Genomic DNA, 47,325 nt, shown 5'->3' with positions numbered 1-47,325 from the left:
CAGGAAGGTGTTAAATTACTTGAGCCCACTGGAATTTTTGGTGGGTAAACGTGTGTCACTTATGTTGGCAATCTAGGTTGTGTTTATGCTATTACAGTTTGCAATGAAAAATAATTTTCGGATCATGAAATAAAAAATGTGAACTCTTTGTAAATATCTATTTTCCATATTTTTACAACTCGCTGGGATTGAGGGTTGAATGAAAATACTAACGGTTTGCTATGTCTATGCTTTTTGCAAGGTATAGAATTAAAGAAAGTGACATAAACTGAGATAAGAGAGGCAGTAATAAGGCTAAGCTCCCGGTTAAAAGAAGGGTTAGTATACAAAACACCAAATCAGTTAATAAACGATCATAGGATTGTGTTTGCTGATTAGGGCATGATGTGCTTTAAAGCTGAGACCAAGATTGTATTCATGTACTTTTGAGGAAAACTTTGACCTCTCTAGAAACTTAATACCAGTTGTCATTTCGACTCCGTACTCCCAATATTGAACTCTACCGTACCATGCATTCACTCGTCATCTGTGGAGCTGATATACATTATTTCCAATTAGGTGGTGTATCGTTTTTTATACGCTCAGTATCCTTCGCTCATTTATTAAGGAATCAGTAAATACATGGTAGATATCGGTAATCAAGTGAAAGTGAGACCTCCAGCCCGCCTAAATCCATAGGGCTTATCCCGATAACCTTGAGGCGTTAAAACCATCTGGTGGTAAGGGGCTGAAGGTACAGCTTACTGATATTGATCAAGGCAACCGCTTAATTTATTGTTATATTAATGTGGACTAAATGGTCAAATATCGAATAAATTTCCAATAAGGAGTCTATGCTATGGCCGTTCAATTAGGGGGTGGTTACGCAGCTTATCGTTTCAGACCTGAGTGTACTTGGGTGACAGACAACAACGCGGGAGAGTTACGATCTGATGGGTACGGTTCCTGTGTAGGACTAGTGCTCTACAGCGGTGCACCGAGAAGGATAGGTGTAGTCGCTCACTTCTCGGGCTCAATGCAAGCTCCTCAAGTAAGAGCTGATGCCCTTGAGATAATGGCAGCGGTCTGTCCTCTTGCGCCCGGAAGAAAATGGAGAGGTTGGGTATTTGGTGGCGTGTCCCTGAATGGTAATTCTTCTTTTCAAACCATGAGCGGTAACGGCTCAAGCCTGCGACATACTCAAGCCTTGATTGATGAAGTGCGTAGCGTATTAAATTTTAATCGAATGTTTGATGTCAATTTTAATATCTCCAATCTTGAAAAGTTTACATTCACCAGTCAGGGGGTTTTTAACGAGATGAGCCTACGCCAAGGCGATAATTATATTGGGCATCAAGGCGTTAAGCTTGATCTGGCTAGTGGGAAAGTCACCTGGGATGATCTCAGTCACGGCACAGGAAAGTCTAAAACAAAAGAAATGGTTAATTCCATGTTCTAAAATCGAGAATATGACCTGACCGTGACTACTCCTACAAGTCAGGTCTGATCTTATCTTCTGTCATTCAGGGGCAAACTAAAAAGCACCATATAATTTTATGGAGATGAAAGGAGATGGGTCATAATCATTTGGAGTATTTAAAATTTGTGTCGGCTCTAGTGTTGCCTATTTGATCGCTTTTATGGCTATCTAGCTCAAGCTAAGCCCGAAATAATTCGAAATAATTCGAAATAATTCGAAATAATTCGAAATAATTCGAAATTTAAGAGGATATTCTCCGAATTTTTACCTCACGTCTCTGGGTAGAGTTACGAATGCCTATTTCGCGCCAGAATCCGGTCGAGCTGGGTAGATTAATCGTGTACTGAAGTGTGATTTGGCGTTTTCTTGCACCATTCTTTTTTCCATGAATAAACCCTTTAGATGTTGAAAAAAATAATTGAATCATCCTTCATAACTGAGTGGTCTTTCGATGCCCATATATACGATAAACTCTCGCAGGACTCAATTGGTTGCGATGAATTGACTTTAATTATTCGAAGGCCTTTTGGAGACTATTCTTCGTCATTATGATACCTGAGTGAACATAACCAAGAACCATTGCTTCATAAGGGCATACGACAATACTAATGACTTAGAAATAAACAACGATCCTCTGTCAAGATTTTGATTTCTGAGAGCCGTCGCTGCTTATTCGATAGTTCACAAGAGTTTAATAACCGGCTGTCAATACGATAGCCTGTTCTATTTTTTTTTATAGGATAAAGGGGGATCATTTGAAGATGGAGTTATAATCAATAGCAACTATTTAATGTTTCCGATATTAATAACAGCTTAGGTTGTTATAGTAAGATGGTAGTCAAAAATACTAACCTCATTATGATCTTTGATGTGATTGCTGCCTAATGTTTGCGTTTAGATAATGCAGATGCGCATAGGTGGGTAGTCGATTTTTTATATCTTGAATCGGACCTGTATTGCTCTTCCCGCTTAAAGATTTCTTTGGGTTATTAGGGTTGCTGGTGAAAAATAATTTGCGAACCATGAAAATAATAGTGCAGTGCTTTCTCGGAACATCTAAGTTTCTCATCCTTATAGCCCCTGGGGGGTGAGGGCTAAAAGAAAATATTAATGGTTTTCTATGCCAGCTTTATAGCTGGGGTGAGGATGGCTTATATATTGAGAAAAGAAATATAGATGATTTTTTCTTTTCGATTGATTATAAGAAGTAACGTGTTTGTTTTGGGTGAATCTTGCTATATTTGGCGACGCCTAATTATAGGTTTTTTTCATAGAGGTTCGTTGGTTTCATCTTAAATGTTCATTAAGAGAGAAATAAATATGTCACAGGTAAGTGATGACGTAGATTTGGTGGCGAAGAAAAGTACCAGCCCGGTGGTGGTGAAATTTTCTTTGGCAAAAGCTTTTAAGCATAGTGCCCAATCGATTCGCGATACCCAGAATACTTACAAGCAAAATGTAGTTGCGATAAATACTCTGGTTACCAATGTTTTGTCCTCGAGCTTGCCGACTTTAAATCAAAATCCGCCGGATTGGAGTGATTTTGTTGCGGCCTATACACAGGCCAATACGGATGCACTTGATTGGGTGAATAACGTACTGGCCAGGCTCCTAGATGTACCGGGAGAAGTGCAAGGTTACAACGGTATTATCAGCCAGCTGCTGCAGGATGCCTTAACTCAAGCAAATACGCTTAAAGTTGATCCGAGTAATGCTTCGGCTCTTAATATTTTAAAAAATGATCTTAACTCGATAACGACTCAGTTGGGTCTTGTTTCTACTTTTATCAATGGTGCACTCCAGGCAATTCAAGGCTTTCAAGATAAGCTGCCGGATATGGCGACTCAACTGCAATCGATCGCTGACAAATCTGTACAGGATGCGCAGGCTGATGAGACAAAGATTAATGATCTAAAGAAAGATATTAAAAACTTACAGGCGGATATTAAATCGCTGACAGCGAGCATAGTGGCGCTTGGTATTGCAGATGCCACTGCGATCTCCCTCGGAACAGTAGCTTCTATCGTCGCTTTCCCTGAGGGCTTACTCACTTGGTTTGTAATGGGTCCTGTGGCTGCGGTGGCAACCACTTTTATAGCTTTGGATGCAGCCAAAATTGTTGCTGATCAAAAGAGTATCCAGGCCAAACAAGCAGAAATGGATCTGGTCACTGCTGATGTTTCTACTCTTCAGATGTTGTCGCAGAGCTTTGGACAGTTAGCAGAAGAGTCTCAACAGGTTGAAGAAAACTTGCAGGCTGTTTTGCAGGAGTGGCAAACGCTCGAAAATGATGTGTCTTCAGCGATTAGCGATATTCACACTGCGATCTCTGATGAGGAAGGGGCAAACTATACGGCCGTTATAAATGATCTCAATGATGCGGTGACTGAGTGGAATGATGCCTATTCTCAGGCGGGAAGCTTGTATCTTGATCTCAATGTGAATAACGCCGAATTGAAAATTGGAATGAGCTCTGATGACGTCCAATCCGCCTTTGCCAGCGGAGAAACTGTTGGTGTGATTGAGTATTATAATAGCCTCTAAGTGTTTTTTTAGGCTTAGCTTTTAAAGCTTATTTTTAAGGTTTAGTTTTAAGGCTTATTTCAAGGGAAATAAGCCTTTTTTAATCAGGCTGGATTGTTAAATGGGGTTATCAATTCCAGTCTTTGAAGCTGTGCGGATGGATACCTATCTCTACTCTTCGTAGCGGATATCAGTAATATAATAAGTCTGCCATGTCTCTCCCCGGCGGATATCCACCTCGTCATCGAGTTTGCGCCCCAATAGATTGCGGGCAACAGGGGAGTCCATTGAGATTAGGCCCGCTTTCACATCAAATTCATCGGGTCCAACGATGCGATAGCAAATGCAATCCCCGTTATCGTCCTCCAGGGTCACCCAGGCACCAAAGAAGACCTTTTCCTTATCCTCCGGTATCCGATCTACTACGGTTATTTCTTCCAGGCGCTTGGTAAGAAAGCGCACGCGGCTGTCGATTTCCCGCAGACGTTTCTTGCCGTAGATATAATCGGCATTTTCAGAGCGGTCCCCCAGTTTGGCGGCATCACTGACCGCTTGGGTAACTCTAGGGCGGACCTCTTCCCAGAGATGTTTTACTTCAGCACGCATGCGTTGCACACCTTCCGCAGTGATATAGCGGGAGCCGCGCGGGCGCGGCGGTCTCCATCTTCCCATGGTGCTACTGGATTCCTCTCTGGGTTGTGAGTAACTGGTTACAGGTTTTCAATGGTAATACCGGGGCCGGCTTCAGCCAGGGGGAAAGCAAAAATACGGCTATAGAATTCCAATTCTCCCTCCAGAGCCATTTTGATACTGTCGCCGCTACGGAAGCCGTGGCCTTCATTGGCAAAAGTAATATGCGCAACAGGGATGCCGCGTTCCTGCAGCGCTTTTACCATTGTTTCCGCCTGGTTTGGTGGAACGACCTTGTCTTCCAGGCCCTGGAAAAAAATCACTGGGCAGTTCATTTGTTCTACGTGGTTGATCGGGGAACGCTTTTGGTAGATCGCTTCGGCAGAGGGCCAGGGACCCACCAGCTTGTCCAGGTAACGGGACTCAAACTTATGGGTGTCTTTAGCAAGGCTGCTCAGCTCACCGATACCGTAATGGCTAGCGCCGGCCTTGAAAGTATTGTGGAATGTCAGCGCGGCCAGTACGGTGTAACCACCAGCGCTGCCCCCCTTGATTAGCAGGCGTTCGGGGTCTGCCAAGCCCTGGTCTACCAGGTATTCCGCACCGGCACAGACATCCTCCACGTCATAGATACCCCATTTATCGGTAAGTCGGTCGCGGTATTCTCGCCCATAACCCGTACTACCGGAGTAATTTACGTCCAGAATGGCGAAGCCCCGACTGGTCCAGTATTGCACTTTCAAATTCAGCCCGGCAGAGGTGGCTCCGGTTGGGCCGCCATGGCTCAGGACAATCAGCGGGGGCTTTTCTCCCTCGGGTGCGCTGAAGTGTGGGTTATGTGGCGGATAGTAAAATCCGTGTACTTCGCGCCCGTCGACGGTAAAAGTGATTGCCTGGGCCTTGGAGAAAAGCTCGGCCGGCAGCGCCTGGCTATTGCTGCTGGCGATGGGGTCAAGAATCTCTGTTGGCTGATTCAAGGAGACGACAGCGGGAAAGCTATCGGCACCGGCGGCAATCAAAACGGCTTTGCCATTTTCACAACGGAGGCTTTCGATATCGCAATAAGGCTGCTGGATTAACTGATGCGCCCCCGTTTGTGAATTTAACCTGGCCAGGTACCAGAGGCCTTTTTCTGTATAAGTGCAGAGTATTTCTTCTGCATTGAGAAAACCAAAAGTCGACATGCCAAACACCCACTGTGGTGTGGCGAATTCTGCGTGCTTTTTCCATAAAGGGTCATTCATACCCAGCTTGTATAGGTTCCACCAATTGTTGCGGTCGGAGACATAATAAAGCTCCCCCTGCGGTGACCACTGTGGTTGGAAGATGGATTCCTGCCCTCCGCCGGCCACTTGCGTGGTGTCGATAACCTCACCCGGTTCATCCAGGTTTGCCAGGCACAATTCAGTGGCATCCCAGGGAAGGTTGGGGTGGTACCAGCGCAGGAAGCTCAATTGATCGCCGTTGGGGTTCAGTGTGGGGTTTGAGTAGAAATCCGCGCCTTCGGCTAATACTCTGGGGGCTGTGGACAGCGGTGCGGTTAAGTCGATAGCGATAATTCGTGCGCGTGCTTCTTGGCCCTGGCCGTGCCTGCTATCGTCTTCCTCGATACAGATCAGCCGATTTCTACGCCGATCCAGGCATAGATCGGCGTAGCGGGAGTCGCTTTCAGAGGTAATGGCCTCAGGCAGCGCACTGTCGAGCTTCATTCGGTAAATACGCTGGTCATCCGCCAGGACAAAATACACGGTGTCCCCATGCACTAGATAGCTGCCACCTCCGTATTCATGGGCCTTGGAGCGAATACTCAGAGGGGCAGGGGTGAGGTCTCTGCGTCCATTTTTGGGACAATACTGAACTAGAACACTGCGCCCCTTTTCAGCTGGACGGGATTCCAGCCAGTAGTAACGTCCGTCCACCAGGCTGGCTTCCGCTAGGCGAACGCTGCCCTCTACCAATAGTTCGGCATTAATTGCAGATTTCCAGCTGCCATAGGGGGTGGAGTTTGTCATGGAGGCCTCACTCATCGGATACCGGTTTCCTGAATTCAGTTTTTTGCATTCTGCCGGGCCTGATTGGGTGACACAAGGCACCTTTTTACAGGGTGAGGCCTGTGGTAGTCTTTTGTGAACCAAGCAAGCGCTTGGTATTGAAGGGTAAAATACTCGTTACTCGATAAAACTATGGATATGCTTGGGGAGCTTGGTTCGCAATAGCCGTGTACAAGCTGAGGGCCTGAGATTTGTGGCGCTGCAAGGCTCACTGAGCCGTATTCATAGAGGCCAAATAAAGATAATTCAGGAGAGCCTACGATGTCCGATGAAGTGGTAATTACCTGCGCCCTTACCGGGGTGCTCACCAACCCTCAACAACATCCGGTTCCGGTAACCCCGGAGCAAATGGCAAATTCTGCGCGCGAGGCCTTTGATGCCGGTGCTTCAGTTATGCACGTACATTTTCGGGCTCAGGAGATGGGCAAAGGGCACCTGCCCAGCTGGGAACCTCAGGTAGCCCTGGAAATTGCCGCGGCGATTCGCGATAAGTGCCCCGGTGTGATTTTAAATTTCTCCACCGGTACCATCGGCCGGGATCAACGCGGCCCACTTGAGTGTGTGCGCGCCGGTAAACCTGAAATTGCTGCCTGTAATGCGGGTAGCCTCAACTATTTAAAAGCCCGCTCTAATGGCACTTGGGCCTGGCCGCCAATGGTGTTCGATAACCCGGTAGATAAGGTGGAGGAATTGCTAGCGGTTTGCCGTGAGACGGGTACACGACCTGAATTTGAATGCTTCGACGTAGGTATTGTCCGCTCTGTTGGTATGTACGCCGATGTGGGGTTGGTGGATAAGCCGAACTATAACCTGGTGATGGGGGTGGCCTCGGGGATGCCGGCAGATCCCGAGCTGTTGTCATTGTTGCCCAAATACATGCATGCGGATAGCTTGTGGCAGAGTACAGTAATCGGCCGGGAAGAAATTTGGCCTGTGCACCGCAGGACCGCCGAATTGGGCGGGCATTTGCGCAGCGGGGTAGAGGATACTTTTTATCTGCCCGGCGGAGAGCGCACCACGGGTAATGGTCAGCTGATTGAGGCTTTGGCGGTGGTGGCTGAGGAGTGCGGCCGCAAAGTGGTTTCTCCCGAACGGGCGCGTGAGATTTTCTGCTAGTTATTAACCCATAGTCTCACTAGCGAGAGTACAGATAAGTACGAGGCAAAAGGTGGCTGCTCGGTCATAAATGAACAGTTAACCGGACCCTAGTCGTGGCATCAGATCTCGGTGCTGCGACCCCTCCTCACACCACTTCGATTTTTTGGGTCAACTGTCGTTTAAATCTCATCTGTCCGTGCTGCTAATCTTAGGGCATAGCAGTTTTCCCCTATGGGTTAGTTGATAAAAAGCGATCTGCAACAGGGAGAGGTGGATGCAAGCATTGTTGGACCAAATTATCAGAGTGATTGATTGGGCCAACCGGCTTTTATGGGGAGGGATTGGCGGGGAGTGGTGGCTGGGTATCCTGATAATAGCTCTTCTACCCATTGGCCTCTATTTTTCTATTCGCAGCCGCTTTATCCAGTTCCGTCACTTTGGTCATATGGTGATGGTGATGGTACGCGGAATTCACAAAGATCATCCCGGTTCTATTTCTGCTTTCCAAGCATTTGCAACTAGCGCGGCAGCGCGAATTGGCACAGGTAGCCTTGCTGGTGTCGCTGTGGCAATAACTGCAGGGGGGCCTGGGTCGGTTTTCTGGATGTGGATGGTCGCCTGGATGGGTATGGCGACCAGTATGGTCGAGAACACCCTTGCCCAGGTTTATAAAGAGAAGGGCGAGCAGCCGGGAACATTTCGGGGCGGGCCGGCGTACTACATCAATAAAGGGCTTGGCTCCAATTGGAAATGGCTGTCGGTAACTTTCTCTCTTTTTCTTTTAATGTGTTATGGCTTTATCTTCAATTCGATCCAATCGAATGCCATGGCCACGGCACTAAACGATGCCTGGGAAATTAATCCGTTGCTGGTGGGGGTTGTGGTGGCTGTGGCTGCAGGCATCATAGTTTTTGGTGGTATTCGCTCTATTGCGCGATTTGCGGGTGTGGTAGTGCCACTTATGGCTATAGCCTATTTGACCGTGGCGGCGGCAGTAATACTTATGAACCTGGATGAGCTTCCTAAAATTTTGGGCTTAATCCTAAAAAATGCCTTCGGCCTGGAGCAGGCTGGGGCAGGTGCTCTGGGAGCCGTTGTTTCCAATGGCATTAAGCGGGGCCTGTTTGCCAATGAGGCTGGACTTGGCTCCTCTCCGAATGTTGGCGCTGCCGCTGACGTAAAGCACCCCTTAGTGCAAGGCTACGTGCAGATGGCGTCGGTTTTTCTGGACACCATCGTGATTTGTACCTGCACGGCGGCGATTATTCTGGTTGCCGATGTATATATGGTGGGGAATGTAGAAGGGGTGAAGTTGGCTCAAGACTCTCTCGCCAGTCAGGTGGGCTCCTGGGGGAGTGGCTTTATTGCTTTTGCGTTACTTTTCTTTGCTTTTACTTCGATTATTGGTAATTACTATTACGGTGAAACCAATATCTTTTACTTATATCACACGCGCATGTCCATTCTCTGCTATCGAATAATTTTTTTGATGTTCATCCTGTTTGGGGCCTGGGTTTCTTACAGTGGAAGTACGGAAAATTTTACCCTGCTTTGGAGGATGGCTGACGTTGCTATGGGTTTTATGGCTTCCACTAATATACTGGCAATTACTCTGCTGTCAGGTGTTGCTTTTAAAGTACTAGGGGACTACGAAGCACAGCTGAATAGAGGGGTGAGAGAGCCTGTATTTGATGCCAGAAAATATGACATTAAAGGTATTGATCACGAAGTATGGGATCAAAAATAAGGCCACGGCCCGGTAAACGGTTAATCCGGGCCGTTCAGTTAAGTTGAGCCTTGTCTAAAGTGCAGGCTTTTGAATCGCCAGATAAAAGATAAAACCTATCTGCACCATTGCTAACAGAGCGGCAATTATACGAGTGCGCTGGGGCGTAGATTGACGCAGGGCAAAGAAGCCGGCAATAACATAGCCAAAAACCAGCGCGATTTTTACCGCTAGCCAGGGGAAAATGGCTGGATTCCAACTACCAATAATGACTAATGTAACTGCTGCAGATAATAGTAGGGTGTCATTGGCATGGGGCATCCAGCGCAGGGCAGTTTTTCGCCACTGAGACTTTCCGGACAGCTCAAGCCCCATTCGCAGAAGAAAAAGCGAAAGGCTGAGAGCGGCAGCGGTTACATGGGTATGCTTAATCAGTGTGTAGGTAAACATCAGTATACTTGACGGGCCTTTTCTAACGGCTGGTGTTAAAGGGCTTTAACAGAGGAGGCCTCTGGCTAATTGGGTTGTGACTGGCAGCCTTGAAGATCCGCCCTGTAGGGCTTTTAGAGGTTTTCTAAGTAACGCTGCATCTTCTTTGGGGCGTGATGATAGCGGTTCCTCATTATTCTGTACAATAATCTGGGAATCGAATCTCGCCATAGTTGTAGCAGGTGGTCCAGGAGCGCTCCTCTGGATTCGCAGAAAGGTTCGTTCAAGGGGTATCTTCTGGTTATGAGGTAGGCGAGGGATTGGTCTGGGGTGCGTCATCCCTCTAGGTTTGTCCGTCAGGGCTTAAATAGTCTTCACTTTCTAACGCATGGGACTCCGTACAGAATTTAGGTCTTTATATGATTGGGTTGTCATTAAATGCGGTTTGCAGGCGCTATCGATGAAATGTCCTGAGTAATTCGAAATTTACCCTAAAGGCTTTTAATCATATCCCGATATCCTCATAAAATTACACTCTGATTGTGATTTACGCAAAAGTTAGAGGTACCAGAAAAGTATTAGGAGACATCTTAAATTACATTTACATGAGTATCGTCAACGGTGGGGAAAAATTGTGAGTATCAAATTTGTCGGGTGATGATCCCGAGGCCTTATAAGGTTTCCTGCTTCTTCTATTAATTTTCTCGTGATGTGGGACCGTATCCCATTGGTATTCTTGAACTATTCCCTATGACGAGTAGACTGGGATACCGCATCTGGTTCCGGCCCTACTTGGGTCAGTGGTTGTGAACTTGGCAGCGCACAGACTCATGAGCGATGGGATCATGAAAAACGAACAGATTCGTATATCTGCACACTGTTTTGCGAGTGGCGATGTAACAGATGTATTTCATTACTCAGTGAATAACAGGCTTATTGAAAGGAAATAGTGACATGCTAAAGGCTGAATATCGTGAGCGCGGCCCGGTGCCGCAAGATGTGATCGAGGCGGTTTCATTTAACGAGCCGGAGCTGGAAGAGGGGCAGGTGTTGTTGGAAATGCTGGCTACACCCATTAATCCCTCGGACGTGCTTACCCTGACGGGTGAATATGGCATGTTGCCGCCACTACCCGCGATAGGCGGAAACGAGGGGATCGCCAAGGTGGTTGCGCATGGACCAAATGTTACTGGGCCAGAGATAGGCCAAACTGTGCTTTTACCAATTGGCAGTGGCACTTGGGCTACGCATATGGTGGCGGATGCTCAAGGGCTAATACCACTGCCAAACGAAGTAGACCCCATGCAACTCTCTATGATTTCGATTAACCCTCCCACGGCTTACCTGTTGCTCAGTGAGTTTGTCGATCTGAAAGAGGGGGATTGGGTGATCCAAAACGCTGCGAATTCTGCGGTGGGAACCTATCTGACGAGCTTGGCTAAAATTCGCGGGCTCAAGGTAGTGAATGTTGTGCGCAGGGCTTCTCTAATTGAACCCATGCTGGAAGCGGGTGCAGACGTAGTACTTGTGGATGGTGAGCAGGAAGGGGAAAGTCTCGCTAAAAGAGTAAGCGCTGCAACCGATGGCGCTGAGATTCGACTGGGCATCGATGCCGTTGGGGGGATGGCTACCGCTCGATTGGGAGAAGCCCTTTGTGAAGGGGCCACGCTGGTGAACTATGGTGCCCTGAGTGGAGAGCCCTGTCTTCTCGCGCCTGGAGTCATCATTTTTAAAGATATTACCGTGCGTGGATTCTGGTTGGCGAAATGGTTTGGCGCGGCTTCTCCTGAACGACAAATGGAAGTGTTTGGAACTATTACCAAGCTAGTTGCAGAGGGGAAGTTATCCGCACCTATCCACGCGACATACGCTCTGAAGGATATAAAGGATGCTGTCAAAGCGGCCGCCGCGGGGGAGCGAAATGGTAAAGTTCTTTTACTCGGTGAATCGCTAAGTGCTTAAACCATTTAAAGGTTGGTAATCCGCTGACCTGATTATCAAAGCTCTACCGTATCGTGTGTGGTGTCCTTCAATAGCACCACGCACGATACTAGGGGAGTGTAATTACCACTGCGCAACTTTCGTTGATAGGCAGTGGGGGATGCTAGAAATTTTGCTTTCCCTATTTCATATCATGGCAATATGGGAGCTATCTTGACGAGGCCCGCCAACTACAATGGTTCACCAGCCTTCCAGACCCTCTGTGTCTTCCACCCAGGAACTAGTCGTTTCTCGTTCTATGGTGCCGGTTACAACCTGGCTGCCTTCTTCCATTTTTGAAAGCTCTAAATTATCCATAAAGTCCCACAAAGGAGATTTGCTTATACTTAAAGCTTTTTCGCTGGGAATATGATATGGAGGCCAGAACTGGCTGGGTTCATAGGCAATATGTAGAAGGTGTCTATCTGATAAATGGGTATAAAAGTTGAAACACCAATTTACGCCTAAATTTCCGTCAATTATTTCGTACCAGTTCCGCCCCTTGATTTTGTATTCTTGGATTTCGTCGAGACTCCAGGCACTGAAGTAATCCTTGCGCCCCAATTTCTGAAAATAATCTAAGTCACTTTTATGCTTGTTAAATATAAAATGTTTTATCTGATTGTGGTCAGATAAATCAAATACTCCAGATTTGGATGGTTCTCGCACTTGGATCACCCGAAGTTCAAACACGGCAGACCCAACAACCCAGGCATCATCAGGCCCGACCTCAACACTACAAGCGTTCCTAATGGGCTGGAGTGTAAGCCAAATGTAAGGACTTTTGCTGTCCCATAGGGGTTGCCCACCAGAAAATCTTGGGTAGCTTTCTTCATTGTCAATTGGTGTACTATACGGCGCATAATTACAGTCGACGTAGATTTGCAGTTCCGGTCTCCCTGTAAATGACAAATGCCAGTCACCTAAGTTGTAGTGGTGTACAGGTAGTGCATTAAATGGCAGCCAGTAGATAGCATCAAGCTGTTCGATAATAGGGCGATCTAAGTCCAGTGAATCCACTTGAGCCATTGTTAACCCCATCCACTTTTAATTGTGCTGGTAATATGCCTAACTGCCTGCGAAAAAGTACGATTACTATCACCTCTGCCTATATAATCATTTTGGTAATACTGATCAAGAGCTTGAGTGTCCTTGTAGAACTTAGTCCACGAAGCTTTCATTTGTTCCATGCCGCTTACTGCACTATTAGTATCTTTTAATTGATGTACCGTGCTGACTATATCTTTCTGGTTATATTTGTAACTGGTCTCTTTAGTCTGTGCTCCTACAGCCTGCAATTCCTGCATCAGCAGGCCTAGATTTTCTTTTGGGCTGACAAAATAAAAGCAGTGCTGTTGTAGTTTTTTCCCCCGGCTATCTGTTTAAACTCCTTCAAGGTGCGGTGAAGCATTTTGGCACCCTCTCCGAAAACATACCAATGATGCTTTAAGGTTTCATCTCTCTCGTCCCAAGGTAGTGATTTATATAGCAGGCGGGCCAGCTCACGGGGTCCGGCATTGGGGCCTGCGAGTTTCTGGGCTCCTGTTTGCCATACCCCTAATTCATCGATGAGATAGCTGGGGGCATAGTAGAGTGAAAAACTATTATTGAGGAGTTTCTGATTTGTGCTCTTCGAATTCTGAAGGTACTGGCCACATTTATTTGCGGTAAGCTTTGCATCGTAGGCAGCACCATTAAATACAGCCCCAATAGCCCCTATTACCGTAGGGATAATGTCATCTTGATTTGATTAAAAATATATTTTATGTCGGTGTTAATTTCACACTTTTTTCAGGTGCGGCTTCTGGTTTTAATTATATGTTTCGTTGTTTTATAGCCTAGCAAGTCAGTTTCCCGTTACCGACTTGTATATTTGTCGTATAATTATAAATTATAAGCTAGGTAGTGCAGAGAAATCTTTACCTCGCAGGATTAATCAGTGAAGTCAGTTTGGCGTAGATAGGTCAGGGCAGTTTATCAAATGTATATTATGAGCCAACGCCGGCTTTTGACCGGCGTTGGTGGAACTTGCTATTAGACCTGGGTGGTGAGGTATTTTAGGATGTCGACTATTTGCCCAGGGTTCTGTGCCCAGGCTTGGGCTGAACCATCTACTTCTTTCAGGGCATGTACTAGGGATTCATCGTGCAAAGTGATGTACGGTTTTCCCAAGGCCGCACAGTAGCCTGCATCGAAGGCGGCATTCCACTGCTTGTATTTCTCACCAAAGCGAATGATGGCCAGGTCACAACTCTCAATGGCGTGCTTGATTCGAATAGCATTGACTTTGGCCGACTTATGATCCCGCCAAAAAGAGGTGGATTCTTCACCAAGGCCGTCACCGGCGGCATCACTGGCATCGTGCTCGGTAACGGCGGATGAAAAGGTGATATTCAGTTCCTGGCGCTTACAACCCTCGATGATTTGGGTTCTCCAGTCAGAATGGATTTCACCGGAAAGGTACACTTTGAGCTTCATGGGGCGGTCTCCTGGGGTATTCAACGCAATGTGTCGTATTGTGGTCGCATATTTTACATGATGCCCTGGGAGAGAGGGAAAAGTTGTAAAACGGTGGTATCCGCAATGGTCTTAAAAGCGGACACCAGAGTGAACGACAAGACCGCCCTTTTAATTTACAGGTGGGTTATAACCTTTGCTCAATAAAGTTGACTTTATCGGGTGTTTTACCTGCGGGAAGCCGGGTGGAATGCATTTGGGCGAGTAGCCAATCCCCCTCGACCTTGGCAAGTACCGCACTCTCCAGCCATATAACTTCCTCGCTGGCGCCTTTCTGGGTGAAGTTAGCTTTATTCCAGTAGTTAATGGTGAGCAGATCACCCTGCTGTTCGTAGTTGATGATGCTGAAGTAATTGGTTCTGGTATAGCCTGAAGGTTTTACGACTTTAACAAGGTCATCGATTGTCCAGATTTCGCCATGCTCCAAAAGAATGAAAGAATCGGTAACGGTGCTTCGCATTTTCTGGTGGTCAAACTTGGACATAGCGGCAAAAAGCTTGTCGATCGTTCTAAAAGCCTCGGGTCTTTTTTCGGCGTAGCTGCTGGTTGTCGCCAGAAGGAGCAGAAGTGTAATGAGGGCTCTGGCCATGATGCGTATATCCTTATATTCGTTGGAGTGAATAATCAATCGATTTGGTCCGCAGTGATTATATGATTGCAGGGTCTTGGCTGGTCAATACCATTCTGGGGCGTTTGAATGGAAAATACTTACTGAAGGGGGTATAGGCGTAGTAGGTTTAGCGTACACGCTTTCTTTGCGTTGACAGAAATTTACTGTAATGCGGCAACATAGGTTTGTTAATGGCTAAGTGGAATCAACTGTAACAATGTTTGGCATTGAGTGTTAATTGCCCCTGGGTCTGTGCGATCCTTTTTTGTGCTCCACTGCACCGCATGCCAAAGCACACAAAGATATTTGTAGATCAGGCGCCAATGAAGCAATCGCCGCCAGTCATCCCTGTTGAGCGGGCGCTGGAGATAGCTAGAGAGCAACTGTTGTTGTTGCACAGGAGATAATTGATGTTCTTCGACCAATGCGGCAAGGTCATAATAGTGATCCCCCATAGAAGCATATTCCCAGTCGATAGCGATAAGCTTCTCGTCAGTGCTTTCTATTAGGTTTTCTTTGGTTAGGTCATTATGGCAGAGGCAAGAGCCTTCTCTATAATCTTCGACAGTACGAATACTGCTGGATAGCGCGCTGCGCAAGCGCGCAAGAAGCGAATAAAAATCGGCTTGAGTACTAATGGATGGCCAATAGTTTTCAGCCTTTTGTTCGATGCCGAGTTGGCTGTTGACCGGGGGTAGAGCGTGTATTCTGTTGAGTAGCCTGGCGAGCCGTTCTATAGCGCCAGGTCTCTGTTTATGCCAGGGCTGGCCCTGAATAAATCGTGTTACCAGGTATTCGTGTTGAGGGTCGCAGTAGACAAGGGGGGCGCACAGTCCGGCATGGGTGGCTCTATCGAGGACCTGGGCTTCGGTTGCCCGGTCGAGGTCGAGAGATTGGCTAAGCGGGGAGTTATGGCGAAGTACTAACAGCGCTTCCCCTGATGAGATCAGATAGGTTCGATTAGTCAGTCCACCGGTCATCGGTCGGACAAAAAGTGGCCTGGACTCGCTCCACAGGCGCCAGTCACTGGGAATAACGGTACTTGGGCTAAGCGCGCCATCAGTAGGGTCCCAGCTGCTAGGCATCGGAAGCTAGGCCGCTATTTTCAGGGGTTAATCCTACTGGTGCAGTAAGGCTTTGTTTGTTATAGATCGCTTTCCATTGGAAGAAGCCAATGATCACCAGTACCACATAGAGTAAAAATAGCAGCGCCGTAAGGTAGAGTCCTCTATCCAGGTAGAGATAAATGGAGGCTCCATCCACTACAATCCAGTAGATCCAGTTTTCCAACACCTTGCGCGTAACCATAAAGGTGGTAACCACCGCTCCAAGCGTGGTGAAGGAATCGAGATAGGGTAGCGCGGCGCTGGTAAAGTTATCTAGCAGATAACCGAATACCAGGGTTAGTATGGCAATACCACTGAACACTATTAAGTGGGTTTGCAGTCTCCACCGGTGAATCTTAAGATCTTTCTTTTTATCCTTGTGGTGGCGCCATTGCCACCAGCCATAAACAGCCATGACCAGATAGAAAATCTGAAGTGCGGACTCCATCAGCAGGCTGACATCCCAGAATAAAACCAAATAGATTGCGGTACTGGCGAATGCGGCATACCAGCAGCTGATTTTCTCGCGCATCGCCAGTAACAGGTAGGTGAGGGCCAGAATAACTGCTGCAACTTCCCACAGGGACATGGCTGTAATTGAGGTGCGAATAATTTCAAGAAGCTCGGGGTCATGCATGGGATTCTGCCGGGGCTAGGTCGCCATCGATAAATTTACAAACAAAAATGGCGCGTCCAAACTGCTCGTAGGATTTACGCATTTCTATTTTTAGGATATCCATTAGTAAATCATACTCACCAAATACCTGAGTGCTCATGGTGTTGGTGATCACTCTCAGGTCTGAATGACTATTCAGGCGCGCAATAAAAGCCTGAATACTGGGGATGTATTCATCTTTTAGTGGGTACATGCTGATTTCTACTGAGAGTTGCATAGTTTTTCCCATTATTCGCTGAGAGCCTAGTGGTAACGATTCTTAATTCTTCGTTAGCTAATCAGATTAAGCCCGTGAATAGCAGGTACGCTATGTATCTAATATTTCACGGGCAGTTATCGGAGTTTGTCGGCTAGGTTAGTTACCGAGTGATCTGTTAGAACGTATAAGTACCGGTTACCCCGGCAATACGAGGCTCACCCTGTTGATAGTAAGGTTCAGGAGCATAGAAATTGGCTGGATTGTTGCCATATTCATTGCTGAAATAGAAACCTCTTGTGTAATAGTCCTCATTAGTCAGATTTCTACCCCACAGGGAGACTTCCCAGCTGTCAGCCCGGTAGGTGAGGCGGGCGTTGAGCAATTCGTAGGCAGTGGATTTTTCATTGTGGCTATTGGAGAAGAAAAACTCATCCTTGCCCTCCAATTCCAGGCGCAGTACCCAGTGAGCACTGAGATCAATCTCGGTGCCAGTGAAGAACTGATAGCTTGGTGCATGAGCAACATCACGCCCATCCAGATTTACCGGCAGCACTGTGCCGGTTTCTTCGTCCTTCTTCGTATCTACGTGGGTGCTACTAATAAAGTTTTCAAACTCGGCGTTCAGCCATCCTGCGGAGGCGAAAAGGCGTACAGTTTCCGTAGCCTGGAAATTTATTTCCGCCTCAAAGCCGAAAGTTTTACCGCCCGCTGCGTTGCCCAGATACTCTCTAAACTTTTTACTCTCTGGGTTGAAAAGTGACTGTTTGGCTTGAACATCGTTGCGATCCTGGTAGAAGGCTGCTAGCTGGGCCTGTAAACGGTTATCCAGCCAATTGCCTTTGGCTCCAAGTTCGTAGTTAAGCAAATGCTCTGTATCGAACTCGAACATCTCACGGTAAGCTTCTACATTATCCGCGAACTCTGCGATGATTGCCCCGTTTACCCCCCCTGTCTTGTAGCCTCGTGAAACGGTGGCGTATAGTAAAGTGTCTTCGGAATAATGATATTCCAGGGTTATATTTCCACCCCACAAGTCCTCACGGCTATCTGCCTTGGTCGTATAGGAATCAGAGTAATCTGCACTGCGCTTTTCCAGGCGGAGCCCGCTAATCAGGTTAAGGGTGTCGGTCAGTGTGGTGTTCAGCTGTCCGTAAACTGCGCTATTTTTGGTATCAAATTCACTGCTAAAAAAGCTGTATTCAGTGATTGTGCCTTCAGTTGCTCCTGAGGCCTGTAAGAGGTCTTCTTGTTCATGGCGATGATAAACCCCCAGTACCCAGCTAGTGCGTCCTGCAAAGAGTTTGGAGGCCTCGGTGGAGAGCAGGCGTAAATCCATGCTGGTATTGTCTTTGTCCCGCTGGTAATTATCGGTTTGACTGTAACCCCAGGGGTGAAAGCCGATATAACTCCAGTCCTCATCGTATCCGTACTCGGTATCGGAGTTGGCAAAGCTTAGGGTGGCTTCAAGAGTGAAATTTTCGTTACCCGACCACTGCCCAGTTAAAGCGCCTGCCCAGGTTTCCTGCTTGTCCCGACCGGGCTTGTCGGAGAGGGTTTCGCGGGTATTGTATAAAGAGAAGGCATCGTAGCCGTTATCGGCATCAAGGTAGAAGAGTGTCAGGCCGAGTTGTAAGTCATCACTGGGTGAGTAAGCCAGTTTGCCACGCAGCACGGACTCATCAATATTGTTAGTGTCATCGCGGCCCAGGTACTGGTTTTCCATATAGCCATCGGACTTTCGTTCGCTGGCGGCAATACGGAAGCCAAGCTGGTCAGTCAGGCTGCCGCTGCCAATGGCTGAGAGGCTGTGGCCACCATATTCACTCAGTTCGGCAGAGACCTTGCCTGTAGTTTCTGAAGTGGGTGCGGCGCTGCGCATATTGACCAGGCCGGCTAGGGCATTGGCACCATACAGGGTGCCCTGAGGGCCGCGGAGGATCTCTATCTGTTCGATATCCAGGGTGCTGGCAGCCAGGCCAAGACCAGTGAAGTCTATCCCATCAATGACCAAACCTACGGAAGGATTTACTGGGTCGATAAACTGGCTGCGCTCACCAATACCGCGAATCTGAATAAAGCGTCCCCGTGAAGCGCCAGTAGAGAAGTTGACATTTGGTGCCATGTTCAATAGCTGGTCCAGGTTGCCAGCTCCTCGCGCCTCAATACTGCTAGCGTCCATCACACTGACGCTGCCTGGCAGATCGAGCAGGTTGGTATCGCGCAGTTGAGCCGTCACTACCACCTCTTCAAGCCCCCTGTTCATGGGCTCTGCAGCTAAAGCCAACCCACTAGGCGAGCCCACAATAAGGCCGATGGATAAAGCAATCGGGTGGATTGTGAACAGTTTCTTCATGGTTCTCTCTCGGATCAACACTAATGAAAGAGACCCGGAGCGCGACGAGGGGAGGGCTTTGGCATGCCTACCTATTCCTACGCCGGTATTAACCGGATCAGGTTCAAGGGTTTGCTTCAAAAGATCTTCTTGATCTCGCAGCATCTCAGGCCTTGGCCACCCCTTAGGTTTTGCGGGCGCGATGATAGCAGATGTTTCGATCTTTATGGGGAAGGAGGCAGCTTTGTACCCCTCTAGGTCCTTGTTCATAGGCGTTTGAAGCGGCAGGGACCAGCAAGACTAGGCCGTGAATTGCTTTTTTCGGTGGCCCATTACTTGTTTGTGTCGGGAAAGTGGATGGATTAAAAGGGAGAGGTGAAAATGTTTTCTGACGAATTTAGTGTGAGGTACAAGTTTCTGCACAGGAGAATATTGAATATAATTGCATCCTGCAGTGTCTCGGCTGTGGCTGAATTTTTTGAGGTTGGATTAGAAGTGAAAAATTGTCCTGGTTGTAATGAAAAGCCAATATCCTTGGTCGGATGGTGTAGTGGTATTAACTCGATAAAATGTATCTGTAAAAGTTGTGGTACTGCTTTATCGGCAAATGTAACAACCTGGGTGGTGCTGCTTGCCATTGTTGTTGCGATGTATGCGGTTGCTTATACCTCAGTGGTTCACTTCGATGTGCAGTTTAAGCAAGACCGCTTGTTAATAATCGGTTTGACCTCCATCCCTGTTCTAGCTGGATCATTGCTGGGATATATGATTGGTGGTTACAAGATAAAAAAAGTCGCTAGAAAATAGAGGCAGAGCATAGGCTGGACTCGGGTTGGTATTCATTCGCTATACGTATGCAAACCTGTAAGCTGGGTGTCCCGAGTACGGTGTATGCCTTATTTTGCTCAAGCCGTATATTGGTGTATGCATATGGAATTGGTGATACAAGATAGATTGAAAGCACTGGAATCTGAGAAGGGCATAGAAATTTTGTATGCCTGTGAATCTGGCAGCCGGGCATGGGGCTTTGAGTCACCAGATAGTGACTGGGATGTGCGTTTTATTTACAAGCGAGATCTTAACCACTATCTGACTCTTGGAAACCCAAGAGATGTTGTGGAGGTGCCCTTTGATAAAGCGCTGGGTGATGAGCTTGATCTGGTTGGCTGGGATATCAGCAAGGCATTGGGTTTGTTGCGGGGAAGTAACCCGACATTGATTGAATGGTTGTTCTCTCCAAAAATTTATCTCTATCAGCAAGAGGTTTTGGATGAGCTTCGCAGCCTTGCCAAAAAATGCTGGCAACCAAGAGCCTTGGCGCACCATTATATAAGTATGGGGTTTAATCATCATTTAAGATTTGTGCAAGAAGATGATGAAGGTCTTAAAGAGATTCAAGTCAAAAAACTGCTTTATGTAATGCGTTCGATCTTAAACGCACTTTACATAAAAAGATTTATGACTATTCCCCCGGTCGATTTTTTGCAGATGTGCAAAGAGTTGCTGGCGAACGCACAAGAGGAATGGTTGCTGCAGTTGATATCCAGTTTGATTGAGAAGAAGAAAGGGTTGGATGAAGGTAATCTAATCATTCTGGACGCTCGCCTTGATCGCTGGATTCATGAAAATTTGGACCGTGGGGTGGCCAACTCCATTGAGGAGCGACCTAAGCTGGATATAGCGGATTTTGATAGGTTTTTTCACCAGGTGCTAGGCGTTTAATGTTGGGTGACGTATCTAACATTGAGTATTGATCCATAGTTTGTGCTCGGTGAAAGTGTCTAAAATATTGGATTTTTCGTCGAGCGCTCATTGCATATCTCTGTTCAGAGCTTAGCCTAGCCAGAGAAAAACCCTTACGAGGCATTTTTTAGCTCATATTATTCATAAGCTGTTCATGCTGCTTTCAATATTCTTTTGAGTGATGTTTGGGGCTAGGGTGCCCTATTAATCTTAATCACTTCATGGAAGGAAGCATCTGATGACTGAGGCAGAAAAAAAAGAGAGGGCAAGAGGGCGCTGGAGACGTCTGCGTTCCACATTGACAACCCTGGGGCTTTTGGGGCGTTCAAAGGGAGCCAAGATGGTGGCTGTTCCTTATTGGCCGGAAGTTCATCACCCCAACCATCAGGCCACTCATGGTCGCAATGGTAATGTTCGCTACCTAACCGATCGAGAGAGGCAGAAACACCTGGTAACTTTTACAGGAAGAGCGCTTGTTGTTCCTCGGAGTAAAAGATTTGAGTTGGGTATAGTGCAAAATACGGTAGGAAACATAATCTTTGTTGTCGATTCTCAGAGAAATTTCTATGTCGGAAGAAAAAATATCGGGCACTTTCATCATTCATCTTTTTTGGCTGGTGGCCCGGTATTGGGTGCGGGAACGATTGTTTTGGGTGCCGGATACCAAGTTCTCGAAGTAAATAACCATAGTGGCCACTACCAGCCAGGGCCGTTGGAAATGAAGCGGGTCGCTCTCGCTATAAGCTCCCTGGGTGGTGATTTAACACAAATACCGTTCCGTATATCTGGAACGGGAAACGATGTGGTTTATGGTAATGGAATAGCCCTTTTGGATGCGGCGATTTAAATAGTCGCGGGTGCTGGTTTGGGGGGGCATTTGGGGAAGAGAGTTTGGTGAAGGGGTTATGTTCTTTCGCGGTTACCCCTATTAGAACGGTATCTTCGTCAGAAAGGGGTAAAAATTGTTGGACATAGTGCGCCACTGCCCATGGTGGCTAGGGCGCACTTAGCTGAGAGCTTGTTTTAGAAACGTCTGCGGAACATCGGTAGGGGTTGATCCACTCCCGACTGGTAGCTGTCCCCAAAGTCGTGCAGGGATTCTTTTAGGCTGGTTAGCGACTGATCACCTTCAAATGCGTAAGCGTTAAAACCGCAGCGCTGCAGATAGGTGAGCTGGTCACGCATAAAGCCACCCACCGCTCGCAATTCACCCTTGAAGCCGAAACGTTCGCGTAGCATACGGCCGGCGGTAAAGCCGCGGCCATCGGCAAAAGCGGGGAAGTTAATCGCGATCAATGGCAAATTTGCCGCTTCTCTGCCGATTAATTCCGCACCCTCGTCGCTATCGAGCCATACACCCACTTCTGCACTGCGTTCGGCCAGGGCCTCTCGATGGGCTTGCCACTGGCGCAGGGGCAAAATAATCTTGCCGGAGGGCAGGGCGTTTGCCTCAATATTTTCCCCCTCCTCCTGCTGCGGTAGAAGCTGCCACTCATTGGGGCACACTTCACTATTCAGAATCAGCTCGCGGGGGTTGCCCGGCTGTGGGCCCAGTTTAACTGGCTTTGGCATAGACTCTCTCCTTGAAGGGTTGCAGGCCGATGCGATTGTAGGTGTCGATAAAGGGCTCTTCGGCCCGGCGCTGTTCAACGTAAAGATCGAGGATCTTGCTAATTACGTCTGGCACCTCAGCCCGAGAGAAGCTGGGGCCGAGCACCTTGGCCAGACTGGCCTCGTTGGAGGCGCTGCCGCCGAGCTGAATCTGGTAGAACTCCTCCCCCTTTTTGTCTACGCCGAGAATGCCGATATGGCCCACGTGATGGTGGCCGCAGGCGTTCATACAGCCGGAGATATTCAGGTTCAGGTCACCCAGGTCGTAGAGATAATCCACATCGTCAAAACGGCGCTGGATGGCCTCGGCCACAGGGATAGACTTGGCATTGGCGAGGGAGCAGTAGTCGCCACCGGGACAGCAGATCATGTCGGTGAGGGTGCCGATATTCGGTGTGGCAAAGCCGTGTTTGCGCGCCTGTTGCCACAACTCGTACAGCTGCCCTTGTTCCACATCGGCCAGCACCACATTTTGGTCGTGTGTTGCGCGGGCTTCGCCGAAACTAAAGGTGTCAGCGAGGTCGGCGATGGCCTCCAGCTGGCGGTCGGTAACATCGCCGGGGGGAACACCTGTGGGCTTGGTGGAGAGCTTGATGGCCCGGTAACCTGGTACCCGGTGGGGGTAGGTGTTGCGCTCTAGCCAGCGGGCAAAGGCTTTGTCGCTGTCCGCCTGCTGTTGCAGGGCGGCCGTGCTTGCGGCGTCATCGAAGGTTTTGTAGTCGGGCGCGGTAAAGAAGGACTTAGCCCACTGTAGGGCCTCTGGAGTCAGTTTTTCCACCCCATCCTTTATTTGTTGCCACTCCTCTTCTACGCGGCGACCGAATTCCTCGGGGCCTAGGGCTTTTACCAGAATCTTAATGCGCGCCTTGTATTTGTTGTCCCGGCGGCCCAGCTGGTTGTACACGCGCACAATCGCTTCCAGGTAAGAGAGCAGGTCTTCTTCCGGCAGGAAGTCGCGGATTGTTTCGGCGATAACGGGAGTGCGGCCCTGACCGCCGCCAACGAGCACCTGGAATCCGATGGCCTCACCCCGCTTGATGATTTGTACGCCAATATCGTGTACACGAATCGCGGCGCGATCCTGCTCAGAACCGCTGACCGCGATTTTGAATTTGCGCGGCAGGAAGGCGAATTCGGGGTGAAAGGTGGACCACTGGCGAATCAATTCGCAGTAGGGGCGCGGATCGGCGATCTCATCGAGGGCAATGCCCGCGTAGGGGTCTGATGTCGTATTGCGGATACAGTTGCCACTGGTTTGTACCGCATGCATTTCCACTTCGGCCAGCTCGGCCAGAATAGCGGGCACGTCTTCCAGCTGGGGCCAGTTGTACTGTAGGTTTTGGCGCGTGGTGAAGTGTGCGTAGCCTTTGTCATAGTCGCGGCTTACACGGGCGAGACGGCGCAACTGGTCGCTGTTGAGCAGGCCGTAAGGCACGGCGATGCGCAACATGGGGGCCAGTCGCTGAATATAGAGGCCATTTTGCAGGCGCAGTGGCAGGAATTGTTCCTCACTTAACTCGCCGGCGAGGTAACGTTCCGTCTGGCCGCGGAACTGGGCGACGCGATCGTTGATGATGGCGCGATCCCGGTCGTCGTATCGATACATAACAGCTTGATTCCATTGCCTTTGTGCGCGGATGGTGGAGAGAGGGGCAGGCCCCGGACAGTTCTCCGCTGGCGCCTAACATACCAGTCAGCTTATGCGATAAATAACAATATTTTCCGCTATGTCTGTAACCAACAGTTATAAGCGAAGGAGAATGCCTGTAGCGGTTGCCTTGCGCCGCTTTCAGGGATTTGCTCTACTGGTGGAACCGTTGCAAACGGCTCACTACTTTGAATAACAATAATGCGTAATCGGAGAGATTCGATGAATGAAGAAGTAGTTGTTACCCCGGAAGAAGACAATTTCGTAGATGCCATTGCCGCTGTGGCTCTTGTTGCTACCTTTGTCGCCACCTGTGTTTTCTGGGTTGCCACCCGCTAAGCACCCAGGCCCGGAGCTGAGTAGTACCGGGCAAATCCCTTATGGATTCAATCGTGAGGCCTTGTGCGTAGCCTTGCTGTAGTGCTGTACACGCACTAATGGCGGGGGATGCGAGACGGCGGGCCAGATTCCACTCAGGTTGAGGTTTACAGGCATCCGCCCATTCAACCCATATTGCCGAGTACCGTCTTTACAATCAGGATCAGTGTTAAGACAAACAAAATGGTGAAGATAATTCCGGCGACTACAAAGTGGGCCATACTGCCACTTTGAAAATCTTTCTCACGATTTTTGTTGCTCTGCACACCGATTGCCGCAGCCAAGGTACTGAGTATTACCTGGAAAAAACCGGGCTTATCCGCTTGTTTCTTATTATTTTCTTGCATGGACTCAATCCTCAAGATTGGGGCGCAGCCAGCGCTCCAGTTCCAGTTCACTCATACCTTTACGACCGGCCAGGCTTTGCAATTGGTCCCGGCCGATCTTACCTACATTGAAGTACTTGGCCTGCGGATGGGCGAAATACCAGCCGCTTACCGCGGCTGCAGGCATCATAGCGAAATGCTCGGTCAGGCTGACCCCAGCATTTTGCTCTGCTTGCAATAGTTTGAAGAGGGTAGCCTTTTCCGAGTGATCCGGACAGGCGGGGTAGCCGGGCGCCGGGCGGATACCTTGGTAAGCCTCTTTAATTAGTTGCTCATTGCTGAGCACCTCATCCTCTGCATAGCCCCAGTACTCCTTGCGGACTAAACGGTGCAGCGTTTCGGCGAAAGACTCGGCGAGGCGGTCTGCCAGGGCTTTGACCATAATCGCGTTGTAGTCATCGTGTCGGGCTTCGTAGCTTTGTGCCAGCTCGTCGGCGCCAATACCGGTGGTAACAGCAAAGCCGCCAACATAATCGATGTACCCGGCATCCAGAGGTGCGACATAGTCTGCCAGAGAACGGCACAGGCCATCGCCGCCACGCTTTTGTACTTGTTGCCGCATATGGTGGAGGCGCGCCAGCTCGTCACTGCGCTCTTCATCTCGATAGACGATGATATCGTCGCCGACACTGTTCGCCGGCCAGAGGCCGAATACGGCGCGGGCGCGCAGCTGCTTCTTGGCAATCATTTCTTTCAGCAGGCGCTGGGCATTACGGTAGAGATCCGTAGCGGCTTCGCCGACTACTTTGTCTTTAAGGATCGCCGGGTACTTGCCCGCCAGATCCCAGGAAATAAAGAAAGGTGTCCAGTCGAGGGTGTCGAGCAGCTTTTCCAGGGGGAAGTCATCGATGACCGTTATTCCCAGCTTGTTGGGTCTAGCGGGACGGTAAGTCTGCCAGTCGAATGCCGGTGCGGTATCGCGGGCCTCCGCGTAGGTAAGGCGGGTATCGTTACGCTTGCGGTTGGCGGTGCGGGTGCGCACCTTTTCGTATTCGGCGCAGATTTTTTCCACAAAAGCGGGGCGAAGCTCCTCGGAGATCAGATTGCTGGCGACGCCTACAGCGCGGGAGGCGTCGGCCACATAAACCACTTGATTGCGGTTGAATTGGGGATCAATTTTGACTGCGGTGTGCGCTTTAGAGGTGGTGGCGCCGCCAATCAATAGGGGAATATCGAACTCCTGGCGTTCCATTTCTGCAGCGACATGGACCATCTCATCGAGGGAGGGCGTGATCAAACCGGACAGGCCGATAATATCGCAGTCCTTTTCCCGTGCGGTTTGCAGGATGGTCTCGGCGGGCACCATTACCCCCAAGTCAATGACCTCGTAATTATTACAGGCTAGTACCACCCCCACGATATTCTTGCCGATATCGTGTACGTCCCCTTTCACCGTAGCCATAAGAATGCGCCCATTGGGCCGGCTGTCTTCGTTTTTTTCCGCTTCGATATAAGGCTGCAGGTAGGCGACCGCTTGTTTCATGACACGGGCAGATTTCACCACCTGTGGCAGGAACATCTTACCTTCGCCAAACAGGTCGCCGACGATGTTCATTCCGTCCATCAACGGACCTTCGATCACATCCAGGGGGCGGGAGGATTGTGCGCGGGCTTCTTCGGTATCTTCCACGATATAGTTGTTGATCCCTTTTACCAGGGAGTGCGCCAAACGTTCTTTGACCGGCAGCTCGCGCCAACTCAGGTCTTCTTTGCGTGCGGTGCCGCCGCCTTCGCCCATATATTTGGGGGCGATATCCAGCAGGGCCTCGGTGGACTCGTCGTTGCGGTTGAGGATCACATCCTCCACTTTTTCCCGCAGCTCTTGTGGTAGCTCGTCGTAAACCGCCAACTGGCCGGCATTGACGATGCCCATATTCAGACCCGCCTTGATGGCGTGGAACAGGAAGACCGAATGAATGGCCTCGCGCACTGGGTTGTTGCCGCGGAAAGAAAAGGACACATTGGAGACGCCGCCACTAATCTGAGCACTCGGTAAATTCTTTCGAATCCAGCGGCAGGCCTGGATAAAGTCCACGGCGTAATTGTTGTGCTCTTCAATACCGGTCGCGACGGCAAATATATTGGGGTCGAAAATAATATCGGATGGGTTGAAGCCGACTTCATGAACGAGCACATCGTAGCTGCGTTTACAGATTTCGATCTTGCGTTCGAAGGTGTCCGCCTGGCCCTGTTCGTCAAAGGCCATTACCACCACGGCGGCACCGTAGCGCAGGCACAATTGCGCCTTTTCGATAAACTCCTCCTTGCCCTCTTTCAGGCTGATAGAGTTCACGATGGGTTTGCCCTGGATACATTGCAGGCCCGCCTCGATGACCTCCCACTTGGAGGAGTCCACCATAAACGGCACCTTGGCGATATCTGGTTCGGTGGCAGCGAGGTTGAGGAAGCGGCGCATGGCGGCGTGTGCATCGAGCATCGCCTCATCCATATTGAAGTCGATGACCTGGGCGCCGTCCTCCACCTGGGCGGCGGCGACCTGAAGGGCTGTATCGTAATCCTCTTCCAGAATCAGGCGCTTGAAGCGGGCGGAGCCAGTGACGTTGCAACGTTCGCCCACATTGACGAACAGGGCGGTCTCATCGGCGACAAAGGGCTCCAATCCTGACAGACGCAGGGCGGGTTTGATTTGCGGCACTTGGCGCGGCGCGATATCGGCCACTGCTTCGGCAATTGCGCGGATATGTTCCGGTGTGGTGCCGCAGCAGCCGCCGAGAATATTGAGAAAACCGCTGCGGGCGAATTCGGCCACGATCGCTGCGGTCTGCTCCGGGGTTTCATCATACTCACCAAATTCGTTGGGGAGCCCGGCATTGGGATGCGCGGAGACATAAGTGCTACAAGCGCCGGACAGGGCTTCTACATAGGGGCGCAATTCGGTGGCACCGAGCGCGCAGTTGAGGCCCACAGAAATCGGCTTGGCATGGGCAATGGAATAGTAAAACGCTTCGGTGGTCTGGCCGGAGAGGGTGCGACCCGAGGCATCGGTAATGGTGCCGGAGATCATGATAGGCAATTCGAATCCCAGTTCCTCAAACAGCTGCTGCATGGCGTAAATAGCCGCCTTGGCATTGAGCGTATCGAAGATGGTTTCGATCAGGATCAGGTCGCTGCCGCCCTCGACCAGAGCGCGGCCGGCTTCCACATAGTTGTGTACCAGCTCATTGAAGGTGACATTGCGCGCGCCGGGGTCGTTGACATCGGGGGATATACTTGCGGTGCGTGAGGTGGGACCAATCACCCCGGCTACCCAACGGGGTTTCTCCGCCGTTGAGAGGGCATCCGCCGCACGGCGGGCTATTTGCGCCGAGGAGCGGTTCAGCTCTACCACCAGATGTTCCATATCGTAGTCAGACTGGGACAGCTCGGTCGCGTTAAATGTATTGGTCTCGATAATGTCGGCACCGGCCTCCAGGTACTCCCGGTGGATCTGTTCGATCAACTGCGGCCGGGTAAGACTTAGCAGGTCGTTATTACCTTTGAGGTCCTGGTGGAAGTCGGCAAAACGGGCGCCGCGGTAATCCTCTTCCTGCAGTTTTTCCCTCTGGATCATCGTTCCCATGGCGCCGTCCAGAATCAGGATGCGTTGAGCGAGTGCGGCTTTGAGTTGCTCTAGGCGTTGATTGCGGGACTGCGGGGACATTGACCAATCCTTATTTGTCGATGGCGGGAAAGGCGTCAATCTTAGCACAGGGATACTTGTCAACAGGGGCTAAATTGGTTGATAAAAATTAACACGACACAATAACCGGTATTTTTTTGCTAAGGGCGTGCAATTTATATCTATAGTTTGGCCTTCATTGGACATAAAAGCTCGGTAACGGTGTTTGGCCTGATACAGGAAGCGTGGTCTGTACCAGGGGCAGGAAGGCTTGTTAAGACCCATTAAAGGAGAGGGAGCATGCAATCAAAAGATAAGAATCGCCGTGTGATATTGGCATCCAGGCCAGAGGGCGCACCGGGGGCGGACAACTTCAGCATTGAAGAGCTGGGGGTGCCTGAGCCGGAACAGGGCGAGCTTTTACTGCGCACCGTCTACCTATCCCTGGACCCCTACATGCGCGGACGTATGAGCGATGCCAAATCCTATGCGGAGCCTGTGCCCCTGGGGAGCGTGATGGTAGGCGGTACTGTAAGTCGGGTGGTTAAGTCACACCTCGACGGGTTTGAGGCCGGGGATTGGGTGTTGGGTTACTGCGGCTGGCAAGACTACGCAGTTTCCGATGGTGAGGGTCTGGTCAATCTGGGGAAAAGCCCCAGTCAACCCTCCTATGCTCTGGGGGTTATGGGTATGCCGGGTATTACGGCCTACTATGGCCTGTTGGAGATCGGTGAGCCACAACCGGGGGATACCCTGGTTGTGGCTGCGGCCACGGGGCCGGTGGGCTCCACTGTCGGACAGATTGGAAAAATCCAGGATTGCCGGGTAGTTGGCATCGCCGGCAGTGCGGAGAAGTGTCGCCATGCCGTGGAGGAGCTGGGCTTTGATATTTGCCTTAATCACCGGGCGGAAGAATTTCCCGAGCAATTGGTGGAAGCCTGCCCGAATGGCGTGGATATCTATTTCGAGAGCGTTGGCGGCGACGTATTCGATGCGGTCTTGCCCCTACTCAACGATTTCGCCCGCATTCCTGTGTGCGGGCTTATAGCTCACTACAATGCAACTTCGCTACCCGAGGGCCCGGATCGCCTGAGTTTACTGATGCGTGAAATACTGGCCAAGCGGCTGAAAGTTCAGGGGTTCATTATCTACGATCAATACGACCGCTTTGCTGAATTTGTTACCGGCTTGAGCCAGTGGGTTCGAGAGGGGAGGATCAAGTACCGTGAGGATTTGATCGAGGGCCTGGAGCGGGCGCCCCAGGCCCTGATGGGGCTTCTGCAGGGGGAGAATTTTGGCAAGGTTGTGGTGCGCGTAGGCACCGACGATTGAATTCTGACTTTTTATATTCCATTGCGCACCAAGGAGGTTGCCGATGAAAATTTTGATGGTACTGACTTCGCACGATGAGCTGGGTAATACTGGGAAGAAAACCGGCTTTTGGCTGGAGGAGTTTGCCGCGCCTTACTACATCTTTAAGGATGCCGGCGCAGAAGTGACCCTTGCGTCTCCTCAAGGGGGGCAGCCGCCTCTGGACCCCAAAAGCGATGAGCCCGACGCCCAAACTGACGCCACCCGCCGTTTCTATCAGGACTCTGAAACTCAGCAGTTACTCGCCAATACCAGTGTGCTGGCGCAAATGAAGGAATCGGATTTCGATGCGGTTTTCTACCCTGGGGGGCATGGTCCTCTGTGGGATCTTGCGGAGGACCCGAAGTCCATTTCCTTGATTGAGGCGTTTTACGCGGCGGATAAACCGGTCAGCGCGGTATGCCATGCCCCGGGTGTCTTTCGCCACACTAAGCGCACGGATGGTAAGCCGCTGGTATCCGGCAAGAATGTCACGGGCTTTACCAACACCGAGGAAGAGGCGGTGGGACTCGTGGATGTAGTACCTTTCCTGGTTGAGGATATGCTCAAAGATCGGGGCGGGCACTATTCCAAAGAGGCGGATTGGGCGCCCTATGTGGTGGTGGATGGCAAGCTGGTCACGGGTCAGAACCCCGCCTCATCGGAGGATGTCGCTAAAACCCTGATGGGAATGATCCCGGTTTGACCCATCTGGGGCGCGGATTATCGGGGTGGTATCCGCCCTCGATAAGACACCGGTTTCACTCGGGCGCTTCTGAGAGTAAAATACCCGACAAAGAAGCTCGGTTATTTGAGAAGGCTTATGTCAGAATTGAATGTCACCATTACCGAATCCGCGCAGGAATACCTGAAAGAGCTGTTGGCCAAGCAGGACTGCGAGGGGATTGCGATTCGTATGTTTGTCTCCAACCCAGGTACCCCCAGTGCCGAAACCTGCATTGCCTACTGCCGCCCCGGGGAGGAGGACGCTGAGGATGTGGTTATCGAGATGAATGGCCTCAAGGCCTATTTCGAAGGCCGCAGTGTGCCCTACCTGGATGATGCCCGTGTCGACTACTCTACGGACAAAATGGGGGGGCAGCTTACCATTCGCGCGCCTAACTCACGGATGCCGAAGATTACCGATGACAGCCCCATCGAAGACCGCATCAACTATGTCCTCTTCAACGAGGTGAACCCCAGCCTGGCCTCGCATGGTGGTCAGGTAAGCCTGGTGGAGGTGACCGAGGACAAGTTCGCTGTACTGAAATTCGGTGGTGGTTGTCAGGGCTGTGGAATGGTGGATATGACCCTGAAAGAGGGGGTAGAGAAAACGTTGAAAGAGAAAATCCCGGAACTTGCCGGGGTGAAAGACATTACCGACCACACGGATAAGTCCAAGGCTTATTACTGATATCGAGTTCTCTCATTCCCAGGAATGGAAAAAAGGCGGGGATTCTCTCCGCCTTTTTAGTACCCGTTTGCACTCCTCACCTTGTCGTCATCCTCTTTGCCCGCTTCGCTAGAAGCCGCGTCTGTTGCCCCAGGTTTTGTTCTACCCGTATATATTTTAAAGGCCCCCTACGCTTTTTCTGAAGGGGTAGGGTAATCACACTCTGCTGTAGCGGATGGCGCCCTGCGGCTGCTTTGCTCCGTAAGTTGCAGCAAATTGGCCGGGGATAGAGCTCTATGTTCGATCAAGTGGTATTCGCCGGCGGAGGAGTGCGCTGTACCTGGCAGATTGGATTTTGGGAGTCTATCGCCAACAGGGTTCGACTCAGGCCTAAAGTGGTCAGTGCCGTTTCTGCCGGTGCCTTGGTTTCCAGTTTGATTTTGATGGGGAGATCCCTGGACGCAGTAGAGCACTTTGCCGAGGCTTTCGAGGAAAATGGGAGAAATATTCATTGGGGCAACCTGTTTAACAAGGATCCGCTCTTTCCTCACCATCAAATTTATCGCGACGGCATGTGCAGGTTATTTGAGGGTGGCTTTGAGCGTTTGTGCGCCACTACGGAACTGCGTATTGCCGTCAGCCATTCCCCGAGTTGGCTGAATGGCCCCCTGGCCCTGATTGTCGGTGCGGGAATTGATTACTCCGATACCTACCTTACCCGCTCATTGCACCCGAATACGGCGAGACGCCTGGGCTATCGCCAGTTGTTTCATTCAGTGCGGGACTGTGCCGATCATGAGGCGCTACAACGATTAATTCTTTCATCATCCTGCACACCGCCGCTTACGCCACGACAACAACATGGCGGGTTGGAAGTCTTGGATGGGGGCATTGTCGACAGTGTGCCGGTGGGTGGGTTGGATCCAGATCCTGGGCGGGTGCTGATACTACTGACCCGAAATTACCCTCAGTATCCGAGCTGTTTTACCAGCCAAAAAGATGAACAGTTATGGATCTATGTACAGCCCAGCCGCCCCCTGCCAATTAGTGTCTGGGATTTTGCCAACCCGCAGGGACTGTGGCAGGCCTTCGATGCGGGCTACGCCGACGGAGAGGCATTTCTGGCGGTTCGTTTTCCGGAGGGGAGTGCCAAGTGAGCCACTCGTGTCTCGTTTGGTGGAGAGTTTAACGGATGTTCGATCAAGTGGTATTCGCTGGGGGTGGTGGCCGTTGTACTTGGCAGATCGGGTTTTGGGAGGTGGTCGCCAATCAGATAAACCTTAAACCGAGAGTGGTCACGGGAGTGTCTGCGGGCGCGATGATCGCGGGGTTGATACTCACTGGTAAGGCCTCTGATGCGGTGGATTATTTTTCCTCGGTCTTTAGGGGCAATCGAAGAAACGTGTATTGGAAAAACCTGCTGGGCAAGAAGCCGGTATTTCCTCATTACGGAATTTATCAGAAGGGGATAATAGCCCTATATAGCGACTGCTTTGACAGCTTGAAATCTGCGGCAGAATTGAGGGTTGCCGTGTCACGCGCGCCAAACTGTTTACCGGTATCACTGGCACTGGCAGTTGGAGGGGTAATTTATTATTCCAACAAATATTTACTGCACAAATTGCACCCCAAAATGGCACGACGCCTTGGGTATCGACAGGACTTTTTTCGTGCCCAAGATTGTGCCGGTGTCAGTGAATTTGGAAAGTTGATCCTGAGTTCATCCTGTACTCCGCCTTTTACACCAAGATTAAGCTTGGCGGGAAGGGAAGCCCTGGATGGAGGCGTAGTAGACAATGTGCCGGTTGGTGGCCTCGATGCTGAAGAGGGTCGGGTGCTTATTCTGCTCACCCGCCGCTACCCTAGATTTCCCGACTGGTTTACCCGGCGCAACGGCAAGCAGCTCTGGACGTATATACAGCCTTCGCGATCGCCGCCTATCAGTGTTTGGGATTTTACGAATCCCGAGGGGTTGGTCACAGCTTATGAAATGGGCCGCCAAGATGGTCGCCAATTTTTGCAGAATATGCTCGCGGAGCGGGGCTATTACGCCGCTCATCCAGGAAAGTAATTTCTAACGAAAAGATGTTATGGCTGGCGGAGGTTACCGATAGCGTTCTATCTGAAAGGCAGTTTGGTCGCTCAGTGTCGGCTCTAGCTCGCAGGTGCTGCATTTGGATATTGATTGGGGGAGTACGGGATGCGCCTGCTCAGGAAGAGTGGTGTGGTGGTATAAAAGGGGTATATCAATGTTCGATCAGGTTGTCTTTGCTGGCGGTGGCGGTCGCTGTATTTGGCAGATTGGCTTTTGGGAATCGGTGGCTGATGAGGTCGACTTATCGCCCAGGGTGATCAGTGCGGTTTCTGCCGGTGGCCTAGTGGCGGGGTTGCTCTTGATTGGCCGGGGGCGAGAGGCGGTAAAATATGTACGTTCGGTATTTGATACTAACCGAAAAAATATCTACTGGGGCAACTTGTTCACTCAGGAGGCGGTGTTTCCCCAGTACGCCATCTGTCGGGACGGTATTCGGCAGTTATTCGATAAGGGGCCGCAGGCCCTGCAGGGCGTAGCGGAACTGCGTCTCGCGGTCAGTCACCCACCGAGCTGGATGTACGGTCCTTTGGCGTTAACTTTTGGAGCCGTTGTTTACTATGCAGACAAGGGGTTTACCCGTAATCTCCACTCCACGGCGGCGACTAAGCTCGGGTTTCGCCAGAATTTCTACCGCGCTCAAGACTGTAAAAATATGGACGAACTGGAGCACTTGATTCTGAGCTCCTCTTGTACCCCCCCATTTACCCCAAGGCTCCATTTGAATGGCAGGGAAATTTTGGATGGAGGGATTGTGGACAATGTTCCGGTTGGTGGCTTGGACAGCAATGAGGGTAGGGTGTTAATTCTGCTTACCAGTCGTTTCCGCGACTTCCCCGATTGTTTCACCCAGCGCCAAGGTTCTCAGCTTTGGACCTATGTGCAACCCTCACAGTCATTGCCGATTAAAGTGTGGGATTTCACTAACCCCGATGCGGTTATAGAGACCCTGGAAATTGGTCGAGCCGACGGTAGGGCAACACTGAGAAAACTTAAGTCGGGCACTTACAACGGCTCAGCCCTTCAGACACTTTAGCCTCTATGTATCAGGAAGCTTCACAAGAAATAGCCGTATTTAAACAGTCCATAAAGTTAATTCAGGAGGGGAAATAAGTATGAAAAATTTCCCGATGAGGTTTATAGGGTTTGGCTACATACCCAAAGTCATAAGCTGATAAGAATGCAATTTGTTTGATGCCACTAGTTAATTTATGGAGTGGTTGTATCACTCTTAACGTTGGGGTTTTAACTTTGTCACTACCTTTGTAATGCTTATTTTTTCATCTTTATTTCATGATTTTTTATTAATAGAAAATAAATCCATAAAGTCGATATCGCAGCAAAAAAACACCAAGTTGACACCCGTGTGTCGCGCTGAGTAAAACAGGTGGTAACGCCGGGTAGAATGAAAGGTGCCCAGAGCTTCCTTAGATGTTTTGTAAAGAGGGACTTTGATGGTGGGCGGCTGTGTAAGCCAAAGGCACGATGAAATTATCCCGAAGTTTTAGGGTGTCCTAGCAGATTGTCGCCACTTCGCCACTCTTAATTTCCCTCAATCTCTCGGCGTTTTCTTATAGCCATCTGCAAAGAAGGTATACATTGATGATTGCTTACCGGGGGGCAGCGGGTGTTTGCTTGTTCTGTTAATACCAGGCTGGGTGCGGTGGCTAAATCCTCTGCTTGCACTAACTTGCTGATTCCATTAGCTTATGCAACAAGTTGCATATTGTATATATTGGTTCACTGTATCGCTGTGCGTATGGGCTGCCAGAATGGGATGTTGGGGCGCTTTTGTGGACAGGGAGGGCGACAGGCCCATTGAGGGAGGGAAGGGACACATGTTTGATCAGGTTGTTTTTGCCGGTGGCGGCGGCCGCTGTACCTGGCAGATAGGTTTTTGGGAGTCTATTGCTGATGAAATCGGGCTTTCTCCCAGGCGGGTAACTGCGGTTTCCGCGGGTGGACTGATGGCGAGCCTGATCCTGATGGGGCGTATTGAGGCCGGCAGGGAGCACTTTTGGTCTGCTTTTGCGGCCAATCGCAAAAATGCCTACTGGAGCAATCTGTTAAAGAAAGAGCGGGTATTTCCCCAGTATGGGATTTTTCGTAATGCCATGCTGGAGTTATTTCGCGATGGCCTGGAACCGTTGAGCAATGCCGCTGATCTGCAGATTGCCATTACTCATCCCCCGCGCTTTTTGACAGCCGGGGTGGCGTTTGGTGTGGGGGCGCTCGCCTACTATACCGACAAACATGTAATGCGCCGCCTACACCCGAAGGTGGCTCTTGGCCTGGGGTTTAAGCAGAATTTTTATCGCGCGCAGGACTGTGCAACTGTGGAAGAGCTGGTAGAGCTGATTCTATGTTCGTCCTGTACGCCGCCTTTTACGCCGCGACTGCGTCGCTTTGGTGCTCCGGTGCTCGATGGTGGGGTGGTGGATAATATTCCGGTGGCGGGCTTGGATAGTGGGGAGGGTCGGGTCTTGATATTGCTCAGTCGTCGTTACCCACGCTACCCAAACTGCTTTACGCGACGTAACGGCGAGCAGTTATGGACCTACGTGCAACCCTCAAAGCCGCCCTTTATCAGTGTCTGGGACTACACCAACCCGGAACTGGCGCAGATGACCTATGAACTCGGCTGTGCCGATGGCCGGGAGTTTCTACACAAGCCTATGTTCGAACAGGAGATATCCGATGAACAATTCCAATAATGCAATAGCGGAGTCCATTGCCCTCTGGCACGAGATGGTTGCGGCGCGGGACTTCAGCCGGCTACCGGCGATTGTCGCGGAGGATGCGGTATTCCGCTCTCCGGCGTTTTTCAAGCCCTACCACAGCTCTGCGGCAGTTTGCCTGATCCTCAATACCGTAATGCAGGTCTTCGAGAGCTTTGAATACGACCGCAGTTTTACCACGGAATCCGGTCGTGATCTGGCTCTGGAGTTTAAGGCCACTATTGGCGATAAGAGCCTGAAGGGCCTGGATATTATTCGATTTGATGAGAGCGGTAAGATAGTGGAGTTTGAAGTGATGGTGCGGCCTCTCAACGCCCTGCAGAAGCTGGCGGAAGAGATGTCTGGCCGACTTTCCCAGTACGTAACCCAGTACAAGGACGCGCAGCCGATCTGATGACGCATTCCCGCCCACCCAGCAAAATGAAGTGGTGGGCGGAAATTTTGCACGTTATAGCGCGAGGCTTATTCCTCTTCCTCTGTTTCCAGAGAGTCGAAGTATTCGAAAACGTCGATGCCATCCATATAGGCGCCATCGAAACCGGCATCCGCGATCATGAAGATATAGGAATCGTTGTTGCCATAGATAATGTCCTGCCATCCGGCCTTCCAGTACTCCACGTAATAGTTGCCCGGTTCATTGGGGACTTCGTCCAGTAACCAGGCCGGGGGGTTGGTCGGCCAGGAGGGGTCCCAGTAGTAGCGGTCGCTCTGGGCCATGCCAATATCGACATAGGCCATCAACAGGCGGCGGCTGCCGTTGCTCTTTACCTTGAGCTGCTTGATCTGCTCTTCGGTATAGGGTTCGCCATCAGTAAAGAAGAAGTCGATAATCAGTAGGTCATAGTCGGTTTCGGATAATTTATCGACAAAGTCCTGGCGCGTGTTAGAAAGACTTGGATTGGTGATGTTAAGGAAATTTTTGACATCTTCCAGCTTATCAATGTTGTTGCTGTTTACATTGACGGGCTCCTTGGGGTGGGGTGGAATATCGTTCAGGTTTAACGAGTCGGCGGCGAAGGAGAGGTAGCCGGCTTTTGCGTTCTCTTTGTAGGACTCGTCAATATTGGGCTCAGTATTGGCGAAATCGGTCACCAGGATTTCACGGCCTTCTTCCTTGGCCAAGTCGAGATAGTCTTGCAGGCGATCGCTTTCAGTTTCACTGGTTGGCTGGTCTACCTTACCGTCCTGTCCAAAGAAGACCGCCTCCTGGGCGATACCATCGGTGGAATTCACATAGGTGTTGTCTACCGGGCCGTTGGTTTGGGTATTGGTGGTGATTAACTCGATGCCATTTTGCGGGACAACAATGAAATCTCGGTCGATGCCCTTGGCATAGACGCTGATGTCCTCCACTAGTAGGCGCATCTCCTGATCGTAGTCTACATTGGCGGGAATGATGAAGTCGGGTAAATCGTCAAAACTACAGCCGAGAAAAAGCAGCGGGCTGAGAAGTACTAAGAGCTTCCTGTGCAAGGGGTTTCTCCAAATGGGGGTAATGGTTGGGCATTCCTGAATAATTTCGCGACATCTCTAAAACTTTCAAGGCCCGTCCGATGGGGCATTCAGAGCGATTCATGGAATTATTCGGAGATTCTCCAAGTTTAGAGGTTATGTCTGTTAATAACTTATTGGCAGAAAAGTACGGATTTCGTTCCCCTTTGGCAAGCCCGAGATGAAATTGAAGTAATTTAATGGGGATCTACAGTATCCGGGCTTAACTGGAGTCGAAAAACCATAGATCTGTCCTGGGGCTCCCTTAAGGGCCACTGGGATTGCCCATCTTCCTTTTGGTCTTGTTGGTGGCGACAGCGGTGCGCGGATCATCGGGCCAGTAGTGTTTCTGGTATTTAATACGCAACTCCTTTTTAACCTCCTCGTAAGTGTTTGCCCAAAAATTCGCCAGGTCGCGGGTGATTTGAACCGGGCGCCGGGCTGGGGAGAGCAGGTGAATCATCAAGGGAAAGCGTCCGCGTACAATTGCTGGGGTTTCTGTCAGGCCAAAGAGCTCCTGTAGGCGTACGGCGAGTACTGGCGGAGATACCGCGTAATCAATGGCGATGCGTGAGCCGCTGGGCACGGTGTAGTGGCTGGGTGCGAGTTCATCGACCGCTTGTACCTTGGGCCAATCGAGTTGGGCGCGCAGAATATTGAGCAGGTCCAGCTGTTTGAGTTGTTCCAGTTTGTGGAGCCCGTGTAGATGGGGCAGTAACCAGTTTTCCAGGTTTTGCAGTAGTGCGCTTTCACTCCAGTCGGGCAGTAGCCCCCCTTCTGGCTGAGCTTTGCTGTGCTCCTCTTCGCGGAGGAACATCAGTCGGTGGCGTAATTGTTGTGCTTCGTGACGCCAAGGCAGTAGGGAAAGCCCCTTTTGGCGGATGGCGTCCAGTAGGGCGCGGCTCAATAATTCTGCTGGGATATCTTTGGCTGCTTGTTGTTGCAGCACCAGTTTATCCAGCGTGACCTCTTTCAGCGCCTCGGCTCGCCCAGCGATGTCATCCCAGCGAATGGTGGTTTTTTCCTCGATCCTGTCGGCAAAACAGTGGCGTAAGGCATTTTCAGAAATTGGTGCGGCCAACTGGATGCGCGCATCGCGGCCCTGGCCATCCAATTCCGCAACTGCAATAAAGTGATTGAGCGCCAAGGCGTCGTCGTGGGAGAAATGCGCTCCCCGGCCACTGGAGAGGAGAAAGCGGCGACCGCGATCACGGCGGCTTTTGCCAATTCTGTCCGGATAAGCCAGCCCAACGAGTGCCCCCACCCCGTCAGTTTGGTCGAGGTCTTCTGCATTTTGCAGCTGTGATGAGACAACATTCTGTAGTTGGGCGTGCCAGGTTTTACTCTGCTGACGGATGCGCTGGACAGCTCCGCGATCAATGCTCTGACCTTTCATTTGCCCCTGTAGTACTTCAATACGCTTGCGGATATCCCGATCCCAGCGGGCTTCACCGCAGAAGATATCCCGCTCCGACAATAGCGCCGCCAGTAGGCATGCCTGCTGTGATAAATCCCAATCAAGACTGCGGAGCATCATATGCGCGAGGCGGGGATGGCAGCCGAGAGTGAGCATGGCGCTGCCGTGCTGGGTAATGCGCAAGTCCCGGTCGAGCGCTCCCAACTGTTGAAGAAGTTCCTGGGCTTGCGCCAGGGGTCCCGGTGGGGGTAGATCCAGCCAGCGGAGTTCGCTGGGTTCACTCACGCCCCACTGGGCCAGTTCCAGGGCCAGGGGGGCCAGGTCACTGCGCAGAATCTCGGGTGTGTTTTTACTGCTTAGGTTGGGTTGGCGCCCTTCGCTCCACAGGCGCAGGCAGCGCCCTGCACTGAGGCGTCCCGCACGGCCGCTACGCTGTGTGGCGGAGGCCTGGGAAATACGGCAGGTCTCCAGCCGATTCATACCGCTGTTGGGGTCGAAGCGTGATTCCCGCATCAGGCCGGAGTCAACAACCAGGTGAATGCCCTCGATTGTCAGGCTGGTCTCCGCCACATTGGTAGCCAGTACTACCTTGCGCTGACCAGGTCCCGCAGGGGAAATAGCTTGGTCTTGCTGTTCCCGGGTCAAGTCGCCGTAGAGGGGGGTAATGGCGATAGTGTCTGCGTTTGCCTGGTTACCATAAGTGAGCTGTTCGCGAAGCAATGTCTCCACTTGGCGAATTTCTCCCACGCCAGGCAGGAAAGCGAGGAGGCTGCCTTCATCCTCTCGCAGCGCTTCTACAATTTTGCGCACCATCAGTGTGGGCACGGAGCGATGGTCTTCTGGTGTCTCCCGCTGGGTAAGGTAATCGACCTGCACGGGAAAGCTACGTCCTTCACTATTCACTACTGGCGCATCGCCGAGTACTTTGGCTACCGCTTCCGTTTCCAGGGTTGCGGACATCACCAGCAGTTTGAGGTCCTCGCGCAGGTACTCCTGGGATTGTAAGCACAGCGCCAGGGATAGGTCGGCTTGCAGGCTGCGCTCATGAAACTCATCGAAGATAACTAGCGAGGCCTCAGCCAATTCTGGGTCAGACTGCAACAGACGGGTAAGGATGCCCTCAGTCACCACCAGAATACGGGTCCGTTGGCTCACACGGCGTTCACCGCGCACCTGGTAGCCAACGGTATCGCCCAGCTTTTCCCCCAACAGTGCAGCCATACGTGCCGCTGCGGTGCGTGCTGCCAGGCGGCGCGGCTCCAACAGGATGATTTTTTGCTGGCCCAGCCAGTCGGCATCAAGTAGGGCCAAGGGCACAGCAGTGGTTTTACCCGCACCGGGCGGAGCCTGCAATACCACATTGCTGTGCATATCCAGACAGCGTTGCAACTCGGGTAGGGCGGAATAAATAGGTAACTCTGACATGGGGAGCGATTATAGCCGTAGGGCAGTAGAAGTTATAAGGGGCGGCAGTAGTTACCTGGGCGGTTTTGGCTGGCGTGATAACGGTTAAACTGAATTATCTATAGAGCAATCTGTATTGATGCTGTGTCCAGCATATTTCCCATTGGCGTGCGTAGAGAACTCAGCAGCAGTTATGGACGACCACTGATTTACCTGTTGATCTATGAGGACGGTGAAGATAAGGGGGCGCGCCAGGTTGGTACCGTGATACCTGGGGGTTCTATGTTCAAGGTGGTAGAGTTTGGTCCAGGTGTGTCACCCCGCATATATCGCACAAATAGTATTAATCATGTAATTGTGCTCTCTGGTGAGATCGACATGCAGCTGGGTAAGGGGGCGATTGTGCATTTGTCGGAATGTGACGCATAAGTTCAACCCGCTACGATGCATAACTGGATTAATCATGGCGATGCGTCATGTCGAATTGTATTTGTTTTGATTGGCGCCTCGGACGAGTCCGCATTGGCAGACCGTTTTTATTCTGAATTAAATTTGAGGTTAGAGTGCTGTTCCGGAGATTTTTTAAATCTGGAACCTGGATAAAATTGGTTCATCGATATCTTGACTATATGCCAGCGCGGCCTCAATTCCGGCATGTACGCCGAGAGCGGCTGTTTCCCTAGACATACTGGGAGTACCAATATTTTCCGCAAGAGCGGCCACTTGTGGTAATTGTGGAAGATGTATCCAGCCTGCGCGTATATTCAATTGATTGGTAATAATGTAGTGAAGCACCCCATACATCAGGTGATTGCAGCAAAAGGTTGCGGCGGTGTCGGATATATCCGCCGGCACCCCTGTATTGCGCATGGCCTTAACCATGGCGCGAAGGGGCAGGTTGCTGCGATAAGCGACAGGGCCATTGGGAATGGTAGGCTCACCCTGCATTTCCACCCCGCGATTGTCCTTGAGGTGATAGCGGCTTGAGTCATTAAAGTTTTGCGCGATTCTTTCTATGGTGATTACTGCGCGACCCGCATACTCACCCAGCATAATTACAAGTTGGGGGCGCAACTCGGCAATGGCTGCGGTGACGGTGTCAATACTCTCGAAGAAGTTGTTTGGCACAAGAAGGCCGCAGATTTCGGCAATGCCAATACGGGTACCATCGAGCACCCGCATCACCGATTCAGCAGGGTTAACCGGCGTATGGCCAAAGGCTTCGAATCCGCTCACAAGAACTTTTGTCATGCACTCTATACGGTAATCAGATGAGGTGGATATCTGGATATTATTCATTCCAGAAACTAATAAGAAAGCCAGAGACATCCTAGTGTGTAGAAATCTAGCCTATGAGGCCCAGGTCCTCCAGAAAGGAATACTTATCCCAATCCACCCAGCTTTCAGCCATTTTCCCGCCTTCATATCGATCAGTATGAATGCCAGTCCAGCTGGTGGTCTTATGGGTTGGCTCATACTGCATGAACTTCCCTGTGTGAGTGGCTGTAATTCTCCAGCGTGTACAGACATAGTCGCCTTCTTCAACTTGAAGCAGAATCTCCATTTTTACATCGGAGAAGCCCCGATGGAATTCGGTCACCAAATCCTGCCATTCGGCGAGGGATTTAGCGGAGGTGCCACTTGAGGCATCGGGCATTTGGTGATTTTTGTAATTGGCAGACAAATAATTTGAGGCTTCATGTGGGGTGTTGTCCCCCCATAATTCGAGTAATTTTCTTGATGTGGCTTTATGATTGGCGGACATGGCGCTCTCCAGGCTTATAGATGGCAGGGTTGGCGAAAGAAGCAGAGCAAGCATAGTGTAAGAGAGAGTGAACATTTGAATCAGACGGAAAGAAGTCGGTCTCAAGGCAGAATATCCAGCGCCTGTGGTTTTTTTCGCCGGATGATTATCAGAGAAAACGGTTTAATGGGCTAAGTGGTTAGGATGTTGGAAAGTCTGTGATTGAATAAATGAGAAAGGGGCCTTGCAGCCCCTTCCAGGTTCAATTATCTAACTCTGAAATTGCGTCATCAGTTGCCTAATGTTAGCGATAGTTACTGAGACACTGGTTATATTCGCGAATATAGACCTTACCACCGATCGCTGGGTTGGCATTGGCCTTGTCTGCCGCGGCATTCATACAACCCTCAACCTGGTCTCGGGTCAGACCCTGAATTCCTGGGCGTCCTCTCTGAGCATGAGTTCCTGGGCGTGCTCCACGAATATACATGTCTCTCGGACGTTCATATTGACGTATTCTGGTGGGCGGTTGTACTTGGTAGAAATAACGGCCCTGCTCACTGAAGGCATAGAATGTATTACCACTTTGATAGTAAGTCTTACCAAGTATTTGCACCGGTGAAGCACCAGCAGGTAGTTGCGAGAGACGTTCTTGTGCAACCCCGTATCCGGCAATAGAGAACAATAAAATTAATGAAAATAAATAACGCATAACATTTTCTCCTTCTCCCAACTTGCGAACTAGTCTACTCAAACGCATGTGTTGTCCCAATGCGCTCTATTGGACGTTTCGGAAACTGTAGGCGTGGGCTTAATGCGATTAAGAGATAAAGGGCCAAACCTTCAATAGTAAAATTTTCTGATATTTTTCGTTTAGACTGATAGGGTTCTAATTTATCTTTCCCCTGTAGTAATCCGCGTGCTTTTCTTGCAGTGGTGCCGGTTAATTGTTTTGGATGTAATTTTCCTAAACGTTTCTCAGGGTGACTTTAAGGTGGCAATGTTGGCGGTGAGGAAACTGGTTTAATAGCTGGTGAGATTGATCTTCATAAATAGAGGGTGAGATGATTTTCGGTAGTTGAGGCTTTCAGACAGGCTTCTCTCAACCGTTGAGGCGTTAATTTATGAAAGCAGGATAAATACGAGGGTTGGCCGATTAGATTCTAGGCTATGAAATAATCCTGGAAGCTTGTTTGTCTGTGATCTTATAAGTAAGGGGATTTTTTTACATGTGATAATGAAAAGTTTATTCGTTATTTGCGTAAAAAGGAGAATGTTAACCCCCCTTTGGGATTTTTGGGGTTTTTTTAATCTAGTGTGTCTTTCTACTCAAATTCGATCGCTTTATTGTTGATGAAGAGGGCGGTAGTAACTGGTGTGGCCTGCGCCACTGTTTGTAGAGACATGCACGCTTGCCTGCAGCAGTGAGCAAAATTCAGGAGCTTTTCTTCCGTTTCATCACTTTCAATCATTAAATGGATCTCTACCTTATCCCCCTTGCCAAAAATATCCTCTGGTTTAATACCACCAAAGTTGAGGGTGGTGGAAAACTCGGTTTTCTGCTCTAGACTAATTTTGGTTAGGTGCATGTCTGCTAACTGGGCAAGCATTTCGACGTGAGACATCATACAAAGTGCGAGTCCTGCAGAAAAATACATAATTGGCGATGGGGCGCTACCCCTACCACCGACGGCAGTGCCCTCATCACTAATAAGCTCCCACGTTCCACCATTGGGTACATTGGAGAATATGGTTGCTTTCTTGAGGTGGTGGCCTTGGGGCATAGGCTCCACATTGATGTGTGCGTGGAATTTTAATTGCTCTCCTTGTTTTACCTTGTCCAGGTGTGGCGGCGCAAAGGTTGCCTGTTCAGCCTCTCCATTGATTTTGCGCACGATCGTTGAGGGCGACATCTCCCAATGAACTGACTCCATAGCGAAGCTCCTCTCCTAATATAGATTTTGTGACTAATTGGTCGATAGGTGGAGTTCCCTCGATATCGTGTTGATTGTAGGCAGGGCAGAGGGAAGCTGAGAAGTTTTGGGAATAAAATCCTACTTTAGGAACCCCAATGGAGTTCTGGCGTTCTCGCTGAAGTGAGGGGCTCAATAAAGGTTTGGGAGCCTGACAATAGCGAGTGGTTATTTTGTGGTGAAAAATGGAACCGCTTGTGGCGCGGCTGGGAGAGAGTGCTTGTTGTAGGTGGGTAGGATCAGATTAATGCTTAATTTACCAAGGGTAAATCAGTCATTTTTTGTAGTTTATTGATATGCCTTTGTGCATCTTCTTTGCGGTAAAAAGAGCCTGCATTGATACCCTCTGTGGAACTTGCATACTTAAAAACTAGAACCACCTGCCAATTGACATGATTTTTCTTGCTGTCTTTAACGTGGTGTGGCGAAGAGACTATTTTTAACCCCTTAAAAATTGAAAGGGGCTTTTTTTCTATCCAGTTGTGCCAAAGAATTTGATTTCTGGATATATATTGCTTGCTCTCAATATCTATAAAGTGGTTTTTTTTAAAGGAAAAGGTCATCACGGCGAGGATAGACAGTAGGGTTGTTGCAATCCAAGAGAAAATAGAACCGTTATCCAAGGCAAAACTCAAGCTCACCAATAGCCAAATAAATACAAAACCACCCAGTATATAGGTTGTTACCTTATTGGACTGCAGTTCCATCTTGCTTTTTCCTTCCGGGACACCTGAGTTGGAGGACGTGCTAGTGACAGCCTCAAACCTAGGCGTTAATAATCTACGGGGGAATCCATCCCCATTGGGCTGTCTGCTGCAGGAGAATACTCGCACAAGCCGATATTGTCAGCTAATAGCGTGCATCTAGTAGAGAAGCTGTATGCTAAATGCGGTTTTGTTTCAGAGGCATATTGTAGGCAAGAGATAGGATAGGGCGTCAGGGAGGAAAGTTGCGAAAGGTAAGGGGCCTTGAGGCCCCTCAAATAAATAGTGTTTAGCTATTTAGGTACTGTATTTCTGCACTTCAGCGGCTCACGTAATTGCTCCGCCATGCCCAGTAACAAGGACTCGGTGGTGACCCAGTCGATACATTTATCGGTGACGGAAACACCATATTCCATATCATCCAGATTGGAGCTTATCTTTTGGTTACCGGCTTTTAAATTGCTCTCTACCATGATTCCGATGATGGATTGATTGCCATCGAGAATCTGGTGGGTCACGTTATCCACCACTAGAGGTTGTAACTCGTGGTTTTTATTGGAGTTGGCGTGACTGCAGTCGACCATGATATTTGGGGTGATGCCGGCGTTGCGGAGTTCCTGTTCACACATAGCAACACTGACAGAGTCGTAATTGGGCTTGTCGTTACCGCCACGTAGCACCACATGGCCGTAAGGGTTGCCAGAGGTATGGATAATGGCGACCTGGCCACGTTTGTTGATGCCGAGGAAGCGGTGTGGATTGGCGACAGACTGTAGGGCATTAATAGCTACCTCCAGGCCGCCATCGGTACCATTTTTAAAGCCCACCGCAGATGAAAGGCCGCTGGCCATCTCGCGGTGCGTCTGGGACTCCGTAGTGCGCGCGCCAATGGCGGACCAGGAAATCAGGTCTTGCAGGTACTGGGGGGAAATGGGGTCCAGTGCCTCGGTGGCTGTGGGCAAGCCCAATTCTGCGATATCGAGGAGCAGCTTGCGGCCGATATGGAGCCCCTCCTCAATTTTGAAGGAGTCGTTTAAGTGTGGGTCGTTGATCAGGCCTTTCCAGCCCACGGTGGTGCGCGGCTTTTCAAAATAAACGCGCATTACGACCAACAAGGTGTCGGAGACTTTGTCCGCGACGGTTTTAAGGCGCTGGGCATAATCCATAGCTGCATCCACATCGTGAACGGAGCAGGGCCCGATTACCACCATTAGGCGGTGGTCTTTGCGATCGAGTATATCGCGCACGGCAGCGCGGCCTTTGGCAACACTCTCTTCGGCGGCATCGCTGCTGGGGAGTTCTGCCTTGAGTGTCTCCGGGCTGATCAGAACTTCCTGGGAGACAACATTTAAGTCGTCAAACTGCTGTGTGGTCATGGCGTTTACTGGTTACTCTATTCCTTGTTGCCGCGCTGCTGTTGCAGGCGGATAACTTATCCTACTGCGCTGGGGAGTATAGGGCGAGGGTTTCATTTGCAACCAAATAATCGCCCCTCTTTTGAGGTATTCATTTGCATTTATCCTAGGACAGTTTGGCAGTTCGACAGAAATTGGGGGGCTCTGTGTGGACAGTTTTGGCGTGGAGGGTATGGCGGATGGGAACCCTACCGGCCTGCCTAGTTGGCGAACTTCAGCAAGTCTGACAAGCTCGTGTGCTCAAGGTAGATAAGCTGTCCAGGTTTGGACTGTGCAGCCCATCATCAAGCGTGGGGGTAGCTAGGCCATATAGGCTGGAGAAGTGGAAGGCTGATCTGAGCGCGCGTAACCCTGTGGAGCTTGTGCTTGATACGACTTAGTGAGGGAACTGGTGGTGTGGATGAATCTTGCCGTGCTGGTACGGCCAACTAGATAAGTTGCCGTTGAAGCACACAAAGGCGCGGCCGGTTAAGTGCCACCGTGAGCTGCTCAGGTCAAGCCTCGCAGTGTAGTGGTCAACTTTTTTTGACCACCGAACCTTGAGTATTCCAATATTTTTCTTTCGCCACATTTGGTGGCAATCCATCATTCTTTTGGTGTTCCATCACTTGGCGCACTTGCGGCTTGCTGTTGGGGGCGATCTGCCTTGCGTGATATAGCTGGGGTGATCCCAGCAAGGGATACTCCTGGTTCACAGAATGTTTGCAAATCGTGGTTAGCCTATAGTTTGGAGCCCCTGTATAAGGAAGCCTCTATGTGCGGTGACTTGTTTGGATAGAGGGGGTCGCTAATGGTTGGTGGAGTTGTTCCTAGATTGCCAACATAAGTGACACACGTTTACCCACCAAAAATTCCAGTGGGCTCAAGTAATTTAACACCTTCC

General features: G+C 50.2%; 41 protein-coding genes and 1 riboswitch. Of the genes, 17 read left to right on the top strand and 24 right to left on the bottom strand.

Annotated elements, in window-relative coordinates; all coding sequences use genetic code 11:
- The first annotated feature begins 838 nt into the window (after positions 1-838).
- Together Q1A69_RS15765 and Q1A69_RS15760 are read left to right on the top strand one after the other, a co-directional pair.
- Positions 839-1,438, top strand: coding sequence for a hypothetical protein (locus tag Q1A69_RS15765; RefSeq protein ID WP_299587394.1), 600 nt, complete (start codon positions 839-841; stop codon positions 1,436-1,438).
- 1,341 nt (positions 1,439-2,779) lie between these two features.
- Positions 2,780-4,003, top strand: a complete 1,224-nt coding sequence (locus tag Q1A69_RS15760) for an enterotoxin (HBL) (RefSeq protein ID WP_299587391.1) — start codon at positions 2,780-2,782, stop codon at positions 4,001-4,003.
- Positions 4,004-4,153: 150 nt separating this feature from the next.
- Here the strand turns inward: Q1A69_RS15760 and greB are convergent, their stop codons facing one another.
- Positions 4,154-4,654: a transcription elongation factor GreB gene (gene greB / locus Q1A69_RS15755; protein ID WP_299587388.1), complete on the bottom strand. Its 501-nt coding sequence runs from the start codon at positions 4,652-4,654 to the stop codon at positions 4,154-4,156.
- Positions 4,655-4,692: 38 nt separating this feature from the next.
- Complete coding sequence (locus Q1A69_RS15750; RefSeq protein WP_299587386.1) at positions 4,693-6,624, bottom strand: S9 family peptidase; 1,932 nt, start codon at positions 6,622-6,624, stop codon at positions 4,693-4,695.
- 300 nt (positions 6,625-6,924) lie between these two features.
- Between Q1A69_RS15750 and Q1A69_RS15745 the strand changes: the two genes are divergently transcribed.
- Together Q1A69_RS15745 and Q1A69_RS15740 are read left to right on the top strand one after the other, a co-directional pair.
- Positions 6,925-7,779: a 3-keto-5-aminohexanoate cleavage protein gene (locus tag Q1A69_RS15745; RefSeq protein ID WP_299587383.1), complete on the top strand. Its 855-nt coding sequence runs from the start codon at positions 6,925-6,927 to the stop codon at positions 7,777-7,779.
- A gap of 256 nt (positions 7,780-8,035) precedes the next feature.
- Positions 8,036-9,508 carry an alanine/glycine:cation symporter family protein gene (locus Q1A69_RS15740; protein ID WP_299587381.1) on the top strand — a complete coding sequence of 491 codons (1,473 nt, stop codon included), beginning with the start codon at positions 8,036-8,038 and terminating at the stop codon, positions 9,506-9,508.
- A gap of 54 nt (positions 9,509-9,562) precedes the next feature.
- Here the strand turns inward: Q1A69_RS15740 and Q1A69_RS15735 are convergent, their stop codons facing one another.
- Complete coding sequence (locus Q1A69_RS15735) at positions 9,563-9,937, bottom strand: SirB2 family protein (RefSeq protein WP_299587379.1); 375 nt, start codon at positions 9,935-9,937, stop codon at positions 9,563-9,565.
- 933 nt (positions 9,938-10,870) lie between these two features.
- Here Q1A69_RS15735 and Q1A69_RS15730 point away from each other — a divergent pair.
- Positions 10,871-11,878: a zinc-dependent alcohol dehydrogenase family protein gene (locus tag Q1A69_RS15730; protein WP_299587376.1), complete on the top strand. Its 1,008-nt coding sequence runs from the start codon at positions 10,871-10,873 to the stop codon at positions 11,876-11,878.
- Between the two features lie 219 nt (positions 11,879-12,097).
- On the opposite strand, the gene Q1A69_RS15725 is transcribed toward Q1A69_RS15730, so the two are convergent.
- From Q1A69_RS15725 to Q1A69_RS15690, 8 genes are all read right to left on the bottom strand, one after another.
- On the bottom strand, positions 12,098-12,925 hold the full coding sequence (locus tag Q1A69_RS15725; RefSeq protein WP_299587373.1) for a hypothetical protein: 828 nt from the start codon (positions 12,923-12,925) through the stop codon (positions 12,098-12,100).
- 2 nt (positions 12,926-12,927) lie between these two features.
- On the bottom strand, positions 12,928-13,203 hold the full coding sequence (locus Q1A69_RS15720; protein WP_299587370.1) for a hypothetical protein: 276 nt from the start codon (positions 13,201-13,203) through the stop codon (positions 12,928-12,930).
- Positions 13,204-13,930: 727 nt separating this feature from the next.
- The gene (locus Q1A69_RS15715) at positions 13,931-14,374 is read right to left on the bottom strand and encodes a YtoQ family protein (RefSeq protein WP_299587367.1); all 444 of its coding nucleotides are present in this window, start codon (positions 14,372-14,374) and stop codon (positions 13,931-13,933) included.
- A 166-nt stretch (positions 14,375-14,540) separates the two neighbouring features.
- Positions 14,541-15,002: a nuclear transport factor 2 family protein gene (locus tag Q1A69_RS15710; protein WP_299587364.1), complete on the bottom strand. Its 462-nt coding sequence runs from the start codon at positions 15,000-15,002 to the stop codon at positions 14,541-14,543.
- 209 nt (positions 15,003-15,211) lie between these two features.
- Positions 15,212-16,108 (bottom strand): choline kinase family protein, encoded by an 897-nt coding sequence (locus Q1A69_RS15705; protein ID WP_299587362.1) that lies wholly within the window; start codon positions 16,106-16,108, stop codon positions 15,212-15,214.
- Positions 16,101-16,766, bottom strand: coding sequence for a nicotinamide riboside transporter PnuC (gene pnuC, locus Q1A69_RS15700; RefSeq protein ID WP_299587359.1), 666 nt, complete (start codon positions 16,764-16,766; stop codon positions 16,101-16,103). The genes Q1A69_RS15705 and pnuC overlap by 8 nt, the downstream gene beginning before the upstream one ends.
- Complete coding sequence (locus Q1A69_RS15695; RefSeq protein ID WP_299587357.1) at positions 16,759-17,022, bottom strand: hypothetical protein; 264 nt, start codon at positions 17,020-17,022, stop codon at positions 16,759-16,761. Before Q1A69_RS15695 ends, pnuC begins: the two co-directional genes overlap by 8 nt.
- A 157-nt stretch (positions 17,023-17,179) precedes the next feature.
- Positions 17,180-19,357 carry a TonB-dependent receptor gene (locus Q1A69_RS15690; protein ID WP_299587354.1) on the bottom strand — a complete coding sequence of 726 codons (2,178 nt, stop codon included), beginning with the start codon at positions 19,355-19,357 and terminating at the stop codon, positions 17,180-17,182.
- A 57-nt stretch (positions 19,358-19,414) separates the two neighbouring features.
- Positions 19,415-19,531: riboswitch (TPP riboswitch) on the bottom strand.
- Positions 19,532-19,768: 237 nt separating this feature from the next.
- Here Q1A69_RS15690 and Q1A69_RS15685 point away from each other — a divergent pair.
- From Q1A69_RS15685 to Q1A69_RS15675, 3 genes are all read left to right on the top strand, one after another.
- Entirely contained in the window at positions 19,769-20,143 is a 375-nt protein-coding gene (locus tag Q1A69_RS15685) for a hypothetical protein (protein ID WP_299587351.1), read from the top strand.
- Positions 20,144-20,266: 123 nt separating this feature from the next.
- Positions 20,267-21,058 carry a nucleotidyltransferase domain-containing protein gene (locus tag Q1A69_RS15680; protein ID WP_299587348.1) on the top strand — a complete coding sequence of 264 codons (792 nt, stop codon included), beginning with the start codon at positions 20,267-20,269 and terminating at the stop codon, positions 21,056-21,058.
- 259 nt (positions 21,059-21,317) lie between these two features.
- Positions 21,318-21,926, top strand: coding sequence for a hypothetical protein (locus Q1A69_RS15675; protein ID WP_299587344.1), 609 nt, complete (start codon positions 21,318-21,320; stop codon positions 21,924-21,926).
- A gap of 176 nt (positions 21,927-22,102) precedes the next feature.
- Here Q1A69_RS15675 and Q1A69_RS15670 read toward each other — a convergent pair whose 3' ends face one another.
- The 4 genes from Q1A69_RS15670 to metH form a co-directional block, all read right to left on the bottom strand.
- Positions 22,103-22,651 carry a DUF934 domain-containing protein gene (locus Q1A69_RS15670; RefSeq protein ID WP_299587342.1) on the bottom strand — a complete coding sequence of 183 codons (549 nt, stop codon included), beginning with the start codon at positions 22,649-22,651 and terminating at the stop codon, positions 22,103-22,105.
- Positions 22,635-24,296 (bottom strand): nitrite/sulfite reductase, encoded by a 1,662-nt coding sequence (locus Q1A69_RS15665; protein ID WP_299587339.1) that lies wholly within the window; start codon positions 24,294-24,296, stop codon positions 22,635-22,637. The genes Q1A69_RS15670 and Q1A69_RS15665 overlap by 17 nt, the downstream gene beginning before the upstream one ends.
- A 545-nt stretch (positions 24,297-24,841) precedes the next feature.
- On the bottom strand, positions 24,842-25,063 hold the full coding sequence (locus Q1A69_RS15660; RefSeq protein WP_299587337.1) for a DUF2970 domain-containing protein: 222 nt from the start codon (positions 25,061-25,063) through the stop codon (positions 24,842-24,844).
- A gap of 4 nt (positions 25,064-25,067) precedes the next feature.
- Entirely contained in the window at positions 25,068-28,763 is a 3,696-nt protein-coding gene (gene metH, locus Q1A69_RS15655; protein WP_299587335.1) for a methionine synthase, read from the bottom strand.
- 258 nt (positions 28,764-29,021) lie between these two features.
- On the opposite strand from metH, the gene Q1A69_RS15650 reads away from it, so the two are divergent.
- From Q1A69_RS15650 to Q1A69_RS15615, 8 genes are all read left to right on the top strand, one after another.
- The gene (locus Q1A69_RS15650) at positions 29,022-30,053 is read left to right on the top strand and encodes an NADP-dependent oxidoreductase (RefSeq protein ID WP_299587333.1); all 1,032 of its coding nucleotides are present in this window, start codon (positions 29,022-29,024) and stop codon (positions 30,051-30,053) included.
- A gap of 43 nt (positions 30,054-30,096) precedes the next feature.
- On the top strand, positions 30,097-30,777 hold the full coding sequence (locus Q1A69_RS15645) for a type 1 glutamine amidotransferase domain-containing protein (RefSeq protein WP_299587330.1): 681 nt from the start codon (positions 30,097-30,099) through the stop codon (positions 30,775-30,777).
- A gap of 117 nt (positions 30,778-30,894) precedes the next feature.
- On the top strand, positions 30,895-31,485 hold the full coding sequence (gene nfuA / locus Q1A69_RS15640; protein ID WP_299587328.1) for a Fe-S biogenesis protein NfuA: 591 nt from the start codon (positions 30,895-30,897) through the stop codon (positions 31,483-31,485).
- 275 nt (positions 31,486-31,760) lie between these two features.
- On the top strand, positions 31,761-32,621 hold the full coding sequence (locus Q1A69_RS15635) for a patatin-like phospholipase family protein (RefSeq protein ID WP_299587326.1): 861 nt from the start codon (positions 31,761-31,763) through the stop codon (positions 32,619-32,621).
- A gap of 35 nt (positions 32,622-32,656) precedes the next feature.
- The gene (locus Q1A69_RS15630; RefSeq protein WP_299587324.1) at positions 32,657-33,535 is read left to right on the top strand and encodes a patatin-like phospholipase family protein; all 879 of its coding nucleotides are present in this window, start codon (positions 32,657-32,659) and stop codon (positions 33,533-33,535) included.
- A 178-nt stretch (positions 33,536-33,713) separates the two neighbouring features.
- Positions 33,714-34,592 (top strand): patatin-like phospholipase family protein, encoded by an 879-nt coding sequence (locus Q1A69_RS15625; protein WP_299587321.1) that lies wholly within the window; start codon positions 33,714-33,716, stop codon positions 34,590-34,592.
- Positions 34,593-35,394: 802 nt separating this feature from the next.
- Positions 35,395-36,270, top strand: a complete 876-nt coding sequence (locus tag Q1A69_RS15620; protein WP_299587318.1) for a patatin-like phospholipase family protein — start codon at positions 35,395-35,397, stop codon at positions 36,268-36,270.
- Positions 36,254-36,688 (top strand): nuclear transport factor 2 family protein, encoded by a 435-nt coding sequence (locus Q1A69_RS15615; protein WP_299587315.1) that lies wholly within the window; start codon positions 36,254-36,256, stop codon positions 36,686-36,688. Before Q1A69_RS15620 ends, Q1A69_RS15615 begins: the two co-directional genes overlap by 17 nt.
- A gap of 68 nt (positions 36,689-36,756) precedes the next feature.
- Here Q1A69_RS15615 and Q1A69_RS15610 read toward each other — a convergent pair whose 3' ends face one another.
- Both Q1A69_RS15610 and hrpB read right to left on the bottom strand, forming a co-directional pair.
- Positions 36,757-37,767, bottom strand: coding sequence for an endo alpha-1,4 polygalactosaminidase (locus Q1A69_RS15610; protein ID WP_299587313.1), 1,011 nt, complete (start codon positions 37,765-37,767; stop codon positions 36,757-36,759).
- A gap of 283 nt (positions 37,768-38,050) precedes the next feature.
- The gene (gene hrpB, locus Q1A69_RS15605) at positions 38,051-40,627 is read right to left on the bottom strand and encodes an ATP-dependent helicase HrpB (protein WP_299587311.1); all 2,577 of its coding nucleotides are present in this window, start codon (positions 40,625-40,627) and stop codon (positions 38,051-38,053) included.
- A gap of 123 nt (positions 40,628-40,750) precedes the next feature.
- Between hrpB and Q1A69_RS15600 the strand changes: the two genes are divergently transcribed.
- The gene (locus Q1A69_RS15600) at positions 40,751-41,035 is read left to right on the top strand and encodes a hypothetical protein (RefSeq protein ID WP_299587308.1); all 285 of its coding nucleotides are present in this window, start codon (positions 40,751-40,753) and stop codon (positions 41,033-41,035) included.
- Positions 41,036-41,188: 153 nt separating this feature from the next.
- Here the strand turns inward: Q1A69_RS15600 and pcp are convergent, their stop codons facing one another.
- From pcp to Q1A69_RS15565, 7 genes are all read right to left on the bottom strand, one after another.
- Positions 41,189-41,857 (bottom strand): pyroglutamyl-peptidase I, encoded by a 669-nt coding sequence (gene pcp, locus Q1A69_RS15595; RefSeq protein WP_299587305.1) that lies wholly within the window; start codon positions 41,855-41,857, stop codon positions 41,189-41,191.
- Positions 41,858-41,951: 94 nt separating this feature from the next.
- The gene (locus Q1A69_RS15590) at positions 41,952-42,371 is read right to left on the bottom strand and encodes an ester cyclase (protein WP_299587303.1); all 420 of its coding nucleotides are present in this window, start codon (positions 42,369-42,371) and stop codon (positions 41,952-41,954) included.
- Positions 42,372-42,654: 283 nt separating this feature from the next.
- Positions 42,655-43,062, bottom strand: a complete 408-nt coding sequence (locus tag Q1A69_RS15585) for a hypothetical protein (protein ID WP_299587301.1) — start codon at positions 43,060-43,062, stop codon at positions 42,655-42,657.
- Positions 43,063-43,675: 613 nt separating this feature from the next.
- Entirely contained in the window at positions 43,676-44,284 is a 609-nt protein-coding gene (locus tag Q1A69_RS15580; RefSeq protein ID WP_299587299.1) for an OsmC family protein, read from the bottom strand.
- 290 nt (positions 44,285-44,574) lie between these two features.
- Positions 44,575-45,030 carry a hypothetical protein gene (locus Q1A69_RS15575; protein WP_299587297.1) on the bottom strand — a complete coding sequence of 152 codons (456 nt, stop codon included), beginning with the start codon at positions 45,028-45,030 and terminating at the stop codon, positions 44,575-44,577.
- A gap of 290 nt (positions 45,031-45,320) precedes the next feature.
- Positions 45,321-46,403 (bottom strand): 3-deoxy-7-phosphoheptulonate synthase, encoded by a 1,083-nt coding sequence (locus Q1A69_RS15570; protein ID WP_299587295.1) that lies wholly within the window; start codon positions 46,401-46,403, stop codon positions 45,321-45,323.
- Between the two features lie 554 nt (positions 46,404-46,957).
- Complete coding sequence (locus Q1A69_RS15565) at positions 46,958-47,119, bottom strand: hypothetical protein (protein WP_299587293.1); 162 nt, start codon at positions 47,117-47,119, stop codon at positions 46,958-46,960.
- Positions 47,120-47,325 lie beyond the last annotated feature (206 nt).

It is taken from the genome of uncultured Microbulbifer sp., assembly GCF_947498635.1.
GTDB classification, from domain to species: domain Bacteria; phylum Pseudomonadota; class Gammaproteobacteria; order Pseudomonadales; family Cellvibrionaceae; genus Microbulbifer; species Microbulbifer echini.
Note: the sequence above shows the minus strand (reverse complement) of the source record. Positions and strands in the feature narration are given on the sequence as shown.

Bases quoted from the DNA above. Each gene is read 5' to 3' on its own strand.
- Q1A69_RS15765 (WP_299587394.1), top strand. From the start codon at position 839: ATGGCCGTTCAATTAGGGGGTGGTTACGCAGCTTATCGTTTCAGACCT.
- Q1A69_RS15760 (WP_299587391.1), top strand. From the start codon at position 2,780: ATGTCACAGGTAAGTGATGACGTAGATTTGGTGGCGAAGAAAAGTACC.
- greB (WP_299587388.1), bottom strand. From the start codon at position 4,654: ATGGGAAGATGGAGACCGCCGCGCCCGCGCGGCTCCCGCTATATCACT.
- Q1A69_RS15750 (WP_299587386.1), bottom strand. From the start codon at position 6,624: ATGACAAACTCCACCCCCTATGGCAGCTGGAAATCTGCAATTAATGCC.
- Q1A69_RS15745 (WP_299587383.1), top strand. From the start codon at position 6,925: ATGTCCGATGAAGTGGTAATTACCTGCGCCCTTACCGGGGTGCTCACC.
- Q1A69_RS15740 (WP_299587381.1), top strand. From the start codon at position 8,036: ATGCAAGCATTGTTGGACCAAATTATCAGAGTGATTGATTGGGCCAAC.
- Q1A69_RS15735 (WP_299587379.1), bottom strand. From the start codon at position 9,937: ATGTTTACCTACACACTGATTAAGCATACCCATGTAACCGCTGCCGCT.
- Q1A69_RS15730 (WP_299587376.1), top strand. From the start codon at position 10,871: ATGCTAAAGGCTGAATATCGTGAGCGCGGCCCGGTGCCGCAAGATGTG.
- Q1A69_RS15725 (WP_299587373.1), bottom strand. From the start codon at position 12,925: ATGGCTCAAGTGGATTCACTGGACTTAGATCGCCCTATTATCGAACAG.
- Q1A69_RS15720 (WP_299587370.1), bottom strand. From the start codon at position 13,203: ATGCAGGAATTGCAGGCTGTAGGAGCACAGACTAAAGAGACCAGTTAC.
- Q1A69_RS15715 (WP_299587367.1), bottom strand. From the start codon at position 14,374: ATGAAGCTCAAAGTGTACCTTTCCGGTGAAATCCATTCTGACTGGAGA.
- Q1A69_RS15710 (WP_299587364.1), bottom strand. From the start codon at position 15,002: ATGGCCAGAGCCCTCATTACACTTCTGCTCCTTCTGGCGACAACCAGC.
- Q1A69_RS15705 (WP_299587362.1), bottom strand. From the start codon at position 16,108: ATGCCTAGCAGCTGGGACCCTACTGATGGCGCGCTTAGCCCAAGTACC.
- pnuC (WP_299587359.1), bottom strand. From the start codon at position 16,766: ATGCATGACCCCGAGCTTCTTGAAATTATTCGCACCTCAATTACAGCC.
- Q1A69_RS15695 (WP_299587357.1), bottom strand. From the start codon at position 17,022: ATGCAACTCTCAGTAGAAATCAGCATGTACCCACTAAAAGATGAATAC.
- Q1A69_RS15690 (WP_299587354.1), bottom strand. From the start codon at position 19,357: ATGAAGAAACTGTTCACAATCCACCCGATTGCTTTATCCATCGGCCTT.
- Q1A69_RS15680 (WP_299587348.1), top strand. From the start codon at position 20,267: ATGGAATTGGTGATACAAGATAGATTGAAAGCACTGGAATCTGAGAAG.
- Q1A69_RS15675 (WP_299587344.1), top strand. From the start codon at position 21,318: ATGACTGAGGCAGAAAAAAAAGAGAGGGCAAGAGGGCGCTGGAGACGT.
- Q1A69_RS15670 (WP_299587342.1), bottom strand. From the start codon at position 22,651: ATGCCAAAGCCAGTTAAACTGGGCCCACAGCCGGGCAACCCCCGCGAG.
- Q1A69_RS15665 (WP_299587339.1), bottom strand. From the start codon at position 24,296: ATGTATCGATACGACGACCGGGATCGCGCCATCATCAACGATCGCGTC.
- Q1A69_RS15660 (WP_299587337.1), bottom strand. From the start codon at position 25,063: ATGCAAGAAAATAATAAGAAACAAGCGGATAAGCCCGGTTTTTTCCAG.
- metH (WP_299587335.1), bottom strand. From the start codon at position 28,763: ATGTCCCCGCAGTCCCGCAATCAACGCCTAGAGCAACTCAAAGCCGCA.
- Q1A69_RS15650 (WP_299587333.1), top strand. From the start codon at position 29,022: ATGCAATCAAAAGATAAGAATCGCCGTGTGATATTGGCATCCAGGCCA.
- Q1A69_RS15645 (WP_299587330.1), top strand. From the start codon at position 30,097: ATGAAAATTTTGATGGTACTGACTTCGCACGATGAGCTGGGTAATACT.
- nfuA (WP_299587328.1), top strand. From the start codon at position 30,895: ATGTCAGAATTGAATGTCACCATTACCGAATCCGCGCAGGAATACCTG.
- Q1A69_RS15635 (WP_299587326.1), top strand. From the start codon at position 31,761: ATGTTCGATCAAGTGGTATTCGCCGGCGGAGGAGTGCGCTGTACCTGG.
- Q1A69_RS15630 (WP_299587324.1), top strand. From the start codon at position 32,657: ATGTTCGATCAAGTGGTATTCGCTGGGGGTGGTGGCCGTTGTACTTGG.
- Q1A69_RS15625 (WP_299587321.1), top strand. From the start codon at position 33,714: ATGTTCGATCAGGTTGTCTTTGCTGGCGGTGGCGGTCGCTGTATTTGG.
- Q1A69_RS15620 (WP_299587318.1), top strand. From the start codon at position 35,395: ATGTTTGATCAGGTTGTTTTTGCCGGTGGCGGCGGCCGCTGTACCTGG.
- Q1A69_RS15615 (WP_299587315.1), top strand. From the start codon at position 36,254: ATGAACAATTCCAATAATGCAATAGCGGAGTCCATTGCCCTCTGGCAC.
- hrpB (WP_299587311.1), bottom strand. From the start codon at position 40,627: ATGTCAGAGTTACCTATTTATTCCGCCCTACCCGAGTTGCAACGCTGT.
- pcp (WP_299587305.1), bottom strand. From the start codon at position 41,857: ATGACAAAAGTTCTTGTGAGCGGATTCGAAGCCTTTGGCCATACGCCG.
- Q1A69_RS15590 (WP_299587303.1), bottom strand. From the start codon at position 42,371: ATGTCCGCCAATCATAAAGCCACATCAAGAAAATTACTCGAATTATGG.
- Q1A69_RS15585 (WP_299587301.1), bottom strand. From the start codon at position 43,062: ATGCGTTATTTATTTTCATTAATTTTATTGTTCTCTATTGCCGGATAC.
- Q1A69_RS15580 (WP_299587299.1), bottom strand. From the start codon at position 44,284: ATGGAGTCAGTTCATTGGGAGATGTCGCCCTCAACGATCGTGCGCAAA.
- Q1A69_RS15575 (WP_299587297.1), bottom strand. From the start codon at position 45,030: ATGGAACTGCAGTCCAATAAGGTAACAACCTATATACTGGGTGGTTTT.
- Q1A69_RS15570 (WP_299587295.1), bottom strand. From the start codon at position 46,403: ATGACCACACAGCAGTTTGACGACTTAAATGTTGTCTCCCAGGAAGTT.